Origin of the sequence: Marinobacter salarius (genome assembly GCF_032922745.1) — a bacterium.
Classification (GTDB): Bacteria; Pseudomonadota; Gammaproteobacteria; order Pseudomonadales; family Oleiphilaceae; genus Marinobacter.
The window spans coordinates 3,270,401-3,328,071 of record NZ_CP136693.1; the positions used below are offsets into that span (position 1 = coordinate 3,270,401).

Genomic DNA, 57,671 nt, shown 5'->3' on the forward strand with positions numbered 1-57,671 from the left:
AACGTAGAGTAATCTCAATGTCTGATCAGAAGTGCCTCTGAAACAGCACGCTTTTGGAGATCAGATGCGTCCAAACCAGTAAGTTCGGGAGATTGCCATGCGTCCGGTATCGATTGAGGATTTTATAAAGGTCGTTTTTGAATACGACAGCACGCCACCTGCCCCATCAACTATTCGTCGGCTTTGTGCTGCGAAAGACGAGTTCGGACTGGCAGTTATCCCGGGTGCCTTTAAATTGGGGAAAGCCTGGAAAATTGACCTTGACGGGTATTTTCGGGAGATGGAGCGTCGGGTGTCCGGATCGGACGCTGCAGAAGACGCCTTTATCCATGACTTGGCAAATAAACTAGCTTCCTAACATGGCACCAAGATACCGCTCTGAAAAACACTCATCGCTGCACAGATACCCTGGCCTCTATCAGAGCGAGGACGGTGTCTACTTCGTTATCCATCCCATTACGAAAAAACGCGGCACCCTGGACACCAAGGACAGGAATCAAGCGATCCGACTGTGGTCAATGCTTAACCACAGATGGGAGGCCGAAGTCCAAGAACGGAAAACCAACGCTCTAGCGGGAAAATTGGATAGCCTCTCGATACCAGCAAGCAAGGGGGATCACATCCTTCTCCAGGACTACCTGAAGAAATGGAGAACGGAGGTCCTCGGTCATCAAATAAAGGGCAAGAGCATAGTTTGGTCAGAGTGCCGAGTCCTATCCCTACGAGGACCAAATAAAGGCGCCCCTATCGCTAAACCAACCCGAGTTGATTACGCGAGTGATGCCCGGCAATTGGAGCAGAGCGACGACGCAAAATTCCCACTTTCTGATCCGCAAATCCTTCGCAAGATTCGCAAACTGCTTTCCCCATGGCTGCCGATGCCGACCCATTACAACGGTCTCAAAAACACGTTGAACCGGGTGTTCCTCCATGCGGTTCAGGAAGGTCTCATTGACCGAAATCCGATGATCGATATACGTAAAGCCGCCGAAGAAAAACGCCAAGTTCTCATCCCTGATGAGGCCTACCGGAAGATAACTGAACACCTGTGCGTCCATCGTCATAACAAGCGAGATATGGACGGCACGTGGCGTGCGAAGATTTGCGATCTCATTTACATGATGAGTCAGCAGCCAATTGACGTTTTCAATTTGAAGGAAAACCAAGGTGAGCTCTATGACAAACCCATCGATCGCGGGGACTATTTCGCCTACGGAGTGATCCGCTTTGCTCGCCACAAAACTAAAATCGGCATCGAACTCGAGATGAACGAGGATCTTGCCGATCTGTGGAAGTGGTTTGTGGAGTTCAAGCGGAAGGAGGCCATCATAAGCGAATACCTCCTAGTATACCCACGCTACTTCGATAAGCGCTCCCGAGCTCAACAAGTAAAACACAGAACTATGCAGGCCGCCTGGCGAGATGCCTGCAAGGCAGCAGGCTATGGAGGCATGTACCACCTCAGAGACCTCCGCAAGAAAGGACTGACCGAAGAATTCCTGAGCCAAGGAGAAAACGACAAAGGCGGACATGAAACGCAGGCCATGCGGAATCATTATCGGTTGATCAAGCCGCCTAAGCGGGCGAGGACAACGATCAGATTTGAGCGGGAACAGAAACTTTCTGAGTGAGTTAGATAAAACCGAAAAATCTCCAACGGACCTGATTGCTATAGAACTTCTACTGAGAGTACACTCATTGTGTACACGGATAGGGTGAGAATTATGCAAACGATCAATGTTCGAGAAACTCGGGAAAAGCTCTCAAATCTTCTGGACGCTGTGGCCGCAGGAGAAGAGGTTGTAATTCTGCGTCACGGTAAACCTGCTGCACGCCTAACCGCGGCCTTGCCCGAAAAGATTCAGTTTCCAAACCGTTCGGAACTCAGGGCATCTCTGCCCCCCGTCCGGGAAAGCTCTGCTCAGGCGGTGCGGGAACTCAGAGACGAAGAGCGCTATTAATGTTGTACTTTGATACCAGCGCCGTTCTCCCCTACTACCGACAAGAGCACGCCAGCGATCGTGTTCAGGTATTGCTTGAATCACAGACCGAGCCGGTTCTTATCAGTCATCTGACTGAAGTTGAGGTGGTAAGCGCACTGGCCCGGTGGGTTCGGATGGGAGAGCTCAGCGAACCCCAGGCGAACCGGATCGAAAGTGCATTCCACGATGATGTCAGCCATGGGCGCTTCAGCCTGTGCCCCATTGAAACGGCCCACTATAAACGGGCCAGCCACTGGATTGGCGCCAGGAAGACAAGCTTGAGAACGTTGGATGCACTTCATTTGGCATGCGCAGAACATCACCAGGCTCAACTTATCAGTGAGGATGAAGCGTTGGTGAACGCGGCGGTTTTCTTTGGCATCGACGCCCGCCTTGCTTCGAAGGGCGACTAAACACCATGGCTAGCCCAAAACACCTCACTCGAACACTTTATGAGCAATGGGAAACTGTCGAGGCACTGGTTCGGGCCACCCGGGAGATGCCGGCGTTCTCCGAGGAACAGGTTCTTTCTGCCATTCGCCAGGCTCAACCGGCCCTGGACGACGTTCAAGTCAGGGAGGCCCTACGTAGGCTTTTTGGAAGTGGCGTAATGGAGACTCAAAGCCGCTCTGAAAGCTTCGTGGTCAATGCCCATGTACTTGAGTTTGTCCGTGGCCTGACGTATGAACACGAACTAGGACTGTCATCAGTCATTCAGGCGCGCATCGAAGCAATTCGTGGCGCGACAGAGACCCTCACCGCGGGTATCGAAGCCGGAGATACCGGTCAGCAGACTCAAGCCATTAACCAACTATCTACCCTGTTCAGAGATATTGCCCGCCAGCTCGAGCAGGACCGCCATGCGATTGCCGAGCTGGCCGAGCAAGCAAAATCAGCAGACACCCGGGCTCCCATTGCAAAACGCTACAAGTCCGTCCTCGACGCGTACGACCAATATGTAGAACCGATGAACGAGATGATGGATTCCGGACCTTCCGGCATTTTCTACCATCACCTCGCCGCAGCGGAAGACGCCCTCGACCTCGGATACAATCGCCTGAATACCAAAGGCGCACTCTACAGCCACCTCAACCGTCTCCGGCACGTTGGTTATCAGGCCAAGGAACTGCGACGACTGGGGCGAATCACGGCTCAGCAATGTGCTGAAATTCTGTTGCCCCTCCGAGAAGAGGCGCGCCAACACAACAATCTTTCCTCAGCTATCAGCCGGTTGTTGGGACAGGTTCGCAAAAAAGGGCTCAACCGCACCTTTCGCAAACGCCAGGATCAGTCTTGGCTGCCGGTGTGGCGCGTGAATCAAAGCCGCAGTGTGTCTGTAGGCGACGAAATAAAAACAATCATGGCGGAAGCGAGGAACTTTGAGCCTTCTGAACGGGAGTTCCCGGGCGAAGTCGATGCGGCACCCATAACCATTGCTGAGTGGATTGACGAAGAACAGCTCCGGCAACAGTTGTTAAAGGACCTCCCGGTCGGCAACCTTTTGGAGTGGCTGAAGCACCACTACCCCTCCCTGCCTGACCAGGTTCTTCTGCGGCTCTATCATGACCTGGCACGAGAGGACCTATGGGAGATGGAGCTGGAAGCGCAGCCTACAATATCCGCCCTTTCCCTGATTTCAGTGCACTACTGGCCCTACCGTCTGACACAACCGGTGAATAAAACTCGTGAGTAATACCAGCCAATTCCAACAAATCGCTAGCAACCTGCCAAACCTGGCCCATCTTTTTCGGTGGTTCAACCGGGGCCGGCATCTCAACCGGATCTCAGAACCAGTATTGTGGGAAGAGCTTGAACGCAACCTCGACGATTATGTGGCCATTTTTACCGCACTGGGTTTTGACCTTCGCCTTGATGGCCGGGGCTTCGCCTGGTTCCATCAGGACGACGGCAGCAGCAATACAAACAAAGCCACCCGGCAACTGGCCCTGTTGTTCATGGTCATCTTTGATACTCAAGCGGATGCCGGCATTCCGCTGATGAAATTCGAGCATTGGCGAATCGATCAAACCCTGCTGACAACGGTTTTCGAGCAACACCAGGACTTGCTGAAGGCAGAAGAGCTGGATCTGTCCGGCCTGGCGAGCCTGATGAGAACCGCAGAAAACTTCGGCTTTGCCCGTTACGATAGCGGAGCCTGGCAGCTGTTGCCTGCTGTGTGTCGTTACCTGGATCATTACGAAGAACTGGCCAGCCAGGTGGATCAGGATGAAGATGTTTCCTGGGCTAGCGATCAGGATGACGAGGATAATTCCCTATGAGTTCCGATTACGGCTTCCAGCAGCTGGTACTTCTCAACAGCGCCGGCTATGAGCGCGCAGAGCTCCCTCTGGATGAGTCAGTTTCTCTCATTGCCCCCAACAATACTGGCAAGACCAGCCTGATTAATGCCCTGCAATATCTGCTGATTATCGACAAGCGGCACCTGGATTTTGGTGCCCACGACAAAGACAAAGCGAGACGTTTCTACTTCCCATCCAATAGCAGCTATATCCTGCTAGAAGTCACTTTACCTGAAGCTGGCTCTGTGGTGCTGGGGTCTGTGGGCAAGGGCTTTAGTCATGACTACGCCTATTTTGCCTATCGGGGCCCTCTGAAAATTGAGGAGTACAGGCTGGCCAATGGCAAGCTGGTGACGCAGCCACAGCTGTTGGAGCAGCTGGCTCATCACGGGCGAACGGCCAATTTCTACTCATCGACTGAGTTTGCCGAAATGGTCTACGGCGGTGCCCGAAAGCGGGGACAGTCCAGCTCCGAATTTACCATTTTCCGGCTAGAGAACCGCAAGGATGCAAACGCCTACCGTCAGGTTCTTACCCGCACCCTACGTCTCGACAAACTCAGTTCCGGCGAAGTAAAACGCCACCTACTGCAGATCTTCAGCCGTCTGTTGCCGGACTCCGTGGTGGATTTCAAACAGGAATGGGATAAGGCTTTTGCCGAGGTGAACCAGGATCGGGAACAATACCGGGCCGCCAAAAACCAGCAAACTCAGATTGACGACCTGGAACGCCAGCAGGACGAACGACTCACCACCAGAGGCCGAATCATTGCCCGCCGACCGCTCATCGACGATGGCCTGCAACGCTGGCAGAACCATTACCAGAAAGAAAGCGAAAGCCTCCAGCATCAGCATGGGAAATTGCACAAGCAGGAAGCAGAATTGCTTCAGAGGGACAGGGAGCAGACCCGCCGCCAGAGTGAGCTCAATCAGCAGTTGGAGGCACTGAACAAGGACGAGCAGCGCCGTGACGAACTGGAGAACCGGTTCGCGCTGGTCAATGACCGCAGCCAGCTTGAGCAGCAACTTGCTAGTGCCACCGCAGAACGCGACCGTCAGATTGCTTTACTCGCCAATGCCCATGGGCAGTCTGCGACCGCCACTGATCATCAATTGCGGCGGGAGGAGCAGGAGCTATCAGCACTGCGCAAGGAACAGGAAACACTCTCGGACAATCTTTATCTCACACTTAAACAGCACCTCTCCGAAGAGCAGATCAGTATTCTCAACCGAGGGCTCAACCGCCAACTGCTTACCTTGCCGCCTGGGGACTATCAACTGGATTCGGGCCAGCTGCGCCAATGGCTGCAGGAAATGCGCGAAGATCGGTTTCAACTACCCGGGCTGAATCTGTCTGTTGAACACCAAGCGCCGCAGTATGAACAGCGATCAGACGAAGAGATTGCCCAACTGATTGAGGATTGCCAAGACCGGCACCGGCAATTGCAGGAACAAAAGGCCGCCACCGAAGAATTGGACACTCAGAAGAAGCGCAAGGTAGAACTGGAGCAGGAAGTAAAACGCCTGGAAAAGGACCTGGAACAGTTTGACGAACTGGCTCAACTTCAGAAATCGCGCCCGGATCGCCTGAAAGCAATGGAGGCAACCAATCAAGAGCTGGCAGAGATAGAGCACGTTCAGAAACAGGCGGGTGCCCAGCAACAGACGCTCAGGGAGCAGATCCAGGAAGTCGCCAAGCAGCGGCAAGCACTGGATACCGCTCACCAGGAGATAGATCGTATCCGCCAGAACCGTGGCGACACCGACGAGCAGTTCAACTGGCTTGCTGACCTGCCCTATACCCCCTGGGTTGGCGACCCGGAGCTACCGCTCGACCAACTGGCGCAAACGCTGCGTAACTATCAGCAGGACTGCTATCAGTTAAAAGAACTGGACCGGGATCTGCAGCACCGACGCATCACGCTGCATAGCGGTGGCCTGACGAAATTCCAGTATGCCCCCAACCCGGAAGAGGAAATCCGGTTGATGGTAGAGTTCCGCCATCATCTGGCCCGAGAGGCAGAAGCCCTGGAAAAGAAAGCCCGCAGTGCCGTGGTCACTGTGACGGCCAGCCTCAGGGATCTTCGGGACAACCTGCAGTCATTCGAAAACGCCATGCATGAATTCAACCGTCTGATCAGCCGCAGGAAACTGTCGGATCTCAAGGTCTTCCGCATTCAGCCGGTTCACGAGAATCACCTTGTCGAAGCGATCGACTTGTTGATCCAAACGGCAGAAAAAGTGGAGTCTGGCGAATCCTTCGAGCTCTTCAACCAATCCAGCGTACTGGACGACCGACAGCTGGACCAAGCCCGCCAGTTACTGATCGACGAAGGTAGCGCTCGACAAGGGCTGAAGGTTTCCGATTTGTTTCGCCTCACTTTCGAGCTGGGCAAAGAAAACCAGGACGTAGAAAGCTTTGACGACATCGACAGCGCAGCTTCCAACGGTACCGTGCTCATGGCCAAGTTGGTGACCGGCCTGGCCATGCTCCACCTGATGCAGGATAAGAGCCGTAATGTTCAAGCCCTTTGCTACCTGGACGAAGCCCTGGCGCTGGATGCTGCAAACCAGAGAAGTTTGATCAAAACCGCTTCCGAATTCGGATTCGCTCTTATGTTCGCTTCCCCTTCACCGTTGATTACCGCTCATTACTGCGTCCCTATCCAACAGTTGAGCAACGGAAAAAACCACATCAGCCGCAAGCACTGGCAGATTCTGCAGCCGCTTGAAGCTGTCGAGGTATGAGCTTTCATCAATGAACAGGTCACTCAGAGAAGCATTGATTAAACTTGAGGATTCCGATGGAGAATGTCTTGGATCACGGTTCACCCCCTCACAGAAGCGCGTTCTTGAGGAGTTTCTCGGCAGAACCGCATGTGTCACCAAGCTGCGTCGGGGCAATGGCTTCGTTTATCGCGTCAGCAACTCACCGGTTTTTGAGCAACACCTTCGGGAGTTGCGGCCCGATGTAAATTCAGCCAACCAGGCGGATCCAGTTCGGGCACAAAACCTCGCGCTTACCCGGTCCACCAAAGGTCGAAAGAGTTCACACGCAGCTTCTTACCGACTACTGAAGGCAACAATACCGGGCGTAATCTGGAATCGTGATGGAGAGTTGCTCGACCTATGGCAGCTGACATCCATCGCCGGCGCCCTCGCCATCGATATCAGCCAGAATGAAACGCCTCTGGCCACCGACAGCCCCTTGTGGCTGGTGGAGAACCAGGGGTTGCTGGATGACACCAGCTGGGTGCCCGAAGACTTGCACGGATCTGTACTCTATTATCAGGGCCAGCTCAGTGAACGACTGATAGAGTGGCTATGCGGGAAAAAACGAAGTCCACGGATTCTCATGTTTCCAGACTACGATGGCGTCGGACTAGAGAACTATGCCCGCCTGCGCAAAGCGCTGGGTGAGGACGCCGAACTATGGCTAATGCCTGACTGGAAACGCAAACTGGAGCGCTATGGCAATTCTGAGGTATGGCGAAATAATCTTAAATATGTAGCCAATGCCGAGGAAAGTTTAAATTTGGATCAGGAACCGGATGAGGTGCTGGAGCTGATTGAGGCGCTTAAGCTGAGCGGTAAGGCGTTAGAGCAAGAGGCTGTGTTTTTGGTCACAACAGACAACTAATCACGCTTGCTCAAGATGCCCTGCTCATTCACTTGTCCGCTCTTATGCCACGGATTGAAGCGGATAATATTTTGGGTTTAATTTGGATATTTTTTGGGTGAGAAAATCAACTAAATGCGAGCATAGTAATTTGTTGATTTTAAAGGGTAAAAATGGAGGCGCGGGTCTCTGCCTTTCAGATGTACCACAGAATAACACGCTGTACCAAAAACCCTTGTTTATCCTGAGCTTTTCCTAATCCCTTGTAACAGACTGTAGTATACAGTAGCATCCAGATTCAAGTTCTTTGTTGTTTTTATGTTGGATCAACTTCTGGAGCTACAGGCCAGTGCCAAAAAAATCGAAGCCACTTTCCGCCAAGCAGGTGGAGCATCTAAAAACGCCTGGGCTGCATAATGTAGGCGGAGCTGATGGACTCTATCTCAAGGTCTCAGACACTGGCGCCCGCGCCTGGGTGTTCAGATACGCGACCCCCGAAGTACGAATATCGAAAACCGGCAAACCATTCCGGGCTCGCCGTGATTTGGGATTGGGCGGATACCCGGATATCGGATTGGCCGAAGCCAGACAGGCTGCCCGCGAATATCGGAACCGGATCAAAAATTATGGTGAAGACCCTGCCGAACAACGACGAACGGCAAAGAGAGAATGGGCTGACAGTCTCCGCAAGAATGTGACTTTCGAGCAGGCCGCCCGCCAGGCTTTCGCAAAAAAGGCGCCGGAATTCCGGAGCAAGAAACACCGGGACCAGTGGATCAGTAGACTTGAGCATTACGCTTTTCCAAAGCTTGGGCACCTGCCAGTGGCCGAAATCGACGTTAACCACGTTCTCGATATCCTCCGCCCCATCTGGCACACCAAAACGGAAACAGCGACACGAGTGCGCCAGAGGGTTGAATCAGTTTTAACCTGGGCAAAGGTTTCAGGCCTTCGAGAAGGTGACAACCCTGCCGAGTGGAAAGGAAACCTTAAGGAACTGCTGCCAGATCCCAACAAGCTGAAGAAGCCGCAACACTTCCCTGCTCTGCCCTATAAACGGATTCCCGATTTCTTTACCGCGGTTCGTGCCCGAGATGGGTTTTCCGCTCGTGCACTCGAGTTCGTCATTCTCACCGCTGCCAGATCCGGTGAAGTGCGCGGGGCCACCTGGGATGAAATCGACCTGAAAGCGGCCACCTGGAAGATACCAGCCGACCGAATGAAGAACGCGAAAGCGCATACCGTTCCACTGACCGGGACCGCTGTTGAGCTGCTGAAAGCACTGCCGAAACTTGAAGGCAATAACTATGTGTTCCCTGCCATCCGGGGAGGACAAATGTCTGACATGTCACTGACCCAAATGGTCCGCCGGATGAACAACGACAACGAAAAGCCATGGATCGATCCAGCGACCGGGCGAAACATCACTGTTCACGGGTTGCGAAGCACCTTCAAAGATTGGTGCCGGGAAAGGACCGCCTACGCAGATGAGGTCAGCGAATTGCAGCTTGCACATATCAACGACGACAAAACCCGCGCCGCCTATGCCCGCTCAGAGCTGATTGATAAGCGCCGGCTGCTTATGGCGGATTGGGAGAAGTTCTGCCTGTACGGAGAGATCGAAACGAACACCGGCAAGGTGATATCGATTGGCGAGGGGAAGAACTAAATCATGGCGAGGCTCAAGCAGAAAGAATGGATGACCCTCAAGCAGGCCGCGCAGTATCTTAAGGATGTGGCGGATGAGGCATCGATCACAGAGCTAGACTTAATCCAATATGCAATCGAAGGAAATTTAGTTCTCTCGCTGCATTGCTTCAGCTACACGCTGCCTGCAATGCCTGGCAGATTAGTCCCTCCGTCCGAGGGTGCAGTCACGCTATGCAGAACCTCTGAGGTGGTGCAATTTTGCGACGTAGAAACCCGTCAAGTATTGAACACTGGTAATACGCATCATCTGCGGAATGTTGACCTCCCTTCTAATATACAGGACGCCGCTCGGGCCATATTGCTCGGCCGTGAATTGACGGCAGACAACCAGAGCGCACTGGATGAAATCAACAAACTATTCCCAGATAAGCTGCAAGGTGATTGGTCCTTTGACTTTGTGGGAACTCGATTTCCTTGGCTTCGTTCGGAGGTTATTTTTGAGCCCTCGGAGCCAGAAACAATTATTTCAAATACCTGGGATATTGCGAGCTTTGGCCACGGAAAATTTATGCTTGAGATGACCTGGCAACGAGCGCAAGACAATTTAGAAGAGAATATCACCTCGCTGGAAGCATTCCTTGATGGGACGCTGTATCTCATACACAAGGACGGCGTGCACTGCGCCGAGGTTCACGATGCCGCACGGGCAATTTCGGATGATTGCACTCTATGCGTCAGGCCAGAGAACTTGGAAAGCCTCTTTGAGGAAGCGCCATCAGAGGCCGAGAGTTCATATTCCAGGCCGCCGTCAATATCGGAATTGCAAAAAGAAGCAATCCTGGCAACGCTCAAAAACCATTTAAACCTCGATCCGCTGAACTTGCCGTTTCGGAAGTCGGGGCGTAATCCCGGGCCCAAAGCCGAGTGTTGGAGTATTTTAAAATCGAACAAAAAGTTATTCACCTATGAATCCTTTAAGACTGCCTGGAAAAATATGAGGGCAGCTGGAGAAATAAAAGGGGGCAATTAATGTGGGGAAGTTTCCCCCATTACCCATATTGAAAGCACCCACATAATCCCCCTGACACTGCTCATGCGTTCAACAACCCCTGTATCAGGAAGGTTTAACCATGAGCAAGCAATCCCTCCGCTATGTATCGGATAAGCAACTATCCGAACGCCTTGAAGTAAGCCGCCAGACAGTTTGGCGCTGGGTCAGAGAAGGCAACCTGCCATCCCCAATAAAGCTGGGCTCAAATTGCACCCGCTGGAAACTCTCAGACATTGAGAACTGGGAAGCCAGCAAGGTAGGTGCAGCATGAGAGCACCCCAGCCACAGAAGCGCAGCCCCGGCTGGTTCTTCCGCAACAACCATCAGTTTCTCGCCCTCAGCCAGGTTCCCCAGGCGCTCAACGTAACCGCTTCTGAAATCACCGATGCCGTGTCACGCGGAGAAATTCAGATCGAGAGGATAAACGGCTGCAAGGCCGTGGCACTGGATGAGCTGTTTCGGTACATCGAAAAGAAGGCGGGCTGAATATGGTCGATCAGAGAGAGGCCCCCGCTGGCAGCGATCCAGTCGAGGGCCCAAGGCTACACCGTGAACAACCAGAGCCAGAATACCTTACTGCTGGTCAAAAAGTAATCCATCCATATGCCGGGAAAAAGAAAGGCCCGCGGGCAGATCGTCCAACTGACGGATATTCACAACGACTGGACGCTATCCGTGCCGGCCTGCTTGAGGCAGGTATCCAGCCGGCAAACATGGACGCCCTCCTATCAAGCCTACCTGATGCCGAAAGCAAGCCGTTTCGGTTTCGCACCGCTAATAAACACAACAGCAAAAACGGCTATCTGATTGCCTACTTTGACCGTGGCCTGCCTGCTGTCGTAATTGCGGGAGACTGGGCTACCGGCGCAGAAATGAAATGGATAGCCGGCAGTGCTGACACCATGACCCCAGCTGAACGGCGAGAGCTTAAACGCCGGATGGCAGAAGTCAGAAAGGCCAGAGAGGAAGAGCAGGCTGAGCAATGGGAAGCCAGAGCGGCCGCAGCCGCCAGCCGCTGGCATTCCTGCAACCAGGCAGCCCCCGAGCACCCCTATCTGATCCGGAAACGCATACAGCCCCATAGGGCGCGCCAACAAGGTAGAGAGCTTGTCTTGCTGTTGGTGGATTTCAACGGCAAGGCCTGGAGTCTGCAGACCATAGGCGAGGCCGGGAATAAACGCCTGATGGCCGGTGGCAAAAAGACCGGCAATTTCATTGTCGTTAATGGCCCCGAATACCCTTCCCGCGTGCTGATCTGTGAAGGCTGGTCCACTGGCTGCACTCTGGCAGAGATTGATCCTGCCGCTCTAGTTCTGGCTGCCGTGGATTGCGGGAACCTCAAGGCCGTGGCAACCGGCGCCCGCAACCGCTGGCCTGATGCCGACCTGATTATCTGCGGAGATGATGACCGCAAAACCCCGGGCAACCCGGGAGCAACTGCCGCCCGCTCTGCAGCGCTCGCTGCCGGTGCGCGCTTCGCTCTGCCCGAGTGGCCCGCAACCGCTCCCCTGGACCTATCCGACTTCAACGATCTCGCAAACTGGCGGAAGGGGGCAGCATGAGCAAAAACAACACGGCAACAGAGTTTTCAGAGGTAACCGAGGTAACCGGGGTAACCTCCCTGTCTCCCAAGGCTTCTGGCGGTAACCCCGCTGAAAATCCTGAGGTAACTGAGGTAACTATTACCCCGGAAAACCCGCTGACAACGCCCCCTAAGGACCCGCAGGAACCAGAGATAAACCGCCCCTGCTTTATGACCCACAACGATTGGTTCGCCGTGAACGGTGAGAGGCATAGGCCGGGTCTGTACTGGCACAGCTGGAACAAAGCCTATGGTGATAATGAACCGGAACCCGTGGACACATGGGTAAGCAGCCCCATTCATGCAATCGCACTCACACAGGACGAGCACGGAAGCAATCACGGCCTACTTCTGCGGTTTTGCGATCCGTCCGGCAAGTGGAAGGAATGGGCCGCACCTTTGCACCTGCTCAAAGGCAGCGGGGAAGAATTGCGGGGAGAGCTGCTCAGCAATGGGCTCAGATATAACCTTCAAGCTCAGCGGTTGCTACTGCAATGGATGATGAGCCAATACCCGAAGCGCTGGATCATTGCGGCAACTACTACCGGCTGGAGCCCTCAGGCTGATGCCTTTGTTCTTCCTGGCGGAACGATCGGAAACACAGAAATTCGTTTCCAGTCGGAGCACGCCGCCCACGATGCCTATATGCAGCGCGGCACCCTGGAAGGCTGGCGAGAAAACGTATCAAAACGATGCGAGGGAAATCTACTCCTAGTTTTGGCGGTATCGGTCGCCGTTACCGGACCCTTGATTCTTAAGGCGCGCCAGCAGCACACCGGTGGCGCCGGCCTTCACTGTAAAGGGGATTCATCCAAGGGCAAGACAACCTTGCTCCAAGTCGCTGCCAGTGTCTGGGGAGGGCCTGATTTTGTTTCCTCCTGGCGAGGAACAGGAAATGGCCAGGAAGCTACATTCGCAGCCAGAAACGACACTTTCCATGCGCTCGATGAAATCAGCGAGAGCAATTCGAAAGAAATCGGCTCGATTGTCTATGCCCTGGCAAATGGGCACGGGAAACAGAGGGCGGCCCGAACAGGCGGTGCCCGACTATCTGCCCGCTGGCGGATCATGGCCCTCTCCAGTGGTGAACGAAGCCTCTCTGCTCACATGAGTGAGTCAGGACAGCGGGTGAAAGCTGGCCAGGAAGCCCGTCTGCTCGATATTCCTGGAACCAATCGGCGCCACGGCGCTTTCGATGAACTCCACGGCTTTGGGAATGGCAGCCAGTTCTCAAACGCGCTCAAGGAAAGTACCAGTAAGGACTACGGTCTTGCGGGCCCTGAATTCGTGGCTCGACTTGTCGACGATGAGGACGACTTGCCTGGCCTCTACGCAAAGACATGCAACCTGCCCGGCTTCACTGGCTCCGATGGTGTTGAATCACGCGCCGGTGGAATCTTTGCTCTGATTGCGATGGCCGGAGAAAAGGCAACCGAATACCAGATTACAGGATGGGCAGAGGGTGAAGCGCTCAATGCAGCGATGTGGGCCTTCAATGAGTGGCGATCCTTCCGGGGCCAGGGCAGCACAGAACACCGGCAGATTCTGAACGGGATACGCGACTTTATCGCCAGGCATGGCGACAGCCGTTTTTCAGAACGTAGGCCGAGCACGGATAGCGCCCCGCCCGTCAGAGATCGTGCCGGTTACTGGGAAGAGTCCGATGATGGTCGAATCTATTACTTCAACGGTCCAGGCCTGCAGGAAGCTGGCAACGGGCATGATATGCCGCGAATTCTGGAAGCCGTGGAATCCGCTGGCTGGATCGTGGAGCGGGACGGCAGAAAACGCTCAAAACGCAAAAAGGTCTCTGGCCAAGTTGTCGCGCTCTACGCACTTCGCCCGGAGGATCCAGAGTCATGAGTTATGCCGACCTCCTGAAATCATTCGCGGTGCCCACGGTTACCCCGGTTACCCACAGCTCAGGCTCTGAGGTAACCAAAAAAAGTCTCGTAAATCAATCGAGTAACCCGAGTTACCCCAGTTACCCCGAAAAACCTACAAGGTCAGCGAATAAAACCAAGACGGCAAAAGCTGATGCTTTGCTGCTGGAGATAGCGCTGACCCTCGAGTTCAGCCTCACCCGCTTGCGGGCCCTGCTGTCTGATGACAGGCCAGAGCCTGCCAGATCGCCGGAGAACCGCCCGAGGCACGTTGATCTGATGAAGGCATGGAAGCCTGCCCATGACGCACTGATAAACCACCTGATGGCCTGCCCTACCTGTTATGCACCACTGAGCCGGTATTGCCCGGAAGGATCAGGACTTCGCCAGGCCTATGTGGGCGCCTGCCCTTCAATAGCACCGCCCAGAATTCGCAACCCTTCAATCCACAACCGCCGGAGGTGATAAACCCCTGAACCAAGCAATGAAAACCGCCTGATGCCCTAACCGGCATGGGCGCAAAACCCTGAAACCATGAATCGAGAGCGCCACACCCAGCGCCAGGAGAACACCGAATGAACATCAAGCAAATGATCAAGAAAGCCATGAATTTGAACACCGCTTACAGTCTGGCAGCCCGAACAAGCGAGCTTCAGAGACTCATCGAAGAAAAGGGGCCGGAACTGAGTCAGCGGCAAAGCGAGCTGACCCAGATCAACAACAGGATTGGCTACATCCAGAACGAGCTCGATAAAGAAGACGCTCCCAAGGTAGCCGGTGAAGTCCGTTATGGCCGGATGACCAAGCAGGAAAGGCTGCAGAAAGATGCTGCACTTCGGGAACTGGATAAAGATAGGCAGGCAGCTGAAGTCATCTTCGCACCCCTGCAGAAAGAAATGGACGACATGACTGCAGAGCTCAACAAGCTGCAAACCAATCCACCGAAGGCAGAGCTTCAGGATCTGGTCATTGCTAAACGGGAACTGGAGGGACTGGAAGGACAGATCCGCCAGCTTGAAGAAGCCGCTGAGCGGGCCTCAAAAAGTCCAATGGAAGACCAGATCTCCGAGCTGAGGGAAAAGATTGATCTGCTCTCAGCTGACCGCGACATGATGGCCGCTGATGCGGATATGGGAAAGGCCACACCGGCAGACCTGAAGAAGGTGACCACGGATCTCAACAAGCTGAAAAAACTGCTTGAGGATCTGGAGGAAACGGCGAACCTCTCAGAATCCACTCAACGCGGTTACCAACGTCACCTGGACAGCCTCAAGGATCAACACGCCGATGCTGAGCGCGGTTATCGGACAATGATCAGCCTTTACGCCCGGGGCATCTATCAGGACGGTCTGGATCAGCTCAGGGAAGCAGCTGGCAGGATGGAACGCGCCATTGCCGACATCACCACTGCATCGAACCTTGCTGCTCAACAGGGCGATGGTGAAAGCCTGGCCAGCTCTCACATCCAGTTGACGATCAACGCGGATGGAATTAATGAATTCGAGAGGGTCAGCATCGAGGCCGGTGCCGAACTGGTGAGCGAACGCATCGACCAGATTATGAACGGCATTCAGGATCAGGCTGCATAACCGATTTATTCCGAAATCAGGAGGACCGTAATACCCACCAGGGCAGGCGAGAAAATCCCCCTGCCTTGGTGCTCAAATCGGCGGCCTCTCCACTGCACCACCAAACTACCGAGAGCGACAGAACCATGAATATGAACCAGTTTACCGAAAGTCACCCAGGCCACCCGCTGAGTAATGCCTATGGCCTGATGAGCGGATCTCAAACCAACGCTGAGAAGAGAGATTTCTTCCTGATGGCCAGAGCGATGATCCAATTGCTGAAATACCAGGGCCAGCTGACCGAAAGCGAGGCGGCCAGCCTTTTCGATGATATTGATTGCCAGGCTGCAGGCGGTAGATCCACTAGAAGCTTGCAGTGACCGTGATCGCCTGAATGGCAGGTTGCTGGTCTGACTCTGAACGAGAGGGGCCAGCGATTTTCTGCAACATGAAGATTGCGAATCCCGGACACTACCGCCCCCGCATTGCTGGGCTACCGGCCAACAGCCACCACCGCAGGAGATTGAATCAACCAATGCAGCAACTTCAGAAGTTAATTGTTGCCGAAACTGGCCTTAAAACGGTCTGTCAGCTTTCCGGTGAAATCACTCGAGCAAAGCACCGAAAGCCGCTGACAAGATTTCACGCGTCGGTTGCAGGATCTCAACAGAGAATCGGTGGCGCTTGTCTATGTGCGGCAAATCGGGGGGCCCCTGGAGGTCCGGCCAGCCCGCGGGGCCGGAGCAACCACGCGGAAAACGGAAAATTTTTGGGCGTGCATGACGCCTCACCAGTTGGGTTTTATTAAGCCCGAAAAATCATACAGTTAAATCTGATCGTTCTGGTTATAAAAGGCGCAGGTTGAATTGCGGCAACGAAAAGCTCGATGACCTTGCGGGCAGCCTCAATCCAACAGCAGGCATCATGGCAGGCCAAGCCAACAACTCACTTTCTTTCCCCCAAAAATCTGGGATTGCCCTTATGATTCAATTGTAAGCAGGTACTGCTACAAATACACCGTTTAATGGCATTTTATGCCTATATATGGTTAAATTACTGTATATTAAAACAGGGGTGAGGGAGTTCGAGATGTCATCACAGCCGGAAGATATTTTCACCTGGAGAACTAAAGAGCTGAAGCGCTGGTGGCGCGAGGGTGATCCTGGCGAAACCGAATCCTTCGACGACTCAAACCGCGACATTCGAGAAACGGCGCCCGGGAATGCTGGAGCCAGCTCAAGCCAGGGCAGCATCCAGCCAAACCTGCACAGGGTTTATCGTCAACTCAACGGGATGCAGAGGTGATCACCATGCCCAGACCTAAAGGCGGCCAGAACATCCGGCCAAGCAAATCCGCAATCCTCGGTTACTACAAGATCCTGAGAGATGCGGCAAACAGTGGCGACGTAAACGCAGCTGCAAAGCTGATCGAGCTGGACCACTTGACCAGTCAGAGCCCGCGCCCTATGCAATTTCAAATGACGAGGGACTCCCAGTGATCCAAGCCCTCGCCACCAACAACCTTTCAGAGGAAGCGCTCAATGGCTGATACATCGAAAACTGTTGAAATCATCTTTGGTGGCGTCGACAAAACCGGCAACGCTATCAGCTCAGTCGGCAAGAACCTGGACGGCCTGACGAACCGCGTAGGCGACCTGACCGGGCCCCTGGCCAACATCACCGACAGCATTGTGAAGCTGGACGCAGCCCTTGCCGCTGCCGCCGTGGGCGTGACCGCCTACGCCATCAAGATATCGGACGACTTTGATACAGCCTTTGGCGAGATTGCCACCCTGATCGGGCAGCCTGCTGACAACCTCCGTGATTTTCAGGATCAGATCCTGTCCTACTCCGAGACTTCGACTGCATCTCTGGATCAAATAACCAACGCCACATACAGCGCGATCTCAGCCGGCACTGACTACAAAGATTCGCTTGAGCTTCTTGCCGCCGCTGAACAGCTTTCCATTGCCGGCCGCGCAGACCTTGGCGATACCACTACGGCCCTGGTCAGCACCATGAACGCTTTCGGTGCATCGGCGGATGAAGCCGGAGATTACGCCGATAACTTCTTTACTGCCGTTCAGCTTGGCCAAACAACTATTCCAGAGCTCGCTTCCTCAATGGGCCGGTTGTCGCCTATCGCAGCTGCCGCCGGACTGAGCTTTGAAGAAATGGCCGCAGCCATTGCGACCATCACCGCAGAAACCGGCACCAGTACGCCAGAGGCTATCACTGGTATTCGGGCTGCAATTACTGCGCTACTCAAGCCGACTAGTGAGGCTCGGGATGTGGCCGCCGAGCTTGGCATTGAGTTCAACGCAGCAGCCCTCGAAAGCAAAGGCTTCGCAGGAGTGCTGGCAGATGTTATGGAAGCCACGGGCGGAAACACGGAAGTCATCGCGCAGCTGTTCGGCTCCGTTGAGGCCCTGGCTCCAGTGCTTGCTCTAGGCGGTAATGCGGCTGAAAAGTTTGCCGAAAACCTTATCAAGTTCACACAGAACACCGGATCGGCAAAAACTGCCTCTGAAGAGCTGGTAGATACCCTGGGGCTTCTTGGTCAGACCCTGGTCAACAACCTTGAATCAGCACTCATCGGCGTAGGTGGCCGGCTCACAGACGAAACACGCAGCATCGTCACCTCCCTGACCAGCATATTCAATTCCCTGGGCAACGAGATAAAACTCGATAACGGCGCCTTCTCGCCAATCCTGGACGCCCTGGAAGGCCTTGCCGGGGATATTGACAGGAAGATGCAGACCATCGCGGAAAACTTCCCTGAAGCACTGGCAAACCTCGATCTGAGCCAGCTACTGGCATCCTTTGGAGACCTCAGCGACGAACTCGGGAATGCCTTCACCAACGTCTTTGGTGATATCGACCTGGACACCGTAGAGGGGCTGGAGCAGGCCCTTCAGCGGGTCGTGGATGCCTTCACCGCTTTGGTGAACATTTCGGCAGGGATCGTGGATGGCCTCCAGCCACTGTTTCAGGCAATCGGCAAGGGTATCGAGGAATTCGAGGATCTGGACGAATCGACCAAACGAAATGTTGGGGAGCTGCTCGGGCTGTCAAAGGCCATTGATACGGTTCTGCCTGCCCTTAGCGCCCTTGGTGGTGGTCTGGATTCAGTCGGTACAGGTCTCACGGCGCTGGCCGGCGCCCAAGGCTTCAAGGCCCTGCTGGGCAACCTGAACAGCGTTAAGGCAATCGCAAAATCAGCAGGCAAAGGTGGGCTGGTCGGTGCGGCCCTGGCTGGTGGTTACGGTGTTGGCCTACTGATTAACGAATTCGTCATAGATCCAATGGAAAAAGCCTTCGGTACGTCCATCGGCTCCTGGCTCTATGAGCAGTTCAACGCTGATGAGATTGAGAAGATCAAAGAGCAGCTGAAGCCTCTGACTGAGGAAGAAAAGAAACTCGCCAAACAAACTGGCGAGCTCCGGGATTTAAACGACCGGCTGGCCGAAAAGCTGGAAAAGACGGCTACTGCCACCGAAGACACCCAGAAGGCCTGGCAAGATTACGCCAACGAGCTTGTAAATGCCGCCAACAAGCAGAATAAGCTGAACGACGCCATCGACGGCACCGATAGCAATCTGGCCCGCTCAGGTAACGCCATCGACCAGCTTACCGACAAAGCCAGCAAAAATGGAGACGCTCTCGGAGAGGTTGGCAGAACCACGAAAGAGCTGGCCGATAATAACGAAACCTTAACCCTTGGCTACGACAAAGCGACGGGCAAGGTGAACAGCTGGTCAGGTGCCATTATCAAGTCCGGCAAATCCGTAAGCGATGCCGCAACCAAGACTCAAGACCTCGTCACCAATACAGAGAGCTACCGCCTCGAACTCGAAAAGATCGACAGCAACGAGCGGATCAAAATGATTGAGGCTTCGGTATCACTCGACATTGCCGAGGTGGAAGCGAACGCGGATAAGGTCGTGGCGCTGGCTGAGTCCATCACGGAAGCTTTTGGAGATTCAACCAGCCTGATTGGCGACCTGTTCGGCGGCTTCGATGAAGCCAGCCGGTCAACCCAGCTGGACATTGCCTCCCAGATCCGAAAGGAGAACAAGTTCCGAGAGGAAGCGCTTGAAATGCAGCAAAAGTTGACCAAGGCTGAAATTGACTACATCAAGGCCAAAACCAAACAAGCCAACTCCGGTGACGCCTTGGTGAAGGTGGACGGCTCAGGGCTTCAGCCTCATCTGGAAGCCTTTATGTTCGAGATCTTGAGTGCAATTCAGGTTCGCGTAAATGCGGACGGTGAAGAAATGCTCCTCGGTCTCAGGGACTTATAAACCCTGCTCGACTTCTTTCTGGTGCGCGGTGTAAAAATGGGCTCTGGCACATGGCCCCAACAATGTGCCCACGGCAGCAACGCGCTGCAGTCCGTCCGGCGCGGGGGCTGGTGAAGGCTGGAACACCCGACAAAAAAATCAGCTACCGCTTATTCCTCTGGTGGGTAGATGTTGGCAGATCATCCTTAAAAAACTGCCACCTTTTCTTACAAGCCAGCGAGGCGCACTATGACAAGCGAAGAATTTGCAGAACGATTTCAGAAACATCCCCTGGGCTGGAGTTTTCAGAACATGGAAACCGCCGATACCCAAACCCTCCTTGAGAATGTAGTTCTCATGGCAAAAGGCATGTTGTTTCTGATGGAGTTTCAAAAAGACATCACCAAAGAAGAGCACGAATTTCTCATGCAAGCGCTTCAGGGCAACGCGCAGCGGAACGAAAAGCGAATTGAGAAAACCAACAGTCCCGGCACGAAGACGCGGCAATAGCTACCACGGAGGGGTACGGTTGTTAACTGAAACGCCCCTCCTGCTGCTTGAGTTCACGGGCCCCTCAGCCAATCGCTAAATGCTCAGAATCTCAGCGTACTGGCCCATATCGCCTATCTCAACGAAGAAGGGTTCCAATTCCATCAAAGGTTTTTCTGGTACCCAGAGAAAACGGTATTCGTTCTGATAGGCATATCGGAAATGCTTGGTAAGGAAAACATTAACCTCCCCTGAGAAATGGTTCAGCGGATCAATGTAATCTACGTGAGATGCAAAGCCTCGAAAGTCCGGCTTAATCCGTCTTACCCTGGAGAGGAGCCGCTTCGTAAACTCCCGGGGCTCATTGATTACAATACAACTATCTGCTTCAAAATCATCAAATTCCCTATAAGTGTAATTTGCAGCAAAGCAGCTCACGTAATAGTTAGTTTTACTTTCAAAGCTGACCTCTACATTTCCAAAGGTCGGAATCTCTTCGCCATTCATATCCTCTGCTTTAACATCTCCAGGTCTGATTTTTATTGAAAAGCTCAGCTCTTCATCTTTTATGGCGGGGTTCAGCGACGGGTCACTGTAATAGCTTGCAGGGGCAATACGAATGCGACCACGCTTCAGCATTGGCTCCAAGTGTTCTCTCTTGCCAAACTTGTAGAGTCGACCCGGGCGGATTCCACCGATACTGTCGATAGCCCTTTTCGCAAGCGGTTCATCGGGGTGAGAGGGCTCAACCATGGCCGTTCCTTTGACAAACCCGTTCGTGAAGCCATTTGGGTACGGACCATATCGAAGAACAAATTCTTCCAGCGTATGAGTCCATAATCGCATCCAATACTCCCCTCCCTCAGCGAAGGCCCGAAGACCGATCTGGCCCTTTGCAGAGAGAAAGGTCATGTTCCCCATAACGTCACAGGCACGTGCTTCGAGCTCATCCTGGGAGAGAAACTCCAAATAGCGATCCCGTCTGTAGGACAGCCGCCAAAATTCGTTTCTTGTCATCACACCATTCATAACTTGAGCCCGGCTCATCGACAAACATTATCCCGGTGGCGCTGCCGATCCTTTATCAATTGCTCATAATACCGCTCGTCGTCGATGCTATAGCCTTGGCGCTTCTTGCTTTTCCATCGATCCCGGGCACTTTTCAGCCGGTTGGATGCGCCCTGACAAATGTAATCAGGACGCTCTTCATACTCCTCTTCGATCTCTGCAACTCGCTCCCTATATCGCTGCTCTGCCCTTCTGATCGACTCCTCAGACTTTCGGCGTTCCAGCTCCCGGCTTTGGCGAATGATGTCCGATTCAGCGGCACTGTCCGCAGACATGGAGCCTGGCTGACTATCTCGAATCCTTACCTCTTCTTTCTGGCCTGGTGGCGGCTGGTTGCCAAAATGGGTAATGCCGTTCTCATCGGTCCACTTGTAGACCTGGGCAGAAACGGGGAAAGCGAGGATCAGAAAAAGGGGTATCAGTAACCGCATGGTTTCACATCTCCCTGTAGGACTCACTCTGACTGAGGCGCTGGCCCGTCATTGAGGGCCCGATGAATCAAAAAGCCTCACATCATGATTATCTCGAGACCACTGCCGCCACAAAATATGACGGCGCCAAAAATCCAATGCCTAACAACCCGTACATGAAGAAATCACCCCCACCGCAGGACCTGACGTCTATACACGCCATTTTCACAGCCATCATGGCCATGAGCACCAGCCATACAATGCCGCCGGCGATCATTCCCTTGCTATCAATTTTCGTCACTGGTCCCTCACTGAATCGGGGTTTGCTGAGGAAATCGGGATCGTCAGTAGTAGCTTTGAGCGTAGCACAGGAAATTTTAAACACGGGCCGCCGGTCGTTTTCATGCTATCGAGTAGAACCAGCCGGGGCACAATGGTTTTCATGGTGGAGGAGTTGCGGAAACTCCCTGAAAGGATGGGCGCCTGGCCTCCCCCAAAAAAGGAAGAGCACCGGGTTTCCGCCAGTGGTGCAGACCTCTCCCAACGGCGAAAGCCGATCAAGTCGGACAATCACACAATAAATCATAAGCCCCGGAGCGCCCGGGGCCATGTTCGCTTAAGCAGTGCATTTTGCAGAGTTCTGGAGAATTTCAGACAACAGTTCATACCCGCGCTCGACCCTGGACCTGAAAGCGCTGACCGAAATTCCAAGTTCCTCGGCCATCTTTTCAAGCGTCCAGCGAGTCAAAGTCTGCTCCCTTGTTTCCGGATCCACCGTTACCGTGGTGCGTTTGAGGTATGCCCGGTGAATCAGAACCGCTTGGCGGTGGTCCGGTGACAGCCTGTCCAGCAGTGCCAGAGCCTGCCGGTGTTTCGGCTTCCAGTCCCCCAGCATCCGGCCCTTTCTCCAAACGGCAACATCTGACGCCTGACCTTTCGGAAGAACCCCGCCGCATTCTTGGAGCCGCCCGAGTATTCCAGAGTTTTGCCAGCCAGCATCTGAGTCCCTCGACATTAAAACTTCGAGTGCCAGATCAACGATTTTTTCCAGCACCGCCCTTTTATCTCGATCCATGATTGATTTCCCCAAATCTGAACAGATGAACAGCCCCGTTTCCGGGGCTACGGTTGGCTATAGGTGCCCTGCGCTGACAAGTCGCATTGACTCATCACCGTACTGAGCAAACCAGTTCTCTGCTTCCTTCTCGGTACCGAATTCAGGCGAAACCGGAACGAAAGGCTTTGCCCGGTGACTCACAAAATAGTATTCCCAACTTAAAGCACCATTTTGCTCGTCACCTCCGGTAGCCCGATACTCATTGCGGGCGTCATCCACCGCAATGCAGCCTGGCGTCCAGGCAGACGGCCGATCCAGATACTGAGCCCAGCCGGCAATTTCACCGGCGAAGAAAATCACATAGCCGCCCTGATATTCGAGCTCGTTGCGGAAGGCTTCAGCCTGCTTGATCCGCTGATTATTCATGATTCACCTCCCTGCTCGCGCGCATAACTGATGCTATCCGCAAGGTGGCAAATATGGTTGCCCAGAATACCGTTGGCCTGAATTAAGCCACCGAGCAGAAAATCAGATTCCACCCAATCCGGACAGCTCTGATAGGTGCGCTCGATCATGAAGCTCTCGATGACTTTTGATATGGCAGCGCTGGTGTCAGCAGCTTTCTGCAGTTCATCACTGAGCTCTTTCAGCCGGTTATCGGCTGGGCTCATTGCGCTCTGACCGGCCGTCAGGTCACCCGATTCTTTAATTGGCGCCTGAATATCAGTCTGCGCTTCTGGATGGTCCGAATCAGGATCTTCACCAGATCCAATGCCAGGCATCAGTGCCCTGGCATTATCCATGGCCTCAATTGCGGCCGCCTTGTACTCAGCCAAGAAATCTTCCTCTTTGGCTTCTTGCAGTGCGATGCAGAGTTCGTTGGCCTCAGAAATCGAAATATAGGCGCCTTCCAGCATGGCCCTGATAGGATCTTCTGGGCTGTCGTGGTCCAGCATTGTCTGCAGGTTCTCACGGTCACGCATGAAATTAAGGACAGACTCGGTATCGAGTACGCGGGCTCTGATATCATCAATTTTCGGCGAGTATTTATTCATGGTCACATTCCCTTAAATTGGTTTGGCCCTGGAGTGGGCTAAATTAAGGGATTAGTGCATCAAGTTCAGGATGTTGACTTATTGTTGGACGGGTTGATTTTCCGTCTGTAAGCCATTGTTTTAACAGGTGTAATGGAGGCGCGGGTCGGAATCGAACCGGCGTACACGGAGTTGCAGTCCGCTGCATAACCACTCTGCCACCGCGCCGGGAAAAGTTCGAAGGGGATTCGATACTTTTATGCTCTCAGGTGGGCATTGAGAGACTGTGTTAATTGGAGCGGGAAACGAGATTCGAACTCGCGACCCCAACCTTGGCAAGGTTGTGCTCTACCAACTGAGCTATTCCCGCTTGATCAACGAGGGCGTATTCTACGGATTAGGCCGTTTGCGTCAACCACTTTTTTCAACTTTCTGTTTTAGTTCAGATTCTGATCGATTGCACTCGAACGCAGCAACCCCCAACACGCGAATTTGAGCTAGTATCAAAGAACACCCATCGCCAATCCTCAACAAAGGAGACGGGATTTCCAGATGCCCTCCCCTGGCAAGCTTGCATTCCAGAACGGCCAATTGACCGTCTCGGGCGACTGGACGCTTCCGAACTACGGCAGCTTGAAGCGGGATGTCCAAAAAGCCGCCGCAATGGAGTCACCTAACGGGTATTCCGTCAATCTGGCAACAATCAATGCGCTAGATACCGCCGGCGCATCCCTGCTGGTGGACCTTCTGGGTGCCCGTCAACTCCATGAGCTTACCGAGCAAACCCCCGGGCTTTCCAGCGAACGTCAGGAACTGCTACGCCTGGTTGCCAACGCGATGGCCAGCCCTGAAGGCGAAAAGGCCCTCCGATCCAACCCGATCACCGAGTTCCTGGCGGGTGTTGGCGAAAAAATCGAAGACTTCTGGCATCAACAACGGCTGTTGATCGGGTTCACCGGCCAGATACTGGCGACATTGGCGAGCATCCTTGTAACACCCTGGCGATGGCGGATCACCTCACTGGTGGCCCATGTCCATCAGACCGGGCTGAATGCCCTTCCCATCGTGGCGCTGCTGACGTTTCTGGTGGGCGCGGTGGTTGCATTTCTGGGCGCCACCATTCTCGATGATTTCGGCGCCACCATTTACACCGTGAACCTTGTGGCCTTCTCGTTCCTGCGGGAGTTCGGTGTTCTGCTGGCCGCTATCCTGCTGGCTGGTCGCACGGCCAGCGCCTTTACTGCGCAACTCGGGTCCATGAAAGCGAACGAAGAAATCGATGCCCTAAGAACCTTCGGGCTGAGCCCGATTGAATTACTGGTTATCCCCCGGGTGCTGGCGATGGTGGTTTCGCTTCCGATATTGACCTTCGTCGGCATGATCAGTGGCATTGTTGGTGGTTCGCTGGTGTGCGTCGTGGCGCTGGATATCTCGGTTCCGCAAATCCTGAATATCCTCGAAACCAAGGTAAAAGTCGTCCACCTTCTGGTTGGGCTGGGGAAAGCCCCTATTTTTGCGTTTGTGATTGCCGTTATCGGTTGCCTTGAGGGCTTCAAGGCCAGCGGAAGTGCCCAGTCCGTCGGTGAGCACACCACCTCCGCCGTGGTACAGTCGATCTTTATGGTGATTCTGCTGGATTCCATAGCAGCGATATTCTTCATGGAGATGGGCTGGTGAGAAAAGAGGCCGCGCACCAGGATGTGGTTATCAGCGTGAGGGGCCTGTGTAACCGCTTCGGTAGTCATGAGGTACATAAGGAGCTCGATCTCGACCTTTATCAACGGGAAATACTGGGTGTTGTTGGCGGGTCTGGAACCGGCAAGTCGGTGTTGCTGAGGAGCATTGTCGGGCTGCATACGCCGGATTCCGGGACCATTGAAGTCTTTGGTGAGCAGTTGCAGGCTCTTTCTCAACAACAACGCTCCCACGTAGAGCGGCGCTTTGGCGTGCTGTTTCAGAGCGGTGCCCTGTTCAGCTCCCTGACACTCCAGGAAAACGTCGCCCTACCACTGATTGAACATGCCAAACTGTCCCGTACTGACGCGGAACATTTGGCCCGGGTGAAGCTCGCACTGGTCGGCCTCCCAGTCAACGCGGCCGGAAAGTACCCCGCCCAGCTGTCAGGTGGCATGGTTAAAAGAGCCTCGCTCGCAAGGGCCCTGGCGCTGGACCCGGAGGTGTTGTTCCTGGACGAGCCCACCGCCGGGCTCGATCCCATTGGCGCCGCCGCTTTTGACCGATTGATTGTTACGCTCCGGGACGCCCTTGGCTTCAGCGTGTTTCTGGTGACCCATGATCTGGACACCCTTTACACCACCTGTGACCGGGTGGCCGTGTTAGCCTCGCGGAGCGTACTGGTGGCGGACCGGCTGGCGGTAGTTGAAGCCACCGACGACCCCTGGATTCGCGATTACTTCCATGGGCCCAGAGGCCGCGCCGTCAATCGCATCAGGCCGGCCACGGGACAATAAATAAAAACAACCGGAAAGCAGCAAAGAAGTCGGGAGAGGTACGCTGATATGGAACCCAGAGCACATCACGTCCTGATTGGGCTGTTCACGCTGGTTGCGCTTGCCAGTGCGCTCGCATTTGCCCTGTGGCTAGGCCAGGCCGGCAACGACCGCGATTATGCCTGGTACGAAATCATTTTCGGTCGGGGCGTCAGCGGGCTCTCGGAGGGCAGCCCGGTCAAATACAGCGGCATTGAGGTGGGCGACGTGGCCGAACTAAGCCTCGACCCAAGTGACCCGCGCAACGTCAGAGTACTCATTCGGGTCTACGACGATGTGCCCATCAAGGAAGACACTCGGGCTGGCCTGGCGTTGACGAACATTACCGGCAGCATGAACATCGAACTGAAGGGCGGCACCCCTGGGAGCAAAAAGCTGACTGGCAGCCGTGAATCCCCACCGACCATCCAGGCCGAACCCTCGGCCTTTACCACCCTGATGGCTTCCAGTGAGGAGCTGTTTGCCAAGCTCGATCAGTTCCTCACCAACGCAAATGCCATGGTGTCCAAGGAAAACTCCCGAAACCTCACCCGCAGCCTCCAGAACATCGAGGCCGTGTCGTCAGGGTTGATGGACCAACGCAGCGAACTGAGCAATCTGGTGACGAGTTTCGATCAACTCAGCGTACAAACCGAGGCCACGCTGAAAACCTTCCGTCAATTTGGCAGCACAGCCAACAGCTTGCTGGACAAGGAAGGCCGCCAGTTGATGGCCACTGCCCAGAGCGCCATGAACTCACTGGAAACCGCTACCGCACGACTTGAAGCACTCACCGCCCGCAACGAAGGCTCCCTGGACCAGGGAATGCAGGGTATCGGGGAACTGGCGCCGGCCATGCGGGAACTGAGATCAACGCTGCAAAACATGGACAGCCTTATCCACCGCCTGGAGGACGACCCGGCCGGCCTTCTGCTGGGCCGCGAGCCGATACAGGAGTTTAATCCATGACACTGACTGCATCACGGGCACTGCTCTGCATGGTCGTTGCCGCCACGTTACCCGCTTGTACTCTGTTCCCGGATCGACCGGCCAATCGAATATTTCAGTTACCGGCTTCCACGGTTGAGGAATCCATCACTGACAACAAACCATTCAGCACAACCCTTCGGTTCGTAACGCCCTTGGCCGAAGGCCCTGTTGATAGCTCGCGTATTCTGGTGAAACCGGAGGGCAACGAAATAAAGGCCTATCAGGGCGCGCGCTGGAGCAACAAGTCCCCCATCCTGGTTCGGGACCAACTGGTCGATGCCTTTCGCCGGGATGGCCGCTTTGCTGGCGTTTTAACTGGAACCAGTCCTGCACGCAGCGATCTGACCATAGCCGGAGAGCTAAATGCGTTCCAGAGCGAGTATCAGGACGGTATGCCGGTAGCGCTGATACGGCTGGACCTGCACCTCATTAACGAGCGCACCCGCAATACCCTTGCCAGCAAACGCTTTGAGTACCAGCATCCGGCGACAGGGGAACAAGTTGAAGAAATCGTGGAAGCATTTGGAGAGGCCAGTAACGCACTGGCCCGCGAGGTGATTCGCTGGACGGTCGAACAGCGCCCCTAACCCGTTAACCCTGGTGTTTTTCCGGAAAAAGGTCCGGCCAGGCGGCCTTGAGATAGAGAATCATCGACCAGAACGTCAGTACCGCTGCCACGTACAGCAGGGCCGTACCGGCCTGGGCCCAGACAACACCAGGAGGAAATGCCAGCAGCATGATAATGGCCACCATCTGCGCCGTCGTCTTGATCTTGCCAATGTAGGACACCGCGACACTCGCACGGCTGCCAATTTCCGCCATCCACTCCCGCAATGCTGAAATCACGATCTCACGACCGATAATCACCGTGGCGGGAATCGTCAGAATGAAACTCGCGTGGGCTTCAATCAGCACGGTCAACGCTACCGCTACCATGAGTTTGTCCGCGACGGGGTCCAGGAAGGCACCAAAAGGTGTGCTCTGATTCAGTTTCCGGGCCAGGTAACCATCCAACCAGTCCGTCGCCGCCGCCAGCCCAAACAGGCCCGCACTGACCAGATAGCTCCATTGCGCCGGCAGGTAGTAGATAATCACGAAAACCGGGATCATCAGAATCCGGGAAAGGGTGAGAATGTTCGGTAAATTCATGCTATCCCTACTCGTCATGCAGTACTGCGTAGATGGTTTCTGCCAGGTTCCTGCTGATTCCCTGAACCTTGGACATTTCGTCGATACTCGCCTTGCGTAGCTCCTGGATACCGCCAAAATAACGTATCAGATCGCGGCGGCGTTTGGGCCCTACACCTTCGATTCCCTCAAGGGTGGATTGCCGGCGTTTCTTGTCACGCCGGGCCCGATGGCCAGTGATGGCGAAACGGTGCGACTCGTCACGGATATGCTGGATCAGATGCAGTGCCGGCGAGTCTGCGGGAACCCGATAGAGGTCGCCTGTTATGGCATCAATCAACTGTTCCATACCCGCACGCCGGGTGACACCCTTGGCAACACCAATCAGCGGAATGTCCGTAACACCAAGCTCATCAAACACTTCCCGGGCAATGTTCAACTGGCCCTTACCACCGTCGATGAACACCAGGTCCGGGCGTTTGCCCTCACCTGCCACCATGCGTTTATATCGGCGCGTCAGAACCTGGCGCATGGCTCCGTAGTCATCGCCGCCAGTGACACCCTCGATATTGTAGAGCCGGTAGTCGCTTTTCAGCGGCCCATTCTCGTCGAAAACCACGCAGGATGCGACTGTGTTTTCACCATGGCTATGACTGATGTCAAAGCACTCCATGCGTGACGGCGTTTCCGCCAGATCCAGCAGGTCACGCAGGGCCAGCAGGCGGAGATAGACCGTTTCCTTGCTGGCCAGGTGGGTCAGCAGTGTCTGCCTGGCGTTGGTCATGGCCAGATCCAGCCAGCGTCGGCGTTCTCCACGCACATTCTTGCGTACCCGGGTCTCACGGCCAGCGGATTCTGTCAGCGCCTGGGACAGCAGTTCCTGCCCGTCGACGTCCACCGGCACCAGAATGTCCGGTGGAATTTCCCGGCGGGTGCTACCGCCGAAATAATACTGCCCAAGGAAAGCACTTAACAACTCAGCTTCCGACTGCTCAATGCTGTATCGCGGAAAATAATCCTTGGTACCGAGCACACGACCACCACGCACGATGATCACCACGATGCACACCACACCGGCATCTTGAGCAATGGCCACCACGTCGGCATCGCCCCCTTCGCCGTCCACGCTTTGCTGCTCCTGAACGTGCCGCAGATGGTTTATCTGGTCGCGGTAGACACCGGCTTTCTCAAATTCCAGATTCTTCGCCGCGGTTTCCATGGCCGCCATCAGATCCTGAAGGATCGCGGGGTTCTTGCCTTCGAGGAACATGGTGGCGTGGCGCATGTCCTCGCGATAATCCTCGGGGGAAATATAGTCGACACAGGGTGCCGTGCAACGGTTGATCTGATACTGCAGGCAAGGTCGGGTTCTGTTTCGGAAATAGGCTTCACTACAAGATCTTATACGGAAAATCTTTTGTAGAATATTAAGACTTTCCTTGACCGCTCCAGAGCTCGGAAATGGTCCATACCAGGTACCGCCGCCTTTCTTCGTGCGCCCCCTGCGAAACGTCAGGGAGGGATAATCGTCGTGTGAGGAAAGGTAGATATAGGGATAGGATTTATCATCCCGCAGCAGGATATTGTAAGGCGGCCGCAGGGATTTGATCAGGTTCTGTTCAAGCAGCAGCGCTTCGGTTTCACTGCTGGTGATGGTGACTTCGATGGAGTCAATTCGGGAGACCAGGGCTTCGGTCTTGGGCGCCAGGCCGGATTTGCGGAAGTAGCTGGTCACCCGTTTCTTGAGGTTGCGGGCCTTACCCACATACAACACATTGCCAGCGGCGTCGTACATGCGGTAAACGCCGGGCCGCTCGGTCAACTGTTTCAGGAAGCTTTTGGTGTCGAACTCCCTGTTGTTCCCTGCCTCGGCAGAATCAGCCGGTGCGTCAGACCTTGTCGGCATCGAGCAACCCGAGCCTGACCGCCATCAGCGCCAACTCAACGTCACTGGAAATTTCCAGTTTCTCGAAAATGCGATAACGGTAACTGTTTACGGTTTTAGGGCTGAGGCAAAGCTTGTCGGAGATGTCCTGCACTTTCTGACAGTCCACCACCATCATGGCAATCTGCATTTCCCGCTCGGACAACCGGTCGAACAGGGATAGCTCGCCGTCTTCGTCCCGAGCGTCGCCACCAAGCTGCTTGAGCGCCATTTTCTGGGCAATTTCCGGGCTGATGTACCGCTGCCCGGAGTGCGCCATGCGGATGGCGCGAACCATTTCCTTGATATCGGCGCCCTTGGTGATATAGGCCGATGCGCCGGCCTGCATCACCCTGGTGGGATAAGGGTCATCCGCACAGGCAGTTACCACGATCACCCGCACCGCATCGTCAATGCGCAGGATGCGCCGTGTCGCTTCCAACCCCCCAATACCGGGCATACGGATGTCCATCAACACGATGTCCGGGCTGTCTTTACGCACAGAATCAATGGCATCCTCGCCTGAAGATGCTTCGCCGATGACTTCAATATCGGGGTTGTCCGCCAGCATCCGGGTAATACCGGACCTGACCAGTTCATGGTCGTCTACAACCAATACCCTGATCAAAACTCACCTCGCACGCGGCTTTTATGGGAATTTACGAATTGTACCGGTTAAGGGTTCCCGACGGTAGGTGCATCCATCAATACCGGGACCCACTGCTCAGGAAGCAACTATCAGCGCGCCAATCCCAAGCCTGCGGTGTTCTCTACCGGGTCGAACCAGACCACCAGATCCCGTCGCCGAACCGCCGATTTTACCCGCTCGCGCTCTGCCATCGGGTTCTCGGTGTCGTTCAGCCCGTGGTACCGCGTGCAGTATTCGTCAACCAGCCCATCAAGCTGGTCCTCTGAAAGCAACTCCACATCCACTACGAATTTTTCTTCACGCGGGTCCGGCTGGGGCTCCTGGCCTGCTTCGTCGGTCATGTTCGATTCCACCTCAAAGCGGCCATGGTAATGGGTTTTACGGGGCTGTAGAAGACCGATTACGGGCCTTTTTTGTCACTACTGAGCATTGGCCGAGGGATCAGGCCGCCTTAAATCGTGAGATCAGTTGACGCATGGTGACCGATTCCTGTCGCAGGTATTCGCTGATCTGGCGGGTATTATCAACGCTGGTAATCAAAGAGCCTGAACTGTCATCAAGCGCTCTGGACCGTCGCCCGACGCGATCAATCTCCTCCCTCTGAACGGCAACCGCGTCCCCAATTTCAGCACTGCGGTTTTCCAACTCCGTAAACTGGTTCCCCAGCCGCTCCAGGTGATTTTTCAGCGCATCAAGGTTCCGTCGGTTCATGCCTCCAGCGTCCCGCATTTCATCCAGCAGGCCCTCGACGCCGGAAACCCCGGTTACCAGGTCGGTCACCCACTGGCGGATTTCTCTGGTCGAATCGGACGTACGCTTCGACAGGGTGCGCACTTCGTCTGCCACCACGGCAAATCCCCGACCGTGTTCGCCGGCACGGGCCGCTTCAATCGCTGCATTCAGGGCCAGCAAATTGGTCTGCTCCGCGATATCGGCAATCACGCCGATCACGCTCTCAATCTTACCCGAGGACTCACTCAATGCCTGTATGGAAAGGGAAACCCGACCAATCACCTCCACGGTGTGTTCAGCAGCCTGTTCACTGTTTCTGAGCCCTTCCTGAACGACCGCATTGGCAGCCACGGCGTCTCGAACCGTAGTGGCCGAATTCTCGGTGGCTAAATCAATGGCCGACGCCTGGCCGGCAATCGCCGCCATGGATTGGCTGACATAATGGATTTGTCGGCGGGTGGTGTCAGTCGACGCCTGCACGCCTTCGGCCTGGGAATCCAGTGACACAGATCGGTCATTGATGCTGTGGGCAGCCGTCCTCACCTCTCCGATAAAGAGCTCAAAACGGCTGACCAACCCTACCAATGCGCGGGTCACACCAGCCACTTCATCATGTCCGGTAATAACCGGACGCCGGGAGAGATCCGAGGTTTCGTCCATTTCCCTCAGCCCGGACTCCAGCAACTGCAGACGGCCAATCACTGAACGCCGAAGCCAGAGCGTCATCAAGACCACAGACATCAGGAATACAGCAGAGCCCGCCAACAGCCAGATTTTCTGGGCATCCAGGAAAGCCAGCAGGTCCTGGCTACTGACTTCAATGGTTGTACGACTGGCTTCCTTACGGTTGTTGATCGCCGCCAGCATGGGGCCGAGGGCAGGAAACAGATCAAAATCCACCACTTGCCCTACTCGATAGTAGCTACGTCCTTCAATACCGGGCCTCATGGATTCGATGAGCGCCAGCACGCTCTCAAACAACGCTCGATTTTCCGTCGCCCACTCGCTCAGCCCGGCATTATCCTCGATAAATTGCCAGTGCTCTGGCAACGCCGCTGTCAAAGCCTGAAATTCCACATCGATTTCATCCCAGAGCATCAGCTGTGCCTTGATCTTGTAGGCAAGATCCTGCAGCCGGCGATGGTCCTGTTCAAGGTCTTCCAGCAACCAGGACTCCGAAAGATTTTCCCGGACCAATGCCTCTGAAGCAGACTCCGCACGAGTCATAATGCTCCATGACAGGACCGCCAATGCGGCCAAAGCAAACACTGAAAGAAAGGAAAAGAACAGAATACGGCTGCGGACAGTTCTGAGCATGGTATCTCCACTGGGGGTATCGTCCAATGGAGCTTATGCCTGTTTTATGACATTTTTATGTCGTCAAAAACGCTATTTTTAAGTCGCAATGCATCTAAATAGACCATTACCGAATGTCCGACACGCGGGAAATCCCCTACCCTCATTCTTTTACCCATAGCCTCCTGCACGATATCCTTTGGATTATTACGGAACCCGAACAGGCGTAAACGATGGTCCACAGCAAGCCCTTTTCACAGGCCTGTCAGAACAACAGGCAACCCATACTGGAACGCATTAAAGCGGTGTTCACCGAGCCGGCCACCATATTGGAGATCGGCACGGGAACGGGGCAGCACGCCGTTTATTTCGCAGCAGAGCTCTCCCACTTGACGTGGCAACCCAGTGATCGGCCTGGAGGTGCTGGCCATTCCCTGGGCTGGATCCAGGAGGCCGCGCTTGCCAATATCCGTCCACCACTTGAATTGGATGTTTCCCTGGGAAGCTGGCCGGTAGACACCATCGATGGCGCCTATTCCGCCAACACGGCTCACATCATGTCGTGGGAAGAGGTAGAGGCAATGTTTGCGGGGCTGGCCAAGCGCCTCATTGCGGGCGGCCTGTTCTGCCTCTATGGTCCGTTTAACTACGAAGGGCAATTTACCAGCGACAGCAATCGCCTGTTTGATCACCACCTGCGGAGCCAGGCCTCCCATATGGGCATCCGTAATATGGATGACATGCTGGAACTGGCAGGGCGAGTTCGGTTCGGGCTTGAAAGCGATTTCGATATGCCTGCCAACAATCGACTGCTGGTATGGCGTAAACTGTAAACAGCTACTCGATTCAGGAGGGATCACGCAATGAGCCACCAGAGACTCACGATGCTGATCAGCGGCAAGGTTCAGGGGGTCTGCTATCGCGCCTCCGCGGCCGACATGGCAAACAGCCTGGGTGTCACCGGCTACGCCAGAAACCTGCCGGATGGCCGCGTAGAAATCGTTGCAGAGGGCCCACCGGCGTCACTGGTTTCACTTAGACAGTGGTGTCGTGACGGCCCTCCCTCCGCAATCGTCGACAAGATCAATGCCACCGAAGACTCTGCAACCGGTGATTTCACAAACTTTGGAGTTCGGTAACCACCGGTTGAATGACACTACTCGGAACATTCCTTCATACCCTGGAGACCACGCTGCCGGTATTCGCCATGGTGTTTATCGGCCTTGGTCTCAGGCGCCTCGGCTGGATCGATACCAACTTTATCAACACGGCATCGGCGCTGGTCTTCCGCGCCACTCTACCAACACTGGTATTCCTCAGTATTGTACGCGCAGACCTTGATACTACCCTCAACCCTGCACTGCTGGGATTCTTCGTAGCCGCAACCCTGGCCAGCTTTGTCTTCTGCTGGCTTTGGGCCATGCGTGCCGCACCAACGATTGACCGGGGTGTGTATGTCCAGGGCGCTTTCAGAGGCAACTGCGGTATCGTGGGCCTCGCCCTAGCGGCCAGCCTCTATGGCGACTTCGGCCTTTCAGCCGGGGGCCTCCTGCTGGGCGTGGTCATTATTTCCTACAACGCACTTTCTGTGGTCGTCCTGACGGCCTATCAGCCGAGCCAGGCGACCAGTTGGGGACGCATCCTCGGGGACATCGGGCGCAACCCTCTCATCCTGGCCGTCGTAGTCGCGGTTCCCTTTGCCTGGTCCGGGCTGCAACTGCCGAACTGGCTAATGACCAGCGGCGACTATTTCGCGTCACTTACCTTGCCCCTGGCGCTGATTTGCATTGGCGGAACGCTGTCCTTGAGCGCCATGCGTAATGATCGCAAGCTCGCGATCAGTGCAAGTGTGATGAAGATGGTGACGTTACCGGTATTGTGTACATTCGCGGCCTGGCTGGCCGGGTTTGAAGGGCGGGAACTTGGGCTGATGTTCCTGTTCTTCGCCAGCCCGACAGCAGCGGCCAGTTTTGTCATGGTCAAGGCGCTGGGCGGCAACGACCGCCTGGCAGCCAATATCGTGGCGCTGACCACGTTGATGGCCAGCGTGACCGTTACCGCTGGGGTATTTGTGTTGCGGACAATGGGGGTGGCCTGAGCTCCCACTTTCCAGTTTACCAATAAAAAACCCCAGCATTTCTGCTGGGGTCTGGTATTGGCGGAGAGGGAGGGATTCGAACCCTCGATACGCTATTAACGTATACACACTTTCCAGGCGTGCGCCTTCAGCCACTCGGCCACCTCTCCAATACTCTTTAAATAAACCGTTCGAAATCAGCAACGTCGTCGCTCATTTGAGGGCGCAAACTCTAATGGTTTTGTTCCGGTTTGGCAACTCCAATTTAAAAATCGTTTCTCCCACTCACTTCTTGGTCGACGTCGGCCCATGATCGACACACTGCCAGTGTATTCGGGGCGAGAACCAGCCAGGGCTTTGTGCAATACTGGGATTAAACAAGAACCCGCCCGCAGGGAGGAAACGTTTATGCTGATGAGCGCGGAACAATCAACACTGGTTCTGATCGACCTTCAGAAAAAGCTGATGCCAGTCATTAATCATGGCGAATCGGTGCTGTCGGAATCCGTGAAGCTGGCTCAAATTGCCCGGCTCATGGAGGTGCCGGTGATTGTCACCGAGCAGATTCCCGAAAAGTTGGGCCACAATGCCGATGAAGTAGCCGCCCTTGCCGATCAGACGGTCACCAAGATCCACTTTGACGCCTGTGGCGGCGGCCTGCTGAAGGCCATCCCCAATGATCGCAAGCAGATCATTATCGGTGGCTGTGAAGCCCATGTGTGCCTGCTGCAAACCGCCCTTTCGCTTCTGGCGGCTGGTTTCGGCGTGTGGGTGGTCGAGAACGCCACCGGCTCGCGCCATGACAATGATCGTGACGCGGCCCTCGAACGCCTGCACAAAGCCGGCGCCACCATTGTGACCGTTGAAATGGTCGCCTTTGAGTGGATGCAACACAGCGAACATCCGCGCTTCCGGGACGTTCAGCGGTTAATCAGATAGCGTCACCGGAAACGGATAAGTCCGGCACCGGGCAGTCGTCGTACTGACGGTCAAATGACATAACCGGAGATCGCCATGCTCAACATGGACTTCAGCCAGAAAGTCGTCATTCAGGCCGGTGACCGGGAATGGATCCCCAGCCCGGCTGGCGGCGTACTTCGTAAACCCCTCGCCCGTGAAGAGGCCGAACGTGGCCACGCCACGAGCATCGTGCGCTATGAGCCCGGCGCCAGCTTCAACCGGCATGAACATCCCCTGGGCGAGGAAATCCTGGTACTTGAAGGAGTGTTTTCCGACGAAACCGGGGATTACGGTAAAGGCACCTACCTCCGGAATCCTCCCGGCAGTGGCCACGCGCCATTCAGCAAAGAAGGCTGCGTATTGCTTGTGAAGCTCCATCAATTCGATGAGCGTGACACAGCGACTGTGCGCATCGACACCAGCACCGCTGACTGGTTGCCTGGTATCGGTGGCTTGAAAGTAATGCCATTGCACGAGTTCGAACACGAACACGTGGCGCTGGTGAAATGGCCCGCAAACGAGAAATTCCAGCCCCACCGACATTTCGGAGGCGAAGAGATATTGGTGCTGTCAGGCGAGTTCTGCGACGAAAACGGACGTTACCCTGCAGGCACCTGGATACGAAGCCCCCATATGAGCCAGCATCACCCTTTTGTCGACGAAGAAACGGTCATCTGGGTAAAAACCGGCCACCTTCCTGTATAACGAGCCGGCCAGCCGATCTGAGCTCTAAAAAATATTTACGTTTACGTAAAGTAGATCTATCTACCTGTTACCGCTGGAATTTTCAAAATCACCAAAAAATGCATGAATTTCAACCATTGACGACGATGTAAAAGCTATCTAGTCTTCTCTCGTTGAACCCCAAAAGGGTATCGACACATGAAATCATGCCAACCGGCCTATCTGCCGGGGCATAACAATAAAATGACCACGGAAGCCGTGATCCGGCCTGGTGGAAGAGGATTTCAGCATGTCACTGGTAAATCAGTCCCTGTGCATGGGCCCATGCGCCCACACCCTGCAACACCCTACAGCTCCTTTCCTTTCTCTGACGCTTTGTGCATCCCGATCGCTCCGACCGGATCTTTCACGACTATCCAAACTCATACAACTACCAAATCCGACCGGCAGTTAATCGCGTCCAACACCCGATAGCGATTGAGTTTCGGCAGCGCCCGCAATCTACCGCCGGCCTCCGTCACAAGGGCGAATCCCTGTGCAAGAACCACCCGGAGCAAAAGGAATCCAAACAATGACTGTATTTACGCATCCTGAATTCGACCACCACGAACATCTGACGTTTTGCTGCGATCCAGAGACCGGGCTGCGCGCCATTATTGCCGTACACAATACCTCCCGTGGACCCGCGCTGGGCGGATGCCGCATGTATCCCTACGCCAGCGACGAAGAAGCACTGACAGACGTTCTCCGCCTGTCCCGGGGGATGACTTACAAGTCGGCACTGGCCAACCTTGACCTCGGCGGTGGCAAGTCCGTCATCATCGGCGATCCACGCCAGCACAAAACCGAAGCCCTGCTTGAATCCATGGGGCGTTTCCTGGAACAGCTTGGCGGACTGTACATCGCTGCCGAGGACTCGGGCACCAGCGTAGCCGACCTCCAGGTCATGGGCCGTAAAACGTCCAATGTGGCCGGCATCAGCGAACGCCCGGGTTTTGATGGCAGGCCCAGCAACGGTGATCCCTCTCCCGCCACGGCCTGGGGCACCTTTGTGGGCATTAATGCTGCCGTTAAGCACAAGCTCGGCCGTAGCGACCTTGAGGGGTTGAATGTGGCGGTTCAGGGCATCGGCAACGTTGGTTACCGCCTGGCTCGACACCTTAAAGAAGCTGGCGCGAAACTCTGGGTCTACGACGTCCACCAGGACCAGATGGATCGGGCGGTTGCCGAGCTGGGCGCGACGCCGGCTAGCGCCGACGAAATTCTCTACCTGCCGGTAGACGTGGTTGCGCCCTGTGCCATGGGCGCTGTCCTGAATGATCACTCCATTCGTAAGCTACAGGCCACCATCGTGGCCGGCGCCGCTAACAATCAGTTGGCCACCCCGGCTCATGACCAGGCCCTGTTCGAACGTGGAGTGCTCTATGCCCCAGACTTTGTAATCAACGCTGGCGGCATTATCGACGTGTGTTACGAGCGCAAGGGACCCGACCCCCAGGCCGTTCGCAAACACGTCGATTCCATAGCCAATACCCTGGAGGAAATCTTCCAGCGCTCGGATCGCGATGGCCTGCCCACCGGGCAGATCGCCGATCAACTCGCAGAGGAGCGATTCCGGCATAAATCCCGTTGATGGTGGCTAACGCCGCCACTCACTCCCCCGAAAACAAAAACAGTAAGCAGGAGAATACAATGAGTAATGCTTCTTCATCCGCTGAAGGCGGTGCCATGGGCCAGGCGACAGCCAAGCGTGGGCTGTGGTCTTCGCGCCTGGCATTCATACTTGCCGCGACGGGCTCAGCAGTGGGCCTGGGTAATATCTGGAAATTCCCCTACATCACCGGTGAAAACGGCGGTGGCGCCTTCGTCCTGGTATACCTGCTGTGCATTGCGGCGGTGGGCCTACCCATTATGATGGCCGAGGTATTAGTCGGTCGCCGTGGCGGTCACAGCCCCGTTAACAGCATGCGGGCCATAACCAGCCAGGAAGGCCTGAAACCGGCCTGGCGTTGGGTGGCGGCCGTCGGGGTCCTGGCGGGGTTCCTGATCCTCTCTTTCTATTCGGTGATCGGCGGATGGGCGATTTCCTATGTGGGCACCGCCGCCACCGGCCAGTTGGCGGGCCAGTCGGCTGAGTCCATAGGCGCCATTTTCTCCGGCCTGTTGGGCGATCCCATCAAGCTGCTTCTGTGGCATACCCTGTTCATGGCGTTGGTGATGGTCGTGGTCGCACGAGGCGTACGTTCCGGGCTTGAGCGCGCTGTCAGCATTCTGATGCCGGCCCTGTTCGTGCTCCTGCTGATTGTCGTGGGCTATGCGATGACCACTGGCCACTTTGGCCAGGCCGTCGCCTTCCTGTTCCAGCCCGACTTCTCGAAGCTCACCACTTCGGGCGTCTTGGTTGCCCTGGGCCACGCTTTCTTCACGCTCAGCCTCGGCATGGGCGTCATGATGGCCTACGGCTCCTATCTGCCAAAAAACATCTCCATCGCCAAAACCTCCGTGACCGTCTCTATCATGGATACCGCCGTGGCCTTACTGGCCGGGTTGGCTATCTTCCCAATCGTATTTGCCAATGGCCTTGAGCCAGGCGCCGGTCCCGGCCTGATTTTCCAAACCCTGCCACTGGCATTCGGGCAAATGCCTATGGGCAGCCTCTTCGGTACGCTGTTCTTCGTGTTGCTGATCTTTGCCGCCTGGACATCCGGCATTTCGCTGCTGGAGCCCATTGTCGAATGGCTTGAGGAACAGAAGGGGTTGAACCGTACGGTGAGCACCGTCGGAGCAGGCATCGTCTGCTGGTTACTGGGTGTGGCCTCCGTGCTTTCACTGAACCTGTGGTCGGACGTGACACCGCTGGGCATGTTTGCGATGTTCGAAGGCAAAACCATCTTCGATCTTCTGGACTTCCTGACCGCAAATATCCTGCTGCCCCTGGGTGGATTGCTGGTCGCCGTGTTTGTTGGCTGGACAATGTCTCGACAGGCGCTGGAAAGCGAACTGGGCATGTCACCGGGCACATTCTCGGTCTGGTATCGCGTCCTGCGTTACTTCACACCCGTTGCTGTCGCCGTCGTGTTCGTCTACAACCTGGTATAACCAATCAAGCGGGATGCCGGCCCCTGTCCTGGGGCCGGCTCATCAGCCAAACGGCCATCAAGACACCGTGTAACACCAGGAACGGTATGGCAATCAGCAACAGTCCATTCCAGTCAAACGCCGCCAATACCGCACCAGCACTCAGTGCAGCTGTCGCCTGCGAGCCGAATACCATCAGGTCGTTGAGCCCCTGAACACGGAACCGCTCCTCATCGCGATATCCCTGCGGCAACAGCGTGGTGCCACCGACAAACAGGAAGTTCCAGCCAACCCCCAACAGGATGAGTGCAAACAGGTAATGGTGAAAGCTGATACCGCTGAACGCCAGGGCCACACACCCCAGATAGGCCAGCAATCCCAGCCCCATCATCCTCGGAATACCCACCACACGAATTAACCAGCCACTGACCAGCGACGGCAGATACATAGCCATGATATGAATCTGAATGACCCACTTGGCATCTTCAAGCGGGTGATCGGCCACTTCTGTCATACTCAGCGGTGTTGCCGTCATGATAAAACTCATGAGGGCATAACCGATGGCGGCGGCACTGATCGCCGCCCATATGACCGGTTGCCTCAGGATGTCGGTCATCGGGCGACCGCCCTCCCCCAAGGCTTCCCGGACTCGCTCCCCGCTGGCGCGGTACCCGAAAACCAGTACGACCATGGCAAGCACCTGCACGACACTCAGTGCAAGCCAACCGCCCATGAAAGGGTATTCGGCTTGACCTCCACCACCGACAAGCGCAATTTCCGGCCCCAGCCACGCCGCTACAAGACCACCGAGGAGTACCCTGGCTGCGGCGGAGCCAGCCATCCCGGGCGCCACCGATTCCATGGCCGCAAAGCGGTATTGGTGAACCACCGCCAGCCCGGTTCCGCCCACAACCGCCGCAGCGCACAAGAACGGGAAACTTGCATTCCAGGCTGCCAGCGCACCGAGCAACCCGGACACGGTACCCGCCAGCGCGCCAAGCAACATAACCGGCTTGCGCCCCAGGCGCTCCATCATCCACGTAGCAGGCTTAATAGCCAGGACCGTTCCTACAACCACAAGGCCCACGGGCAGGGTTGCCCACTCAGGCGATGGCGCCAGAAGACGTCCGTGAATGCTTCCGATAAAATCGAGTAGGAGGGGGAGTTACCTCCCCCGTCCTCTCACACCACCGGGCATACGGTTCCGTACCACGGCGGTTCATGGTCGGCTCTGAAGCCGAGTCATCGTATCCAGCAAGCTTACCAGAGACAGACGGTCGAATACCCTCTTAGGCAGGGCCGCGTTCATATGAGTCGCGCCACTGTTCCACCAGGGTCCACGACCATTGGTCGCGCTCCTCCAAGCCCTTATCTCAGTCAAGCCTAGCCGTACCAGGTTGCGGGCCCGCGTGCGGGTCCGCTTCCACTGCTGCCACAGGATCAGGCGAAGCCGCCGTCTTATCCAGCCATCCAGGGCTTCGACCGAACGCTTCGAGGCGGTCAGGCGATAGTAATTTGCCCAGCCTCTCAGCACCGGGTTCAGGTTCCGGATGGTGGTCGTCAACGACTGTCCCCGTGACCGTTTCAGCAGGGGGCGAAGCTTGGCCATGAAGGCCTTCAGGCTTTTGGGCGCGACTCTCAACCGGACCTGACGTTTATGCCAGCTCACGCTGTAACCCAGAAAGCTCCGACGCCAGGGGCGGTCCACGGCGCTTTTCACCGTATTCACCTTCAGGCGCAAGCGCGTTTCCAGGAAGTGGGTAATACTGGCCATCACCCGTTCGCCGGATCTTTTGCTGCTGACGTAAATGTTGCAGTCGTCCGCATAGCGGCAGAACCGGTGTCCCCGCCGCTCCAGCTCCCGATCCAGTTCGGTCAGGAGCACGTTAGAGAGCAAGGGCGACAGGGGGCCGCCTTGCGGCGTGCCTTCCCGTCTCGGGCTGACCAGTCCTCCTTCGAGCATGCCGGCTTGCAGGTAACGCCGGATCAGGGTGAGTATCCGCCGGTCGGCTATGCGACAAGCCAGCAGGCTCATCAGCACATCGTGGTTGACCCGGTCAAAGAACTGGGCCAGATCCAGATCGACCACCCAGCGGTGGCCGTCGTTGATGTGTTGCTGCATCGCCTTGACCGCCTGGTGGGCACTTCGACCGGGGCGGAACCCATAGCTGTGATCCGAGAAGGTCGGTTCCAGCGTCGGGCTCAGCACCTGGTGAAGGGCTTGTTGGATCAGGCGGTCCTGCACCGTTGGGATACCCAGTGTCCGCTCCCCGCCTTGCGGCTTGGGGATACTGACCCGGCGGACCGGTTGAGGATGGTAGTCTCCGGCCAACAGCCGCTCGCGCAGCGTTGGCCAATGCTGTTGCAGGTGGCCCTTCAGGGCCATCACCGGCATCTGATCGACACCGGCGGCACCCTTATTGGATACCACCCGCTGATACGCACGCATCAGGTTCGGGCGCTCAAGCACCTGTTCCATCAGCGTGTTCGGCTCCGCGTTCGTCCACGAGTGAGCCCCCGCGTCTGCCTCGACACGGACTTCAGTCTCTGCCGGATACCGTCCAGCGCCTTCCTGAATGCCCTGCCCCATCCGGGTCGCTTCTGTCTTCATAAGCACACTACGAGAACTCATCGCCTACTAACGGCCAACCATGTTCGGCCCTTCCGTACGCGGTGACGCACCTACTATGGCCTCGGCTGAGTTCTGGCTCCCCATCCCCACCTCTCGCGAAGTGAGTAGCACAGCGGCAGAGAACCAGACTTCCCAGGGTAAGACGCGTGACCTTCACACTTATGCCCGCCGCATTTACGTCCACACCTTCCGTGCAAGTACAGGGCTTTGACGATAGTTGACGCCTTACCCGGTGTGACCGCCTCATATGCGATTTCTGTTCGTCAGGCCAGTGCTTTGCCTGCGGCTTCCTTCAGATTCCATCTCACGATGGACACCCTTGCCGTCCGGCTAGTGGTTCCCCTTGCCGGGTCCACAGGGGACTTGCACCCCCAAGTCATCCGGCCAGCACCACCTGTACCGGAACAGCGCCCGTCAAGGCGCTACGCGCCATGCCTGGCGCACAACGATAAAAGGCGCTGTACACATGGCAAGCGCCTGGGCAGCGACCAGTATCCATACATTGATCGGCATTGGGTGGGCCTATTTTTTGCGGTAGATGATCCCTGGGTGGCACTGCACCATTTCGTAGAGATGAGGCAACCCGTTCAGCGATTCCGATGCTCCCAGTATCAGGTAACCACCGGGATTGAGAGTGGCGTGGATACGGGTCAGGATGTCCTTTTTAAGCTCTGCCGAGAAATAGATCAGTACGTTCCGGCACATAACGATATCAAACTTTCCGAGCATGTAGCGTTCGAGCAGGTTGAGTTCCCGGAACTCAACCATGCTCTTGATCTGCGGTCGGATTTGCCAGCTACCGTTCATCGCGGGAGTGAAGAACTGCTTCTGACGCTCGGGCGACAGTCCCCGGCCAATGGCAATCATCTCGTACTCGCCGCGCCGTGCAACCTCAAGAACGCTTTTGGAGATGTCGGTGGCGGTGATCTTCACATCCCGCAGCCTACCCGGCCGCTGACGACGAAATTCTTCAATAATCATCGCTACCGAATAGGGCTCCTGCCCTGTCGAGCAGGCTGCCGACCAGATACGGAGTGACTGCGCTGATTTTCTGTCGCCGAACTCCGGCAGCAGCTTTTCCTGCAGGATGCGGAACGGGTGATTGTCCCTGAACCAAAGTGTCTCATTCGTCGTCATCGCATCGATCACGACTTCCTTCAAACTGCTGCGACCGGTTCGCTTCACGCGATCCAGCAGATCACCCAGGGTACTCAACTTGTTCTCTTCCATGATCCGCCGTAACCGGCTTTTCACCAGGTACTGCTTGTTGTCCCCGAGCAAAATTCCACACGCATCCTGCAGGAATGTCTTAAAGGCCTCGTATTCCTGGGGGGTTATCTCAGCTTTCATTGGATCTCAGTATCGAGTGGGTCGGAAGTGACACCGGCGTCACTGCTCGCGATCGACAATTTCCATAACCCTTTCAGCCAACTCATCGGGGCTGAATTTTGCCATGAAATCGTCAGCGCCTACCTTCTGCACCATTGCCTTGTTGAACACGCCACTCAAGGACGTGTGCAGCATGATGAATACGTCCTTGATTGCAGGCTCATTTTTGCACTTGGTGACCAAAGTGTACCCGTCCATTTCCGGCATTTCGACATCGGATATGATCAGACACAGGTGGTCGACGGCCCGGGAACCATCTGCCGTAACTTGTTTTAGATAATCCAGGGCCTGCTTGCCGTCATTTTTTGTCACCACCTCCATACCGATGGCCGTGAGGCACCGCTCTATCTGACGTCGGGCCACTGCGGAATCATCCACAACGAGCACTGGTAGATGGCCGGGCACCCGCTCTGAACTGCGGTTGCGGACGTCTTCGGTGACATCCTCCTCAAACGGAGAGACTTCAGAGAGTATCTTTTCAACATCGATAATCTCTATCAGCTTGTCTTCAAAATGGGTTACCGCCGTCAAGTAAACGTCTTTACCCGCACCCTTGGGTGGCGGCAGGATGTCTTCCCAGTTCATATTCACGATGCGGTCGACACCGGCCACCAGGAAACCCTGGGTTTTGCGGTTGTACTCGGTAATGATCACGAAGCTGGTAGCTATTTCTTCCTTGGGAATACCGGGAAGCCGGATCGACATGCCAAGGTCAATGATGGGAATGGTTTCGCCACGAATATGGGCCACGCCCCGAACCATGGGGCGACTATTCGGCAGCGATGACAGCTTCGGGCACTGGAGCACTTCCTTGACCTTGAAGACGTTAATGCCGTACGTCTGCCGGCCGCGTAGGCGAAATAACAGAAGCTCCAGGCGATTCTGCCCCACCAGCTGGGTACGCTGATTTACACTGTCCAATACCCCTGCCATCGTTTCATCTCCCGCTTGTTCCAACACTCTGACGGCACGCATCTTGCTGCGTTTTCAATCAAAGCCACTCGGCACCTGGAAACTGCCGGATAATTGACTCTCTGGGTAGGCTTAACGGCCGAATCCGGAAATCATTAGGACATTCCCGAACACGGGACTCTGCCCGGTTAATGACAGCATAGGACAAACTGCCTCGTATGCGCATCACCAATTTCATCATCGCACTGCTAATCACTGCAATGGCCGGCCCTGCACTTGCTTCCATGACGACGGCCGAACAAATTCACAGTGGCGCGGAACAGTTTCTGGCGGCATTTTCGGACGCCCAAGCAAACGAAGGCTTTACGGTTTCCTATGATACTGGCCAACTCGACGCCCGCCTGTCGCTCGCTACCTGTGAGACTCCACTTGGCGTGTCCTTCAGCGGCGACCCCTGGAAGACCACCCAGCCTTCACTGCTGGTATCCTGCAAGGGCGACCGTCCCTGGCGCATGTTTCTGCCTGTATCGATCACCATAACCGGTGAAGCTATGGTCGCCGCCCGCCCGCTGGGCCGGGGCGAAAGGCTTACAAAAGCTGCCATACAGTCAGATTCGGTGGTCGTGAATTCAGTTCGACGGGGGGCTATTACCAACATCGAACAACTTGTTGGCATGGAAATGCGCCGAGGCATTAACGCTGGAACGGTTTTTACGCCAGACTTGGTGCTGGCTCCCGCAGCGATCGAACGGGGGGACCATGTTATTATCAGCGCCCGTAGCGGGAATTTTTCGGTAAACTCACGGGGTAAGGCCTTGGCCAGCGGCGGCATTGGTGACCAGGTTTTGGTTGAAAACCTCTCGTCCTCCCGCACCGTGCGTGCCCGTGTGACCGCACCCGGCCACGTTGAAATTCCCATGTAGCCCCGTTCCCGGCACGGATTCACCGGGAACGGCAAACCATTGCCGGCTTTTTTTGGAAAGATGACAAGAGTGTCATTCAATTCTTGCAAAAATTGCTAAAGAAACGTCAAGCCATGCCGATAGACAGGTATGAAATTTGTGGAGCCGCCCAACGCGGCCGATCAGCTAAGCAGGTAACGTTATGTCAGTTGACTTTAATGGAATAGGCCCAGGCCAGGTCAACACCCAGAAAACCACGGCCGATAAATCTTCAGGTGCCCAGAGCACTCAGCCCTCTACGACTGAGCAGGCCAAGTCCCAGGCGCAAAGTGCCCGCGGTGAAAATGTCAATTTGAGTAGCCAGGCAAAAAACCTGAAACAGCTCGAACAGAAACTCGGTAATTATCCGGAAATGGACGATGCCCGTATTGAGCAGATTCGCTCTGCCCTGGAAAGCGGCTCCTACAAAGTTGACGCAGAGAAATTGGCCCAGAAAATGCTTGAAATGGATGAAAGCATATTCGGGTGAATAAATCATGGCCGCAATCGATGAATTGAAAGACCTCCTGTCCCAAGACATCCGTCAACTCGAATCCCTGGCGGACGTCCTGCAGCAGGAAAAAGCCTGCCTGTCCACGTCTGATATCCGTAAACTCGAAACCCTGATTGGTGAGAAAAACACTCTGTTGGGTCAGATTCGCGAGCGGGCCAAACTCAAAATCCGCCTGCTGGTGTCGATGGGTTTTCGACCTGAAAACGGAGCCCCCTCACGGTTTATTCTCAGCGCCGGCCTGTCAGATGTTTACGACTTGTGGCAGGACGCCGATGAACGCCTTAAGACCTGTCACCAGCTGAATAGCAATAATGGGCGGGTTGTCAGTCACCTTCAGAAGCGCCTTTCACGTCTGACTGATATATTCCGCGGCGTTTCCGGGCACCAGACCCTCTACGGTGCTCAGGGCGAGCAAAAGGCCGTATCACACCGTACCGTTCTGGCGAGCGCCTGACGGGCCTCTGGGCTCCGCAGACATCGGAGCCCAACGCATCCGATCAGCGAGTATAGATCGTCATCTGTGAATCCGGATGAAAGCGGATATTGTCGAGGGCAATGTTTCCCAAAGAAGGTCCCTGGCTACCGCTAACCCGGATATTGTCCATGCGGATTTGCTCGATCCTTTCCGGGAAAGCCAGGGTGATCCCGCCGTCGTCACGAACCGCGTACCGGGGAATGTCATCCCGATAATGCACCCCGGATATCGTCAGATCAGAATCCAGGAAGTTCAACACCGGCACGAAAATATTCGCCGTCAATTTCAGGCCTTCAATGACATCCGGTTCAACCTCCCCTGCGCCGTCATGACGTGGGGCCATCGCGGACACATTGGCAATACGATCCAGCAACGATTGATCACCCTGCCCGGCCACACCGGCCAACTCGTCGTCATTGAGCGGAGACAGGCCGGGATGATCGTACAATTGTCCTGCGTCGGCGACGTCTCGTGAATCATTCGAAGTGCTGCCAGCGGCAAAACTGACCAGTGGCTGAAATGGCAATACTGCCATGGTGACCAACGCCGCCGCGTTACGGTAACGGGATTGGTGCCTGAGGACACGATGTAGCTCACGTTCTGTAATCCAGCCGGACTGTATCAACACCTCACCGAGCCGCTGACCGGTCTCATGCTGTAGGTGCAAACCCTCTTCCAACTGAATATCGGAAAGGTATCCCCGGTTTATCAGCAACCGACCGAGGCGGGATTTTTCTTCGAAGCCCTGACGGATTTTCAAGGTATGCCTCCAATAGCTTTACAGTGATTGCCGTACAACCTGGCCCGGTCAGAGAGCATCGATGACACTGATGCGACAGAAGGTTAGCTGATAGTCATGAACTCCGCAGGGAATATGCCCGACTTGACAAGTATTATCTGCTAACATCCTGCAACAGACTGGATTCATGGGAACAGTATCGCAGCAAATATTCCCGAAGCTACCTACTATTCTATTCCCTGAACTAACTACGTGAGCCATTATAGAATGACAAATTCCGTAAAACCGTTTCGATATGTGATGAAAATCGCGCTATCTGTAACCTTCATGCTGGGTATTGCCAATTGCCTGGCGGCTGATGGACAACAGAACGAGCTGCCCCGGGTGATTATTGAAACCAGTGAGGGTGCCATTGAGGTGACCTTGCGCCCGGACATCGCTCCCGAAACCGTTGAGAATTTCATCACCTACGCTAAAAATGGATTCTACGAGGGAACGCTGTTCCACCGGGTCATTCCGGGCTTCATGATCCAGGGCGGCGGTTTCGACCAGGATCTCAAACAGAAGCAGACTCGTAGCCCCATCCGGAACGAAGCCAAGCCAACCGCCAAGAACCTTCGCGGTACAGTCGCCATGGCCCGCACAAGCTCACCGGATTCCGCCACCTCCCAGTTTTTCGTCAACCTGACAGACAACGGCTTCCTGAACGCAGGTGTCCGCGGCCCGGGTTATGCAGTATTTGGCAAGGTGACAGGCGGAATGGGTGTTGTGGATGCCATCGCCAGTAAGAAAACGGTCAGATCCCGAGGTATGGCAGATGTGCCGCAGGAACCCGTCATTATCCGTAGCGTTTCGGTCCGGCAAACCGATACCGCTGCAGAATAGACCGGTAAGCGTAATGAGCGGATACAAAGACCGTGACTGATCCCAGGCTTCCATCTGTTGAAAACGCCGACATTGATTGGAGTAGCGGCGCACCCCACTGCCGACGCTTTGGTGACGTTTACTTCTGCAGCGAGAATGGCCTTGAAGAAACACGGCATGTATTTATCAGCCAGAACAGGCTTCACGAACGTTTCTCCTCATTACCAACGGCTTCTTCTTTCGTCATCGCTGAAACAGGGTTTGGCACCGGTCTGAATTTCCTTGCAGCCTGGCAAGCCTGGGATCAGTCATCCACAGCGGGCAATGGTTGCCTGCATTTCGTCTCCGTCGAAAGCCACCCTCTGACTCCGGACGACCTTGCACATGCGCTCACCATGTGGCCGGAGCTCAAGGTCTACGCTGACCAACTGCTGGAACAATATCCCGCCCCCGTCTCGGGTACCCATCGCCTGGTGTTGGCCGGTGGTCGTGTCAGGCTGACACTCTTTTTCGGCGATGTGGTTGATGCCTGGCGCGAGCTGGATTTTCAGGCCGATGCCTGGTTTCTGGACGGTTTTGCGCCCGCCAAAAATCCGGACATGTGGACGCGTGAAGTCATTGACGCCATACCGGGTCACAGCAAACCCGGTGCTACCCTCGCCACCTTTACATCGGCCGGCGAGGTGCGGCGACGGCTTATTGCAGCCGGCTTCACCATGCGGAAAGCGCCCGGATTCGGGCAAAAATGGGACATGTTGATCGGCACTCTGGGTGACGCCACCTACCCCGAAGCCCTCCCGGCCGCGAACGACATTGAATCCATTGCCATCATTGGCGCCGGGGTTGCTGGCAGTCTGCTCGCCCGGAATCTGGCGGAGCGTGGATTGCATGTTACTGTAATTGACCGCGCTCAAGAGGCTGGAACAGCAGCCTCTGGCAATATTCAGGGTGCGCTGTATGTCAAACTGGGCATCGAGTTCAATGATCAGGCAAAGCTTGGTCTCTCATCATTGCTGTTCAGTCAACGCTATTATCAACAGTTCGGCGGCGAGTACTGGCACCCTTCCGGACTAGTTCAACTGGCACACAGTGACAGCGAGCAAGACCGCCAGAACCGTTTCATAGCCCGCAACGACTACCCTGGCACTGTATTGCAGCAGATCGGCCCGGAACAGGCGTCTGAACTTGCAGGCATTCCCCTGACTAGGGGCGGTCTCTGGTTTCCGCGCAGTGGATGGCTTGAACCCGTCGGCCTTTGTCGGGCGTTAATGGCGCATGAGCGAATTTTTCAGTGTTTCGGTTTTGATGTCCATCGACTCACACCCTGCAATGGAAAATGGCATATTGCGGGCAATGGCGAACAGGATGTGGTGGTCGACCGCGTCGTGATATGCGCCGGCCATCTGACACCGAACCTGATTCCGCTTAAGGGTGGCTTCCGTTTCCGTGCGATTCGAGGCCAGGTAACTCACTTGCCAGCGAAGGCGGTGAAATGCCCTGATGTGGTAGTGTGCGGATCTGGGTACCTCAATCCCGCCCACGGCGGCATGACGATGGCTGGTGCCACCTTTGATCTTCATGACCCATCACCCGCCCTTTCCACCGAAAGCCACCGCGATAACCTTTCAATGCTTGATGCGATGGTTCCGGGCGCAGTAGACAGGGATTCAGGCGACATTGATCCGGCAAAACTCGATGGCAAAGTCGGGTTTCGATGCACCACCCATGACTATCAGCCGGTCGCTGGTCCGCTAATGGATGCCTATAGGCAACCACTGGAAGGAATCAACCTGTTTACCGGGCTGGGTAGCAAGGGGCTGAGTTACGCTCCGCTACTCGCAGAATATCTGGCTGACCGACTCTCAGGGCAGCCCTCTTGCTTACCCGAATCCCTCGCAAAACGCGTGGCTACGGACCGCTGCCACCGAGTAGACATAACATCGCAGGAAACGATCAGCGCCTGAAGAAATCAAACCTTCTGCCGATAACCGGAAAAGACCCTGTCACAACCGGAGCAGATCACTATGTCCATTCATGTCAGTGAACCCGGCAGGCCCGTCGGAACACGCCTGCCGGAGATATTCCGGAGTCGCCGGGTGGGCGATGTCACAGAATTAAGTGAATCCCATAACATTGATGTTCGGCACAGCGAAACCACCGACGCCGAATTCCAGTTTGCCGCCCGCTCCGGCCGACAGCGCGCTATAGAAGAGTACGGTGCCACGGCAGCCGGTGAACCCAAAGAAAGACGGGCCTACCTGCCGGTATCCCAGATATGCACCCCCGCCCTGAATTCCGTGCCAGCGACCGCAACCATTGCCGAAGCGATGGACGCCATGGATGAGAACGGCATTAATCACATCGTTATTACAGCAGAAGGTAATGTAGCAGGGCTCGTGGACCTGCGCTGGTTGCTGGCCTGGCTTCACGAAACCGACGCGAACGCCATGAGTGCCAGTTTCGTCAATATTGAGTTACCGGCCTTCCTGACCTCGTCTCCCGAGACAGATGCACACCAGCTGGCAAGGCTTATGCTCGCTCACCAACTGAACGCCGCCCTGGTTGTTGACGAGCAGGGCCAGTCAGCAGGCATCGTCACCAGCACCGATTACCTGAGGTTGTACGCCAACGCCAGCCGTCACGAGGGCAGCGTATAACAGTGGGACCATCGCCCGCTCTCGATTAATGCAACGGTAGCCCCTCTCCCGTAAACAACCGAACCTCCCACGTCTCGGAGGTACCACTTACGATTTTTACCAGGGCCGTTATTTCGTCATCGCGGTAATTTTCCAGCCGTTCTATTTCGCCCTCTGCACCATCCAGCGGCAACTGCGTTCTCCATTCCCGGCTGCTGTCAGTGCCATTATCGCCGTCTTCCTCCAGTGAAATCCGCGCCAGGATGGGATTGATCAGGCTATTTCCCTCGCTTTCGCTGAAATTGCCGTTGGTACTTCCTGCAACCAGAATGTCCCGGTCGTAAGTCCGCACCGAGTGCAGCGACTCGGTGGATGCATCATCGCCGTCATTGAAGGTAAGGGCGCGTGTTACATCCCCTAGAGCGGTGTACGACAAAGCAAATCCGGCCTGGCTGTTGATCTGACGCCGCTGCAATGAACGATCTCCGTCGCCGGATTCGACGCGATAGTTGCCGCTACCCTGGCCCACCAACCAAACATTGTTCAGTCCGTAGATGCCGGCTGACAGGTTTTCGTTACCGGTGGTTCCCCGCTGCCTGACGTTAATCGTACTGTCTGCGCTGGAGGCGATAAAAAAGAACACGTCTTTTCCGCCAAGTTGAGGCTGGCCACTCACCGCGCCTGAGGAATCCCCGATCAACAGCGGACTGCTGGTGGAAGTACTGCCTCCCACAACCGACTCATCATGGCCTGCCGCCCCCACCTGCCGTGTCCAGGCAACCACCGGCACAACCGAGTTGCCATCAACGGTGGTGTCGATTCTCTGGAGAAAACTATCCACACCACCAGCAGCATTTTCGTTCGGCCACTGGCCATTGGTTTCCCCGGCGTTCACGACGTAACCACCGTCTTCATCTATCCCGGTCCACCTGGGAGTATCATCACCGGATGTGCCCGTCACAATGCTCCAAACCGGTACATAGCTGTCCGGATCCTGGGCGGTGTCGAAAAAGTAAAGCAGCGTATGAACATCCACTCCATTACTGTCAGGGGTACCGTCCGGTGCCTGATCACTGCCAAACGAGACGACGAATTCATAGCGGGTAACGTCGTCCTCCCCTTCTTTGACCTCACGCTCGACAAAACCGATAACTGGCTCCGCACCCGGGGCAATAGCGGCCTCTGACAATGGCTGTTCCGTTATTTCCCCTTTCTGCGTGACGATACGCACCCAGGGACGATCACCATCATCGACACGATAGCCGGCAATGAAAAGACGACCGTTGTGCCCAAAAGCCGTGTCGGTGGGAATAAACGCCGCACTGCTGCCCACCTCAAGCGGTGAGGTCAGTTCGTTGATGTTCACCCGCAGTTTGTCGGCATCCGCCGAGGCCGCGAAATTCTCTCGTCCCGACTGATAACGCTCATCCAGACCCAACAGAAGGAAACGATCGTTTTCCAGCTGGCCGTTGGTGTAGTCGTCGGGAATGCGGATACGAAAGCGCATTGCCTCAACGCCCTCGGCAAAGTTGAGGAGATCCCCTTCCGCCCATTCGCCGTCCTCGTCCCGAACTTCCACAAGGAAATCCTCGCCCAGAATCACATCGGAGTCGTCATCCTCACCAAGTTTCACGCTATAAGCGCCGGCACGTTCGCCGCTGATTAACGCAACATACTCACGAACATCGCCGACATTAAGCGCATCCCGGGTGCCACCAGCCCCGGTTTCCAGTCGTACTGTTGGCTCATTGTCCGCTATCCGCAGCAGTTCCCTGACACCGGAATTGGAGCTGCCAAGCCCGGCGAGGCCGGACCTTACCTCGGTCAGCCGGATGTTCAGGGTTTCCAGGGGTTCGGCCTCGGTGTCCTCAATGACTTCCAGGCGGATATAACACTCGGTGATTCCGGGTTCCAGAGTGATCACCCCCTTGGACAGGAAGCCATCATCGTCCGGCTGATACTGAAGATAGGAAGGCACTGGTAAGGTCGGTTCGCTCTGTGTCCCCAAACCGATAATGTCCTTTCCGATGATCGCCTCGTTGTTGTTGGCGGCCCCATTTTCACAACGCTGGTGAGGGGGATCAATGTCCTCGTCACAGCGTTGTGGATTGAAGCTTGAGTCCAGTTCAAAGGCCACCGACACACGGGTGACAGAGGGCTGATCAAGCAGTACCCGCACAAGAACGGGATAGGTGTCGCTGGTGCGTTGAACGGTCTTGACGACCGCGCCATCATCATCGTATTCGTTTACCTCGTATGTCTGGCGACCGGTTTCTCCGACCTCCGGAGCCTCGCACCGATTATCCCGTTCCTCCGGCGCCTCGAAGGCCTCTCCCTCGGTAAAATCATCGATGGCCAGGCTGAGCACGTTCTCCTGGACTTCAATGTCAAATGGCTGTGTACCGGCCGCACGGCCATCATTGCCAACCAGAGTGATGTTCTCCGTCGTGCCCAGGTCATCACGGCCCCTCGAGCCACCGGTCAGCCCCGGAACGCCCCGCATGATGACACCCTGACGCGCCTTGTTGCTGGTGTCTTCCAGTGCCAGCCAGGACGGCGCGTTAGTGAGTGAATAATCGAGAATGTCGTCGCTGTCGAAAGCGCCGAAATTGTAGGCGTACTCAACGCCCAGATAGGCTTCGTCCGGCGGCGTTCCAAGAATGTAGGGATCCTCAGCATCCTGTTCGGTCTTGCAACCGCCAACGGCAACTACCATCAGTGACAACAGGGCGAGACAGCCCCCGCGGGGAAAACGGCGAAGAATACAGGAGAGGCAAGAGAGCGAATCGGCGCGCATGAAAAAGTCCGTTTCAGAGCATTGTTTTTATGGGTGCTTTACACACCGTTACAGAACAAGCTCATGGTAATCAATTTCACGGAGGCAGGATCTGCGCGAGTTCTCAGATTCTGGCCACGGACGGATCACAGGGTGCGCCGTGGCCTGAGGTTTTATTCCACACCGTGGGTCGCGAGAAACTCGACGAAGGCAGACTCGTCCATCACCGGGACACCCAGGTTTTCGGCCTTCGTCAGTTTCGAGCCGGCGGCTTCGCCGGCAACGACACAGGAGGTCTTGCCGGAGACGCTTCCCGCCACTTTTGCCCCCAGGGACTCCAGTTTTGCCTTGGCGTCGTTCCTCGTCATGTCCGACAGCGACCCTGTCAGCACCCAGGTTTCGCCCTTCAGGGGCTTCTCACTGGCCGTGATTGCTTCACTCTGCCATTGAACCCCTGCGTCTTTTAGCGCCTGGATGGTTTCCTGATTGTGGGTCTGGTCGAAGAAACTACGAATGTGGCCGGCGACAATGGGCCCAACGTCGGGCACCGACTGCAGGGCATCCTCATCAGCCTCACCAATGGCTTCCAGCGTGCCAAAGTGGCTGGCCAGGGCCTTGGCGGTTGCCTCGCCCACTTCCCGGATACCAAGGGCATACAGGAACTTCCAAAGGACCGGGTGACGGGAGCGATCAATGGCATCGATCAGATTACCTGCGGATTTCTCACCCATACGTTCAAGGCCCGTCAAATCAGCCTTCTTTAACAGGTAAAGATCCGCAACCGTAGTGACCAGTTCCCTGTCCACCAGAATATCAATCCACTTGTCTCCGAGCCCTTCTATGTCCAGTGCCTTGCGGGAGGCATAGTGCCGGATGGCCTCCTTGCGCTGTGCCGGGCAGAACAGCCCACCAGAACAGCGGGCCACCACTTCACCCTCGATCTGCACAATATCGGACTGGCATACGGGGCAGGCATCCGGAAGCTGGACCTCACGGGCATTGTCAGGGCGCCGTTCGGCCACAACCTTGACCACCTGGGGAATTACATCCCCTGCCCGTCGAACGAACACGGTGTCTCCGATACGGACACCCAGTCGTTGGATTTCATCCATATTATGCAGAGTGGCATTGCTTACGGTGACGCCTCCCACAAATACCGGCTTGAGCCGGGCGACTGGCGTGATCGCGCCGGTACGGCCGACCTGGAATTCCACGTCTTCAATGACCGTCAGCTCTTCCTGCGCCGGAAATTTCTGGGCAATAGCCCAGCGGGGGGCACGGGAGACAAACCCCAACTGCTGCTGCAATGCCAGGCTGTTTACCTTGAAGACAATGCCATCGATTTCATAAGGCAGGCTGGCCCGCTTATCCATCAGCTCATTGTAAGCCTGCAGACAGTCCTCCGCGCCGGTCGCCCGACGCATCTCAGGGTTGATCCGGAAACCCCAGGCACTAACCTGTTGCAGCCCCTCCCAATGGGTGGCGGGCAGCCGGCTTTCGTCCTCAAGCGCGACACTGTAGGCGCACAATTCGAGTGGCCGGCGGGCTGTCACGGTGGGTTTTTTCTGTCTCAGACTGCCTGCGGCGGCGTTGCGGGGGTTAACAAACGCCTTCTCTCCCTTGTCCGCCAGGCGTCTGTTCAGCGCTTCGAACCCTTCCCGGGGCATATAGACTTCGCCCCGGACCTCCACCAGTTCAGGAACGTTGTCACCACGAAGCCTCAGGGGCACCGACGGAATAGTGCGAATATTGGCAGTTATGTCCTCACCGGTATAACCATCGCCGCGGGTGGCGGCGCGGGTCAGAACGCCGGACTCGTAATGAAGGCTTACCGCCAGTCCGTCCAACTTGGGCTCGCAGACATACTCAATGTCGTCGCTGGCCTTGAGCCGGTCTTTCACCCGGCGATCAAAGTCCCTCAGTTCTTCGTCACTGAACGCATTGTCCAGGGAAAGCATGGGGATACGATGGACCACCTCCTCAAAGGTGGTTTCCACCGATGCCCCCACCCGACGAGTGGGGGTATCAGGCGTCACAATATCGGGATATTGCGCTTCCAGGTCCTGTAATTCCCGGAACAGCCGGTCGTACTCGGCATCCGGCACCCGGGGATCGTCCAGAACATAGTACTGATAGTTATGCTCGGTGATGGTATCCCGGAGTTCTCCGGCCCGGCTGATAACGTCGGGAGAGGCTTTGGTCATTGTCTGGGGGATCGTTGCTTGCGTTCAAACTCGCGGATGCGTTGGCGGCAGTGCTCAATGGTTTGCGGGGTCATCACGCTTCGCCGCTCGTCCTTCAGTTCACCGCCAAGATTGCGTACCACGCACTGCGCCGTTTCCAGCATGAACTCGAAGGCTTGCATGGAATTGGTGGGCCCGGGCATGCTCATAAAGAAACTGATCCCCGGCGTGGACAAGGCTGGCATATCCTCGGGTTTGAAGGTACCGGGCTCTACGGCGCTGGCCACGCTGAACTGCACCGGGCTGGTGGTGTCAGACTGCTCGTGGCGATGGTAGATGTCCATATCGCCATACTCCAGGCCGCAGGCTTCGAACAACGCCTTGAGTTTGGTACCCGCAAAATTCTGCTCGCTTTTTGCCAACACATTGATAACGACCACTTCCCGGGCTTCCGGCCGGTTGGCGCCTGCGAGGGGCTGCCCTGATTGTCGTGCCGTGGTTTCCCGCTTTGCGGTGTCCTCCTCCACCTCGGTGGTTACAGTGGGGGGCGCTGCTTCGTCGTCTGGGCCAGTATCCGCTATATCGGCTTCAGGCTCTTCGTCAACCGCCCCCCAACCGGTGTCGGAATCGTACTCAACATCAGTGGGTTCACTGGCAGCCAGATTTTCCGCTTCCGGTTCGTGCTCTACCGCCGGTTCTTCGGCGTCGTCCTTGCCCTTAACGCCCGCGCTGCTGACCACCGGCCTGGTCGGTTTGGGCTTGGGCCTGGCGAACCGGCTCTTTTCAGGCTTGACGTAGCCGCGTTCTTCCAGCGTGTCCCGTGAAATGGTGCGCGCCCCACCATTGGGGAGCTCAGGGTTGAAATCCTGCTCCAACGGGGAATCGTCGAGATCATCCGCGCCCATGCCAGAGGAGATCGCGATTGATTCCTTGCGGGCGCGCCTCATCCGGCGCAGACCATCAATCACAATACCGAGGATAACCAGGGTGCCGATGGCAATTAACCATTCCCTAAGAGACATAGTGGTGCTGTCCTGTTTGCAGATCAGATATCGTTGCTACTCTAAGAAAAGCCTGTAATGAATACAACGCAAACACAGTCCAGATGGCAGTTTTGTCATTTTTGCACAAACCGTGACCGCCTGTCCGCCAGCGACGATGCATCACGCTTCAGCCAATGCGGCAGCCTCGTCTACATCGACGGATACCAGCCGTGAGCATCCTGGCTCATGCATTGTGACCCCCATCAGTTGGTCGGCCATTTCCATGGCGATCTTGTTGTGGGTAATGTAGATGAACTGTACCTGTTTTGACATTTCCTTGACCATGTTGGCGTATCGCCCGACGTTGGCATCGTCCAACGGAGCATCCACCTCGTCCAGCATACAGAACGGGGCCGGATTAAGCTGGAAGATAGAGAACACCAATGCGATGGCCGTCAATGCCTTCTCCCCACCGGAAAGCAGGTGAATGGTGCTGTTTTTCTTGCCCGGCGGCCGTGCCATGATGGCAACGCCCGTTTCCAGAAGATCCTCCCCCGTAAGCTCAAGGTAAGCATTGCCGCCACCGAATACTTTCGGGAACAGCGCCTGGAGCCCCCCGTTGACCTGGTCAAACGTCTCCTTGAA

Annotated in this window: 56 protein-coding genes and 3 tRNA genes (1 of these 59 cut by a window edge); 37 read left to right on the forward strand and 22 right to left on the reverse strand. The window is 55.7% G+C overall.

What is annotated here, in order from left to right; genetic code table 11:
• The first annotated feature begins 97 nt into the window (after nt 1–97).
• The 20 genes from R1T46_RS15090 to R1T46_RS15185 all read left to right on the forward strand — a co-directional run bounded on the left by R1T46_RS15090 (nt 98) and on the right by R1T46_RS15185 (nt 20,427).
• On the forward strand, nt 98–358 hold the full coding sequence (locus R1T46_RS15090; protein ID WP_091848198.1) for a hypothetical protein: 261 nt from the start codon (nt 98–100) through the stop codon (nt 356–358).
• Between the two features lies 1 nt (nt 359).
• Nucleotides 360–1,631, forward strand: coding sequence for a hypothetical protein (locus R1T46_RS15095; RefSeq protein ID WP_317305995.1), 1,272 nt, complete (start codon nt 360–362; stop codon nt 1,629–1,631).
• Between the two features lie 93 nt (nt 1,632–1,724).
• Nucleotides 1,725–1,961, forward strand: a complete 237-nt coding sequence (locus R1T46_RS15100; protein ID WP_041333254.1) for a type II toxin-antitoxin system Phd/YefM family antitoxin — start codon at nt 1,725–1,727, stop codon at nt 1,959–1,961.
• Nucleotides 1,961–2,395, forward strand: a complete 435-nt coding sequence (locus R1T46_RS15105; RefSeq protein WP_317305997.1) for a type II toxin-antitoxin system VapC family toxin — start codon at nt 1,961–1,963, stop codon at nt 2,393–2,395. The genes R1T46_RS15100 and R1T46_RS15105 overlap by 1 nt, the downstream gene beginning before the upstream one ends.
• A gap of 5 nt (nt 2,396–2,400) precedes the next feature.
• Entirely contained in the window at nt 2,401–3,675 is a 1,275-nt protein-coding gene (locus tag R1T46_RS15110; protein WP_317305998.1) for a hypothetical protein, read from the forward strand.
• Entirely contained in the window at nt 3,668–4,261 is a 594-nt protein-coding gene (locus R1T46_RS15115) for a condensin complex protein MksE (protein WP_091848202.1), read from the forward strand. The genes R1T46_RS15110 and R1T46_RS15115 overlap by 8 nt, the downstream gene beginning before the upstream one ends.
• Nucleotides 4,258–7,029, forward strand: coding sequence for a hypothetical protein (locus R1T46_RS15120; RefSeq protein WP_317305999.1), 2,772 nt, complete (start codon nt 4,258–4,260; stop codon nt 7,027–7,029). Before R1T46_RS15115 ends, R1T46_RS15120 begins: the two co-directional genes overlap by 4 nt.
• A gap of 34 nt (nt 7,030–7,063) precedes the next feature.
• Nucleotides 7,064–7,921, forward strand: coding sequence for a hypothetical protein (locus R1T46_RS15125; RefSeq protein WP_317306000.1), 858 nt, complete (start codon nt 7,064–7,066; stop codon nt 7,919–7,921).
• Between the two features lie 328 nt (nt 7,922–8,249).
• Entirely contained in the window at nt 8,250–9,569 is a 1,320-nt protein-coding gene (locus R1T46_RS15130; RefSeq protein ID WP_317306001.1) for a tyrosine-type recombinase/integrase, read from the forward strand.
• 3 nt (nt 9,570–9,572) lie between these two features.
• Nucleotides 9,573–10,580 (forward strand): hypothetical protein, encoded by a 1,008-nt coding sequence (locus R1T46_RS15135; RefSeq protein ID WP_317306002.1) that lies wholly within the window; start codon nt 9,573–9,575, stop codon nt 10,578–10,580.
• Between the two features lie 100 nt (nt 10,581–10,680).
• Complete coding sequence (locus R1T46_RS15140) at nt 10,681–10,872, forward strand: helix-turn-helix transcriptional regulator (RefSeq protein WP_317306003.1); 192 nt, start codon at nt 10,681–10,683, stop codon at nt 10,870–10,872.
• Nucleotides 10,869–11,087, forward strand: coding sequence for a hypothetical protein (locus R1T46_RS15145; protein WP_317306004.1), 219 nt, complete (start codon nt 10,869–10,871; stop codon nt 11,085–11,087). The genes R1T46_RS15140 and R1T46_RS15145 overlap by 4 nt, the downstream gene beginning before the upstream one ends.
• Nucleotides 11,088–11,089: 2 nt before the next feature.
• The gene (locus tag R1T46_RS15150; protein WP_317306005.1) at nt 11,090–12,163 is read left to right on the forward strand and encodes a toprim domain-containing protein; all 1,074 of its coding nucleotides are present in this window, start codon (nt 11,090–11,092) and stop codon (nt 12,161–12,163) included.
• Entirely contained in the window at nt 12,160–14,046 is a 1,887-nt protein-coding gene (locus tag R1T46_RS15155) for a DUF927 domain-containing protein (protein WP_317306006.1), read from the forward strand. Before R1T46_RS15150 ends, R1T46_RS15155 begins: the two co-directional genes overlap by 4 nt.
• Nucleotides 14,047–14,641: 595 nt before the next feature.
• Complete coding sequence (locus tag R1T46_RS15160; RefSeq protein ID WP_317306007.1) at nt 14,642–15,655, forward strand: hypothetical protein; 1,014 nt, start codon at nt 14,642–14,644, stop codon at nt 15,653–15,655.
• Nucleotides 15,656–15,780: 125 nt separating this feature from the next.
• Nucleotides 15,781–16,014, forward strand: a complete 234-nt coding sequence (locus R1T46_RS15165; protein ID WP_317306008.1) for a hypothetical protein — start codon at nt 15,781–15,783, stop codon at nt 16,012–16,014.
• A 709-nt stretch (nt 16,015–16,723) separates the two neighbouring features.
• Nucleotides 16,724–16,939, forward strand: coding sequence for a hypothetical protein (locus R1T46_RS15170; RefSeq protein WP_317306009.1), 216 nt, complete (start codon nt 16,724–16,726; stop codon nt 16,937–16,939).
• 5 nt (nt 16,940–16,944) lie between these two features.
• A complete protein-coding gene (locus R1T46_RS15175) occupies nt 16,945–17,133 on the forward strand; it encodes a hypothetical protein (protein WP_317306010.1) in 189 nt (62 codons plus the stop codon).
• A 42-nt stretch (nt 17,134–17,175) separates the two neighbouring features.
• A complete protein-coding gene (locus R1T46_RS15180) occupies nt 17,176–19,938 on the forward strand; it encodes a phage tail tape measure protein (RefSeq protein WP_317306011.1) in 2,763 nt (920 codons plus the stop codon).
• A 228-nt stretch (nt 19,939–20,166) separates the two neighbouring features.
• On the forward strand, nt 20,167–20,427 hold the full coding sequence (locus R1T46_RS15185) for a hypothetical protein (RefSeq protein WP_317306012.1): 261 nt from the start codon (nt 20,167–20,169) through the stop codon (nt 20,425–20,427).
• Between the two features lie 75 nt (nt 20,428–20,502).
• On the opposite strand, the gene R1T46_RS15190 is transcribed toward R1T46_RS15185, so the two are convergent.
• The 7 genes from R1T46_RS15190 to R1T46_RS15220 form a co-directional block, all read right to left on the reverse strand.
• A complete protein-coding gene (locus tag R1T46_RS15190; protein ID WP_317306013.1) occupies nt 20,503–21,375 on the reverse strand; it encodes a hypothetical protein in 873 nt (290 codons plus the stop codon).
• Nucleotides 21,376–21,449: 74 nt separating this feature from the next.
• Nucleotides 21,450–21,905 (reverse strand): DUF4124 domain-containing protein, encoded by a 456-nt coding sequence (locus tag R1T46_RS15195; protein ID WP_317306014.1) that lies wholly within the window; start codon nt 21,903–21,905, stop codon nt 21,450–21,452.
• Between the two features lie 595 nt (nt 21,906–22,500).
• Nucleotides 22,501–22,959, reverse strand: a complete 459-nt coding sequence (locus tag R1T46_RS15200; protein WP_317306015.1) for a hypothetical protein — start codon at nt 22,957–22,959, stop codon at nt 22,501–22,503.
• A 57-nt stretch (nt 22,960–23,016) separates the two neighbouring features.
• Entirely contained in the window at nt 23,017–23,367 is a 351-nt protein-coding gene (locus tag R1T46_RS15205) for a hypothetical protein (RefSeq protein ID WP_317306016.1), read from the reverse strand.
• The gene (locus tag R1T46_RS15210) at nt 23,364–23,996 is read right to left on the reverse strand and encodes a hypothetical protein (RefSeq protein WP_317306017.1); all 633 of its coding nucleotides are present in this window, start codon (nt 23,994–23,996) and stop codon (nt 23,364–23,366) included. Before R1T46_RS15210 ends, R1T46_RS15205 begins: the two co-directional genes overlap by 4 nt.
• 133 nt (nt 23,997–24,129) lie before the next feature.
• Nucleotides 24,130–24,203 (reverse strand) — tRNA-Cys (locus R1T46_RS15215).
• A 66-nt stretch (nt 24,204–24,269) separates the two neighbouring features.
• Nucleotides 24,270–24,345, reverse strand: a tRNA-Gly gene (locus R1T46_RS15220).
• A 182-nt stretch (nt 24,346–24,527) separates the two neighbouring features.
• On the opposite strand from R1T46_RS15220, the gene R1T46_RS15225 reads away from it, so the two are divergent.
• Genes R1T46_RS15225 through R1T46_RS15240 form a run of 4 tightly spaced genes read left to right on the forward strand, consistent with a single transcriptional unit; the run spans nt 24,528 to nt 28,041 of the window.
• Entirely contained in the window at nt 24,528–25,652 is a 1,125-nt protein-coding gene (locus R1T46_RS15225) for an ABC transporter permease (protein WP_317306018.1), read from the forward strand.
• Nucleotides 25,649–26,446, forward strand: coding sequence for an ABC transporter ATP-binding protein (locus R1T46_RS15230; protein WP_317306019.1), 798 nt, complete (start codon nt 25,649–25,651; stop codon nt 26,444–26,446). Before R1T46_RS15225 ends, R1T46_RS15230 begins: the two co-directional genes overlap by 4 nt.
• A 48-nt stretch (nt 26,447–26,494) precedes the next feature.
• Nucleotides 26,495–27,433, forward strand: coding sequence for an MlaD family protein (locus R1T46_RS15235; protein WP_317306020.1), 939 nt, complete (start codon nt 26,495–26,497; stop codon nt 27,431–27,433).
• Nucleotides 27,430–28,041 (forward strand): ABC-type transport auxiliary lipoprotein family protein, encoded by a 612-nt coding sequence (locus R1T46_RS15240; RefSeq protein ID WP_317306021.1) that lies wholly within the window; start codon nt 27,430–27,432, stop codon nt 28,039–28,041. The genes R1T46_RS15235 and R1T46_RS15240 overlap by 4 nt, the downstream gene beginning before the upstream one ends.
• Nucleotides 28,042–28,045: 4 nt before the next feature.
• Here R1T46_RS15240 and pgsA read toward each other — a convergent pair whose 3' ends face one another.
• The 5 genes from pgsA to R1T46_RS15265 form a co-directional block, all read right to left on the reverse strand.
• Nucleotides 28,046–28,603: a CDP-diacylglycerol--glycerol-3-phosphate 3-phosphatidyltransferase gene (gene pgsA / locus R1T46_RS15245; protein WP_317306022.1), complete on the reverse strand. Its 558-nt coding sequence runs from the start codon at nt 28,601–28,603 to the stop codon at nt 28,046–28,048.
• Between the two features lie 7 nt (nt 28,604–28,610).
• Entirely contained in the window at nt 28,611–30,488 is a 1,878-nt protein-coding gene (gene uvrC, locus R1T46_RS15250) for an excinuclease ABC subunit UvrC (protein WP_317306023.1), read from the reverse strand.
• Nucleotides 30,472–31,134 (reverse strand): UvrY/SirA/GacA family response regulator transcription factor, encoded by a 663-nt coding sequence (gene uvrY / locus R1T46_RS15255; protein ID WP_091642124.1) that lies wholly within the window; start codon nt 31,132–31,134, stop codon nt 30,472–30,474. The genes uvrC and uvrY overlap by 17 nt, the downstream gene beginning before the upstream one ends.
• 110 nt (nt 31,135–31,244) lie before the next feature.
• Nucleotides 31,245–31,496: a hypothetical protein gene (locus R1T46_RS15260; protein WP_091642121.1), complete on the reverse strand. Its 252-nt coding sequence runs from the start codon at nt 31,494–31,496 to the stop codon at nt 31,245–31,247.
• A 100-nt stretch (nt 31,497–31,596) separates the two neighbouring features.
• Complete coding sequence (locus tag R1T46_RS15265) at nt 31,597–33,204, reverse strand: methyl-accepting chemotaxis protein (RefSeq protein WP_317306025.1); 1,608 nt, start codon at nt 33,202–33,204, stop codon at nt 31,597–31,599.
• A 212-nt stretch (nt 33,205–33,416) separates the two neighbouring features.
• Between R1T46_RS15265 and R1T46_RS15270 the strand changes: the two genes are divergently transcribed.
• Genes R1T46_RS15270 through R1T46_RS15280 form a run of 3 tightly spaced genes read left to right on the forward strand, consistent with a single transcriptional unit; the run spans nt 33,417 to nt 35,281 of the window.
• The gene (locus R1T46_RS15270; protein ID WP_213479815.1) at nt 33,417–34,016 is read left to right on the forward strand and encodes a DUF938 domain-containing protein; all 600 of its coding nucleotides are present in this window, start codon (nt 33,417–33,419) and stop codon (nt 34,014–34,016) included.
• A 30-nt stretch (nt 34,017–34,046) separates the two neighbouring features.
• Nucleotides 34,047–34,322: an acylphosphatase gene (locus tag R1T46_RS15275; RefSeq protein ID WP_213479816.1), complete on the forward strand. Its 276-nt coding sequence runs from the start codon at nt 34,047–34,049 to the stop codon at nt 34,320–34,322.
• Between the two features lie 11 nt (nt 34,323–34,333).
• A complete protein-coding gene (locus tag R1T46_RS15280; protein WP_317306027.1) occupies nt 34,334–35,281 on the forward strand; it encodes an AEC family transporter in 948 nt (315 codons plus the stop codon).
• Between the two features lie 58 nt (nt 35,282–35,339).
• On the opposite strand, the gene R1T46_RS15285 is transcribed toward R1T46_RS15280, so the two are convergent.
• Nucleotides 35,340–35,430 (reverse strand) — tRNA-Ser (locus R1T46_RS15285).
• 238 nt (nt 35,431–35,668) lie between these two features.
• Between R1T46_RS15285 and R1T46_RS15290 the strand changes: the two genes are divergently transcribed.
• The 4 genes from R1T46_RS15290 to R1T46_RS15305 all read left to right on the forward strand — a co-directional run bounded on the left by R1T46_RS15290 (nt 35,669) and on the right by R1T46_RS15305 (nt 40,003).
• Complete coding sequence (locus R1T46_RS15290; RefSeq protein WP_317306029.1) at nt 35,669–36,199, forward strand: isochorismatase family protein; 531 nt, start codon at nt 35,669–35,671, stop codon at nt 36,197–36,199.
• 75 nt (nt 36,200–36,274) lie between these two features.
• Nucleotides 36,275–36,925 carry a cupin domain-containing protein gene (locus R1T46_RS15295; protein ID WP_317306031.1) on the forward strand — a complete coding sequence of 217 codons (651 nt, stop codon included), beginning with the start codon at nt 36,275–36,277 and terminating at the stop codon, nt 36,923–36,925.
• 550 nt (nt 36,926–37,475) lie between these two features.
• A complete protein-coding gene (locus R1T46_RS15300) occupies nt 37,476–38,537 on the forward strand; it encodes a Glu/Leu/Phe/Val family dehydrogenase (RefSeq protein WP_292048238.1) in 1,062 nt (353 codons plus the stop codon).
• 59 nt (nt 38,538–38,596) lie between these two features.
• Entirely contained in the window at nt 38,597–40,003 is a 1,407-nt protein-coding gene (locus tag R1T46_RS15305) for a sodium-dependent transporter (RefSeq protein WP_091642099.1), read from the forward strand.
• A gap of 4 nt (nt 40,004–40,007) precedes the next feature.
• Here the strand turns inward: R1T46_RS15305 and R1T46_RS15310 are convergent, their stop codons facing one another.
• From R1T46_RS15310 to R1T46_RS15325, 4 genes are all read right to left on the reverse strand, one after another.
• Entirely contained in the window at nt 40,008–41,126 is a 1,119-nt protein-coding gene (locus tag R1T46_RS15310; protein ID WP_317308320.1) for an MFS transporter, read from the reverse strand.
• Nucleotides 41,127–41,201: 75 nt separating this feature from the next.
• Nucleotides 41,202–42,593, reverse strand: a complete 1,392-nt coding sequence (gene ltrA / locus R1T46_RS15315; protein ID WP_127401912.1) for a group II intron reverse transcriptase/maturase — start codon at nt 42,591–42,593, stop codon at nt 41,202–41,204.
• A 543-nt stretch (nt 42,594–43,136) separates the two neighbouring features.
• Entirely contained in the window at nt 43,137–43,964 is an 828-nt protein-coding gene (locus R1T46_RS15320) for a CheR family methyltransferase (protein WP_091642094.1), read from the reverse strand.
• Between the two features lie 39 nt (nt 43,965–44,003).
• Complete coding sequence (locus R1T46_RS15325; RefSeq protein WP_213479833.1) at nt 44,004–44,936, reverse strand: chemotaxis protein CheV; 933 nt, start codon at nt 44,934–44,936, stop codon at nt 44,004–44,006.
• A gap of 197 nt (nt 44,937–45,133) precedes the next feature.
• Here R1T46_RS15325 and flgA point away from each other — a divergent pair, with 197 nt between their 5' ends.
• The 3 genes from flgA (at nt 45,134) to R1T46_RS15340 (ending at nt 46,824) form a co-directional block, all read left to right on the forward strand.
• Nucleotides 45,134–45,838, forward strand: a complete 705-nt coding sequence (gene flgA / locus R1T46_RS15330) for a flagellar basal body P-ring formation chaperone FlgA (protein ID WP_213479834.1) — start codon at nt 45,134–45,136, stop codon at nt 45,836–45,838.
• 181 nt (nt 45,839–46,019) lie between these two features.
• Complete coding sequence (gene flgM / locus R1T46_RS15335) at nt 46,020–46,346, forward strand: flagellar biosynthesis anti-sigma factor FlgM (protein ID WP_317306032.1); 327 nt, start codon at nt 46,020–46,022, stop codon at nt 46,344–46,346.
• Between the two features lie 7 nt (nt 46,347–46,353).
• Complete coding sequence (locus R1T46_RS15340; protein ID WP_317306033.1) at nt 46,354–46,824, forward strand: flagellar protein FlgN; 471 nt, start codon at nt 46,354–46,356, stop codon at nt 46,822–46,824.
• A 43-nt stretch (nt 46,825–46,867) separates the two neighbouring features.
• Here R1T46_RS15340 and R1T46_RS15345 read toward each other — a convergent pair whose 3' ends face one another.
• A complete protein-coding gene (locus R1T46_RS15345) occupies nt 46,868–47,605 on the reverse strand; it encodes a pilus assembly protein PilB (RefSeq protein WP_213479837.1) in 738 nt (245 codons plus the stop codon).
• 246 nt (nt 47,606–47,851) lie between these two features.
• Here R1T46_RS15345 and R1T46_RS15350 point away from each other — a divergent pair, with 246 nt between their 5' ends.
• The 3 genes from R1T46_RS15350 to R1T46_RS15360 are packed head-to-tail and all read left to right on the forward strand — an operon-like array spanning nt 47,852 to nt 51,105.
• Entirely contained in the window at nt 47,852–48,469 is a 618-nt protein-coding gene (locus R1T46_RS15350; protein ID WP_317306034.1) for a peptidylprolyl isomerase, read from the forward strand.
• A 32-nt stretch (nt 48,470–48,501) separates the two neighbouring features.
• Complete coding sequence (mnmC, locus tag R1T46_RS15355) at nt 48,502–50,412, forward strand: bifunctional tRNA (5-methylaminomethyl-2-thiouridine)(34)-methyltransferase MnmD/FAD-dependent 5-carboxymethylaminomethyl-2-thiouridine(34) oxidoreductase MnmC (RefSeq protein WP_317306036.1); 1,911 nt, start codon at nt 48,502–48,504, stop codon at nt 50,410–50,412.
• A 60-nt stretch (nt 50,413–50,472) separates the two neighbouring features.
• Nucleotides 50,473–51,105 (forward strand): CBS domain-containing protein, encoded by a 633-nt coding sequence (locus tag R1T46_RS15360; RefSeq protein WP_317306037.1) that lies wholly within the window; start codon nt 50,473–50,475, stop codon nt 51,103–51,105.
• A gap of 25 nt (nt 51,106–51,130) precedes the next feature.
• Here the strand turns inward: R1T46_RS15360 and R1T46_RS15365 are convergent, their stop codons facing one another.
• From R1T46_RS15365 to smc, 4 genes are all read right to left on the reverse strand, one after another.
• Nucleotides 51,131–53,881, reverse strand: a complete 2,751-nt coding sequence (locus R1T46_RS15365; RefSeq protein ID WP_317306038.1) for a hypothetical protein — start codon at nt 53,879–53,881, stop codon at nt 51,131–51,133.
• A gap of 152 nt (nt 53,882–54,033) precedes the next feature.
• On the reverse strand, nt 54,034–56,064 hold the full coding sequence (ligA, locus tag R1T46_RS15370) for an NAD-dependent DNA ligase LigA (RefSeq protein ID WP_317306039.1): 2,031 nt from the start codon (nt 56,062–56,064) through the stop codon (nt 54,034–54,036).
• A complete protein-coding gene (gene zipA, locus R1T46_RS15375) occupies nt 56,061–57,065 on the reverse strand; it encodes a cell division protein ZipA (RefSeq protein WP_317306040.1) in 1,005 nt (334 codons plus the stop codon). The genes ligA and zipA overlap by 4 nt, the downstream gene beginning before the upstream one ends.
• A gap of 141 nt (nt 57,066–57,206) precedes the next feature.
• Nucleotides 57,207–57,671 carry the 3' end of a chromosome segregation protein SMC gene (gene smc / locus R1T46_RS15380; protein WP_317306041.1) on the reverse strand. It continues 3,030 nt past the right edge of the window, so the window shows 465 of its 3,495 coding nt (coding positions 3,031–3,495); its start codon lies beyond the right edge, outside the window; it ends in the stop codon at nt 57,207–57,209.

Bases quoted from the DNA above. Each gene is read 5' to 3' on its own strand.
- R1T46_RS15110 (WP_317305998.1), top strand. From the start codon at position 2,401: ATGGCTAGCCCAAAACACCTCACTCGAACACTTTATGAGCAATGGGAA.
- R1T46_RS15290 (WP_317306029.1), top strand. From the start codon at position 35,669: ATGCTGATGAGCGCGGAACAATCAACACTGGTTCTGATCGACCTTCAG.
- R1T46_RS15325 (WP_213479833.1), bottom strand. From the start codon at position 44,936: ATGGCAGGGGTATTGGACAGTGTAAATCAGCGTACCCAGCTGGTGGGG.
- R1T46_RS15185 (WP_317306012.1), top strand. From the start codon at position 20,167: ATGACAAGCGAAGAATTTGCAGAACGATTTCAGAAACATCCCCTGGGC.
- R1T46_RS15360 (WP_317306037.1), top strand. From the start codon at position 50,473: ATGTCCATTCATGTCAGTGAACCCGGCAGGCCCGTCGGAACACGCCTG.
- R1T46_RS15225 (WP_317306018.1), top strand. From the start codon at position 24,528: ATGCCCTCCCCTGGCAAGCTTGCATTCCAGAACGGCCAATTGACCGTC.
- R1T46_RS15240 (WP_317306021.1), top strand. From the start codon at position 27,430: ATGACACTGACTGCATCACGGGCACTGCTCTGCATGGTCGTTGCCGCC.
- R1T46_RS15160 (WP_317306007.1), top strand. From the start codon at position 14,642: ATGAACATCAAGCAAATGATCAAGAAAGCCATGAATTTGAACACCGCT.
- R1T46_RS15205 (WP_317306016.1), bottom strand. From the start codon at position 23,367: ATGAATAATCAGCGGATCAAGCAGGCTGAAGCCTTCCGCAACGAGCTC.
- R1T46_RS15095 (WP_317305995.1), top strand. From the start codon at position 360: ATGGCACCAAGATACCGCTCTGAAAAACACTCATCGCTGCACAGATAC.
- R1T46_RS15265 (WP_317306025.1), bottom strand. From the start codon at position 33,204: ATGCTCAGAACTGTCCGCAGCCGTATTCTGTTCTTTTCCTTTCTTTCA.
- R1T46_RS15090 (WP_091848198.1), top strand. From the start codon at position 98: ATGCGTCCGGTATCGATTGAGGATTTTATAAAGGTCGTTTTTGAATAC.
- R1T46_RS15150 (WP_317306005.1), top strand. From the start codon at position 11,090: ATGGTCGATCAGAGAGAGGCCCCCGCTGGCAGCGATCCAGTCGAGGGC.
- R1T46_RS15100 (WP_041333254.1), top strand. From the start codon at position 1,725: ATGCAAACGATCAATGTTCGAGAAACTCGGGAAAAGCTCTCAAATCTT.
- zipA (WP_317306040.1), bottom strand. From the start codon at position 57,065: ATGTCTCTTAGGGAATGGTTAATTGCCATCGGCACCCTGGTTATCCTC.
- flgA (WP_213479834.1), top strand. From the start codon at position 45,134: ATGCGCATCACCAATTTCATCATCGCACTGCTAATCACTGCAATGGCC.
- R1T46_RS15195 (WP_317306014.1), bottom strand. From the start codon at position 21,905: ATGCGGTTACTGATACCCCTTTTTCTGATCCTCGCTTTCCCCGTTTCT.
- R1T46_RS15140 (WP_317306003.1), top strand. From the start codon at position 10,681: ATGAGCAAGCAATCCCTCCGCTATGTATCGGATAAGCAACTATCCGAA.
- uvrC (WP_317306023.1), bottom strand. From the start codon at position 30,488: ATGCCGACAAGGTCTGACGCACCGGCTGATTCTGCCGAGGCAGGGAAC.
- R1T46_RS15175 (WP_317306010.1), top strand. From the start codon at position 16,945: ATGCCCAGACCTAAAGGCGGCCAGAACATCCGGCCAAGCAAATCCGCA.
- R1T46_RS15340 (WP_317306033.1), top strand. From the start codon at position 46,354: ATGGCCGCAATCGATGAATTGAAAGACCTCCTGTCCCAAGACATCCGT.
- R1T46_RS15200 (WP_317306015.1), bottom strand. From the start codon at position 22,959: ATGGATCGAGATAAAAGGGCGGTGCTGGAAAAAATCGTTGATCTGGCA.
- R1T46_RS15120 (WP_317305999.1), top strand. From the start codon at position 4,258: ATGAGTTCCGATTACGGCTTCCAGCAGCTGGTACTTCTCAACAGCGCC.
- R1T46_RS15260 (WP_091642121.1), bottom strand. From the start codon at position 31,496: ATGACCGACGAAGCAGGCCAGGAGCCCCAGCCGGACCCGCGTGAAGAA.
- R1T46_RS15145 (WP_317306004.1), top strand. From the start codon at position 10,869: ATGAGAGCACCCCAGCCACAGAAGCGCAGCCCCGGCTGGTTCTTCCGC.
- R1T46_RS15365 (WP_317306038.1), bottom strand. From the start codon at position 53,881: ATGCGCGCCGATTCGCTCTCTTGCCTCTCCTGTATTCTTCGCCGTTTT.
- R1T46_RS15300 (WP_292048238.1), top strand. From the start codon at position 37,476: ATGACTGTATTTACGCATCCTGAATTCGACCACCACGAACATCTGACG.
- flgM (WP_317306032.1), top strand. From the start codon at position 46,020: ATGTCAGTTGACTTTAATGGAATAGGCCCAGGCCAGGTCAACACCCAG.
- ligA (WP_317306039.1), bottom strand. From the start codon at position 56,064: ATGACCAAAGCCTCTCCCGACGTTATCAGCCGGGCCGGAGAACTCCGG.
- R1T46_RS15320 (WP_091642094.1), bottom strand. From the start codon at position 43,964: ATGAAAGCTGAGATAACCCCCCAGGAATACGAGGCCTTTAAGACATTC.
- R1T46_RS15135 (WP_317306002.1), top strand. From the start codon at position 9,573: ATGGCGAGGCTCAAGCAGAAAGAATGGATGACCCTCAAGCAGGCCGCG.
- pgsA (WP_317306022.1), bottom strand. From the start codon at position 28,603: ATGAATTTACCGAACATTCTCACCCTTTCCCGGATTCTGATGATCCCG.
- R1T46_RS15275 (WP_213479816.1), top strand. From the start codon at position 34,047: ATGAGCCACCAGAGACTCACGATGCTGATCAGCGGCAAGGTTCAGGGG.
- R1T46_RS15305 (WP_091642099.1), top strand. From the start codon at position 38,597: ATGAGTAATGCTTCTTCATCCGCTGAAGGCGGTGCCATGGGCCAGGCG.
- R1T46_RS15280 (WP_317306027.1), top strand. From the start codon at position 34,334: ATGACACTACTCGGAACATTCCTTCATACCCTGGAGACCACGCTGCCG.
- R1T46_RS15155 (WP_317306006.1), top strand. From the start codon at position 12,160: ATGAGCAAAAACAACACGGCAACAGAGTTTTCAGAGGTAACCGAGGTA.
- ltrA (WP_127401912.1), bottom strand. From the start codon at position 42,593: ATGAAGACAGAAGCGACCCGGATGGGGCAGGGCATTCAGGAAGGCGCT.
- R1T46_RS15210 (WP_317306017.1), bottom strand. From the start codon at position 23,996: ATGAATAAATACTCGCCGAAAATTGATGATATCAGAGCCCGCGTACTC.
- R1T46_RS15105 (WP_317305997.1), top strand. From the start codon at position 1,961: ATGTTGTACTTTGATACCAGCGCCGTTCTCCCCTACTACCGACAAGAG.
- R1T46_RS15235 (WP_317306020.1), top strand. From the start codon at position 26,495: ATGGAACCCAGAGCACATCACGTCCTGATTGGGCTGTTCACGCTGGTT.
- R1T46_RS15165 (WP_317306008.1), top strand. From the start codon at position 15,781: ATGAATATGAACCAGTTTACCGAAAGTCACCCAGGCCACCCGCTGAGT.
- R1T46_RS15295 (WP_317306031.1), top strand. From the start codon at position 36,275: ATGCTCAACATGGACTTCAGCCAGAAAGTCGTCATTCAGGCCGGTGAC.
- R1T46_RS15270 (WP_213479815.1), top strand. From the start codon at position 33,417: ATGGTCCACAGCAAGCCCTTTTCACAGGCCTGTCAGAACAACAGGCAA.
- R1T46_RS15170 (WP_317306009.1), top strand. From the start codon at position 16,724: ATGTCATCACAGCCGGAAGATATTTTCACCTGGAGAACTAAAGAGCTG.
- R1T46_RS15180 (WP_317306011.1), top strand. From the start codon at position 17,176: ATGGCTGATACATCGAAAACTGTTGAAATCATCTTTGGTGGCGTCGAC.
- R1T46_RS15350 (WP_317306034.1), top strand. From the start codon at position 47,852: ATGACAAATTCCGTAAAACCGTTTCGATATGTGATGAAAATCGCGCTA.